Annotated in this window: 47 protein-coding genes and 1 tRNA gene (2 of these 48 running past the window's edge); 32 read left to right on the top strand and 16 right to left on the bottom strand. The window is 66.5% G+C overall.

Features of this window, described 5'->3' with window-relative positions:
• From xapA to ACWCIA_RS08420, 6 genes are all read left to right on the top strand, one after another.
• Positions 1 to 327 carry the final stretch of a xanthosine phosphorylase gene (gene xapA, locus ACWCIA_RS08445; protein ID WP_454162310.1) on the top strand. 516 nt of this gene lie to the left of the window's left edge, so only the last 327 of its 843 coding nucleotides appear in the window; its start codon lies off the left edge, out of view; it ends in the stop codon at positions 325 to 327.
• Positions 328 to 345: 18 nt separating this feature from the next.
• Positions 346 to 1,539: a phosphopentomutase gene (locus ACWCIA_RS08440; RefSeq protein ID WP_454162308.1), complete on the top strand. Its 1,194-nt coding sequence runs from the start codon at positions 346 to 348 to the stop codon at positions 1,537 to 1,539.
• Entirely contained in the window at positions 1,536 to 2,492 is a 957-nt protein-coding gene (gene deoC, locus ACWCIA_RS08435; protein WP_454162306.1) for a deoxyribose-phosphate aldolase, read from the top strand. Before ACWCIA_RS08440 ends, deoC begins: the two co-directional genes overlap by 4 nt.
• 18 nt (positions 2,493 to 2,510) lie before the next feature.
• Positions 2,511 to 4,889: an aldehyde dehydrogenase family protein gene (locus tag ACWCIA_RS08430; protein ID WP_454162304.1), complete on the top strand. Its 2,379-nt coding sequence runs from the start codon at positions 2,511 to 2,513 to the stop codon at positions 4,887 to 4,889.
• A gap of 220 nt (positions 4,890 to 5,109) precedes the next feature.
• The gene (deoA, locus tag ACWCIA_RS08425; RefSeq protein ID WP_454162302.1) at positions 5,110 to 6,435 is read left to right on the top strand and encodes a thymidine phosphorylase; all 1,326 of its coding nucleotides are present in this window, start codon (positions 5,110 to 5,112) and stop codon (positions 6,433 to 6,435) included.
• 9 nt (positions 6,436 to 6,444) lie between these two features.
• The gene (locus ACWCIA_RS08420; RefSeq protein ID WP_454162300.1) at positions 6,445 to 6,849 is read left to right on the top strand and encodes a cytidine deaminase; all 405 of its coding nucleotides are present in this window, start codon (positions 6,445 to 6,447) and stop codon (positions 6,847 to 6,849) included.
• Positions 6,850 to 6,951: 102 nt separating this feature from the next.
• Here ACWCIA_RS08420 and ACWCIA_RS08415 read toward each other — a convergent pair whose 3' ends face one another.
• From ACWCIA_RS08415 to ACWCIA_RS08395, 5 genes are all read right to left on the bottom strand, one after another.
• Positions 6,952 to 8,856 (bottom strand): cytochrome-c peroxidase, encoded by a 1,905-nt coding sequence (locus tag ACWCIA_RS08415; RefSeq protein WP_454162298.1) that lies wholly within the window; start codon positions 8,854 to 8,856, stop codon positions 6,952 to 6,954.
• Positions 8,857 to 9,899: 1,043 nt separating this feature from the next.
• Positions 9,900 to 10,658, bottom strand: a complete 759-nt coding sequence (locus ACWCIA_RS08410; RefSeq protein ID WP_454162296.1) for a LytR/AlgR family response regulator transcription factor — start codon at positions 10,656 to 10,658, stop codon at positions 9,900 to 9,902.
• Positions 10,658 to 11,548, bottom strand: coding sequence for a sensor histidine kinase (locus ACWCIA_RS08405; RefSeq protein ID WP_454162294.1), 891 nt, complete (start codon positions 11,546 to 11,548; stop codon positions 10,658 to 10,660). Before ACWCIA_RS08405 ends, ACWCIA_RS08410 begins: the two co-directional genes overlap by 1 nt.
• Before the next feature lies 1 nt (position 11,549).
• On the bottom strand, positions 11,550 to 11,801 hold the full coding sequence (locus tag ACWCIA_RS08400; protein ID WP_454162292.1) for a hypothetical protein: 252 nt from the start codon (positions 11,799 to 11,801) through the stop codon (positions 11,550 to 11,552).
• 95 nt (positions 11,802 to 11,896) lie between these two features.
• Positions 11,897 to 12,484 (bottom strand): GNAT family N-acetyltransferase, encoded by a 588-nt coding sequence (locus tag ACWCIA_RS08395; protein WP_454162290.1) that lies wholly within the window; start codon positions 12,482 to 12,484, stop codon positions 11,897 to 11,899.
• Positions 12,485 to 12,952: 468 nt separating this feature from the next.
• Between ACWCIA_RS08395 and ACWCIA_RS08390 the strand changes: the two genes are divergently transcribed.
• The 9 genes from ACWCIA_RS08390 to ACWCIA_RS08350 all read left to right on the top strand — a co-directional run bounded on the left by ACWCIA_RS08390 (position 12,953) and on the right by ACWCIA_RS08350 (position 24,628).
• The gene (locus tag ACWCIA_RS08390) at positions 12,953 to 14,269 is read left to right on the top strand and encodes an aminotransferase class III-fold pyridoxal phosphate-dependent enzyme (RefSeq protein ID WP_454162288.1); all 1,317 of its coding nucleotides are present in this window, start codon (positions 12,953 to 12,955) and stop codon (positions 14,267 to 14,269) included.
• 12 nt (positions 14,270 to 14,281) lie between these two features.
• Entirely contained in the window at positions 14,282 to 15,784 is a 1,503-nt protein-coding gene (locus tag ACWCIA_RS08385) for a CoA-acylating methylmalonate-semialdehyde dehydrogenase (RefSeq protein WP_454162286.1), read from the top strand.
• A gap of 328 nt (positions 15,785 to 16,112) precedes the next feature.
• Positions 16,113 to 17,483 (top strand): NAD(P)-dependent oxidoreductase, encoded by a 1,371-nt coding sequence (locus ACWCIA_RS08380; protein WP_454162284.1) that lies wholly within the window; start codon positions 16,113 to 16,115, stop codon positions 17,481 to 17,483.
• A complete protein-coding gene (gene preA, locus ACWCIA_RS08375; RefSeq protein WP_454162282.1) occupies positions 17,471 to 18,811 on the top strand; it encodes an NAD-dependent dihydropyrimidine dehydrogenase subunit PreA in 1,341 nt (446 codons plus the stop codon). The genes ACWCIA_RS08380 and preA overlap by 13 nt, the downstream gene beginning before the upstream one ends.
• A gap of 108 nt (positions 18,812 to 18,919) precedes the next feature.
• On the top strand, positions 18,920 to 20,422 hold the full coding sequence (locus ACWCIA_RS08370; protein WP_454162280.1) for an NCS1 family nucleobase:cation symporter-1: 1,503 nt from the start codon (positions 18,920 to 18,922) through the stop codon (positions 20,420 to 20,422).
• A gap of 18 nt (positions 20,423 to 20,440) precedes the next feature.
• The gene (gene hydA / locus ACWCIA_RS08365; protein ID WP_454162278.1) at positions 20,441 to 21,820 is read left to right on the top strand and encodes a dihydropyrimidinase; all 1,380 of its coding nucleotides are present in this window, start codon (positions 20,441 to 20,443) and stop codon (positions 21,818 to 21,820) included.
• A gap of 122 nt (positions 21,821 to 21,942) precedes the next feature.
• Entirely contained in the window at positions 21,943 to 23,184 is a 1,242-nt protein-coding gene (locus ACWCIA_RS08360; RefSeq protein ID WP_454162276.1) for a Zn-dependent hydrolase, read from the top strand.
• Positions 23,185 to 23,257: 73 nt separating this feature from the next.
• Positions 23,258 to 23,587: a hypothetical protein gene (locus ACWCIA_RS08355; RefSeq protein WP_454162274.1), complete on the top strand. Its 330-nt coding sequence runs from the start codon at positions 23,258 to 23,260 to the stop codon at positions 23,585 to 23,587.
• Positions 23,588 to 23,740: 153 nt separating this feature from the next.
• Positions 23,741 to 24,628, top strand: coding sequence for a DMT family transporter (locus ACWCIA_RS08350; protein ID WP_454162272.1), 888 nt, complete (start codon positions 23,741 to 23,743; stop codon positions 24,626 to 24,628).
• A 303-nt stretch (positions 24,629 to 24,931) separates the two neighbouring features.
• Here the strand turns inward: ACWCIA_RS08350 and ACWCIA_RS08345 are convergent, their stop codons facing one another.
• From ACWCIA_RS08345 to ACWCIA_RS08335, 3 genes are all read right to left on the bottom strand, one after another.
• Positions 24,932 to 25,402 carry a GNAT family N-acetyltransferase gene (locus ACWCIA_RS08345; RefSeq protein ID WP_454162270.1) on the bottom strand — a complete coding sequence of 157 codons (471 nt, stop codon included), beginning with the start codon at positions 25,400 to 25,402 and terminating at the stop codon, positions 24,932 to 24,934.
• A gap of 29 nt (positions 25,403 to 25,431) precedes the next feature.
• On the bottom strand, positions 25,432 to 27,177 hold the full coding sequence (locus ACWCIA_RS08340; RefSeq protein WP_454162268.1) for an allantoate amidohydrolase: 1,746 nt from the start codon (positions 27,175 to 27,177) through the stop codon (positions 25,432 to 25,434).
• A gap of 96 nt (positions 27,178 to 27,273) precedes the next feature.
• A complete protein-coding gene (locus ACWCIA_RS08335) occupies positions 27,274 to 28,209 on the bottom strand; it encodes a LysR substrate-binding domain-containing protein (RefSeq protein ID WP_454162267.1) in 936 nt (311 codons plus the stop codon).
• Between the two features lie 121 nt (positions 28,210 to 28,330).
• Here ACWCIA_RS08335 and ACWCIA_RS08330 point away from each other — a divergent pair, with 121 nt between their 5' ends.
• The gene (locus tag ACWCIA_RS08330; RefSeq protein WP_454162265.1) at positions 28,331 to 29,563 is read left to right on the top strand and encodes a urate hydroxylase PuuD; all 1,233 of its coding nucleotides are present in this window, start codon (positions 28,331 to 28,333) and stop codon (positions 29,561 to 29,563) included.
• Positions 29,560 to 30,795 carry a M20/M25/M40 family metallo-hydrolase gene (locus ACWCIA_RS08325; RefSeq protein ID WP_454162264.1) on the top strand — a complete coding sequence of 412 codons (1,236 nt, stop codon included), beginning with the start codon at positions 29,560 to 29,562 and terminating at the stop codon, positions 30,793 to 30,795. The genes ACWCIA_RS08330 and ACWCIA_RS08325 overlap by 4 nt, the downstream gene beginning before the upstream one ends.
• Before the next feature lie 248 nt (positions 30,796 to 31,043).
• On the opposite strand, the gene ACWCIA_RS08320 is transcribed toward ACWCIA_RS08325, so the two are convergent.
• From ACWCIA_RS08320 to ACWCIA_RS08310, 3 genes are all read right to left on the bottom strand, one after another.
• Entirely contained in the window at positions 31,044 to 32,579 is a 1,536-nt protein-coding gene (locus ACWCIA_RS08320) for a vWA domain-containing protein (protein WP_454162262.1), read from the bottom strand.
• Positions 32,580 to 32,887: 308 nt separating this feature from the next.
• Positions 32,888 to 35,203: an RIFT barrel domain-containing protein gene (locus ACWCIA_RS08315; RefSeq protein ID WP_454162260.1), complete on the bottom strand. Its 2,316-nt coding sequence runs from the start codon at positions 35,201 to 35,203 to the stop codon at positions 32,888 to 32,890.
• 80 nt (positions 35,204 to 35,283) lie between these two features.
• The gene (locus tag ACWCIA_RS08310) at positions 35,284 to 37,644 is read right to left on the bottom strand and encodes a prolyl oligopeptidase family serine peptidase (protein ID WP_454162259.1); all 2,361 of its coding nucleotides are present in this window, start codon (positions 37,642 to 37,644) and stop codon (positions 35,284 to 35,286) included.
• A 157-nt stretch (positions 37,645 to 37,801) separates the two neighbouring features.
• Here ACWCIA_RS08310 and ACWCIA_RS08305 point away from each other — a divergent pair, with 157 nt between their 5' ends.
• From ACWCIA_RS08305 to ACWCIA_RS08275, 7 genes are all read left to right on the top strand, one after another.
• Positions 37,802 to 38,428: an ANTAR domain-containing response regulator gene (locus ACWCIA_RS08305; RefSeq protein ID WP_454162257.1), complete on the top strand. Its 627-nt coding sequence runs from the start codon at positions 37,802 to 37,804 to the stop codon at positions 38,426 to 38,428.
• A gap of 22 nt (positions 38,429 to 38,450) precedes the next feature.
• Positions 38,451 to 39,626, top strand: coding sequence for a CmpA/NrtA family ABC transporter substrate-binding protein (locus ACWCIA_RS08300; protein ID WP_454162255.1), 1,176 nt, complete (start codon positions 38,451 to 38,453; stop codon positions 39,624 to 39,626).
• 431 nt (positions 39,627 to 40,057) lie between these two features.
• On the top strand, positions 40,058 to 41,362 hold the full coding sequence (locus tag ACWCIA_RS08295) for an MFS transporter (RefSeq protein WP_454162253.1): 1,305 nt from the start codon (positions 40,058 to 40,060) through the stop codon (positions 41,360 to 41,362).
• Between the two features lie 10 nt (positions 41,363 to 41,372).
• Positions 41,373 to 43,898 (top strand): nitrite reductase large subunit NirB, encoded by a 2,526-nt coding sequence (nirB, locus tag ACWCIA_RS08290; RefSeq protein ID WP_454162251.1) that lies wholly within the window; start codon positions 41,373 to 41,375, stop codon positions 43,896 to 43,898.
• Between the two features lie 11 nt (positions 43,899 to 43,909).
• Positions 43,910 to 44,251, top strand: a complete 342-nt coding sequence (nirD, locus tag ACWCIA_RS08285; protein WP_454162249.1) for a nitrite reductase small subunit NirD — start codon at positions 43,910 to 43,912, stop codon at positions 44,249 to 44,251.
• A complete protein-coding gene (locus ACWCIA_RS08280; protein ID WP_454162247.1) occupies positions 44,248 to 45,462 on the top strand; it encodes an NAD(P)/FAD-dependent oxidoreductase in 1,215 nt (404 codons plus the stop codon). The genes nirD and ACWCIA_RS08280 overlap by 4 nt, the downstream gene beginning before the upstream one ends.
• Before the next feature lie 12 nt (positions 45,463 to 45,474).
• Positions 45,475 to 48,177 (top strand): molybdopterin-dependent oxidoreductase, encoded by a 2,703-nt coding sequence (locus ACWCIA_RS08275; protein WP_454162245.1) that lies wholly within the window; start codon positions 45,475 to 45,477, stop codon positions 48,175 to 48,177.
• Here the strand turns inward: ACWCIA_RS08275 and ACWCIA_RS08270 are convergent.
• Positions 48,174 to 48,449, bottom strand: a complete 276-nt coding sequence (locus tag ACWCIA_RS08270; protein ID WP_454162243.1) for a SemiSWEET transporter — start codon at positions 48,447 to 48,449, stop codon at positions 48,174 to 48,176. The genes ACWCIA_RS08275 and ACWCIA_RS08270 overlap by 4 nt on opposite strands.
• A gap of 154 nt (positions 48,450 to 48,603) precedes the next feature.
• Here ACWCIA_RS08270 and ACWCIA_RS08265 point away from each other — a divergent pair, with 154 nt between their 5' ends.
• Together ACWCIA_RS08265 and ACWCIA_RS08260 are read left to right on the top strand one after the other, a co-directional pair.
• Entirely contained in the window at positions 48,604 to 49,857 is a 1,254-nt protein-coding gene (locus tag ACWCIA_RS08265; RefSeq protein WP_454162241.1) for an ROK family transcriptional regulator, read from the top strand.
• Between the two features lie 8 nt (positions 49,858 to 49,865).
• The gene (locus ACWCIA_RS08260; protein WP_454162239.1) at positions 49,866 to 50,399 is read left to right on the top strand and encodes a hypothetical protein; all 534 of its coding nucleotides are present in this window, start codon (positions 49,866 to 49,868) and stop codon (positions 50,397 to 50,399) included.
• A 142-nt stretch (positions 50,400 to 50,541) separates the two neighbouring features.
• Here the strand turns inward: ACWCIA_RS08260 and ACWCIA_RS08255 are convergent, their stop codons facing one another.
• The 3 genes from ACWCIA_RS08255 to ispB all read right to left on the bottom strand — a co-directional run bounded on the left by ACWCIA_RS08255 (position 50,542) and on the right by ispB (position 52,397).
• Entirely contained in the window at positions 50,542 to 51,150 is a 609-nt protein-coding gene (locus tag ACWCIA_RS08255; protein WP_454162237.1) for a hypothetical protein, read from the bottom strand.
• A 124-nt stretch (positions 51,151 to 51,274) separates the two neighbouring features.
• A tRNA-Pro gene (locus ACWCIA_RS08250) sits at positions 51,275 to 51,351 on the bottom strand.
• Positions 51,352 to 51,407: 56 nt separating this feature from the next.
• A complete protein-coding gene (gene ispB / locus ACWCIA_RS08245) occupies positions 51,408 to 52,397 on the bottom strand; it encodes an octaprenyl diphosphate synthase (protein ID WP_454162236.1) in 990 nt (329 codons plus the stop codon).
• A gap of 317 nt (positions 52,398 to 52,714) precedes the next feature.
• Here ispB and rplU point away from each other — a divergent pair, with 317 nt between their 5' ends.
• From rplU to ACWCIA_RS08215, 6 genes are all read left to right on the top strand, one after another.
• Positions 52,715 to 53,026 carry a 50S ribosomal protein L21 gene (rplU, locus tag ACWCIA_RS08240; RefSeq protein WP_454162474.1) on the top strand — a complete coding sequence of 104 codons (312 nt, stop codon included), beginning with the start codon at positions 52,715 to 52,717 and terminating at the stop codon, positions 53,024 to 53,026.
• A 36-nt stretch (positions 53,027 to 53,062) separates the two neighbouring features.
• Positions 53,063 to 53,335, top strand: a complete 273-nt coding sequence (gene rpmA / locus ACWCIA_RS08235) for a 50S ribosomal protein L27 (RefSeq protein WP_454162235.1) — start codon at positions 53,063 to 53,065, stop codon at positions 53,333 to 53,335.
• A gap of 104 nt (positions 53,336 to 53,439) precedes the next feature.
• Entirely contained in the window at positions 53,440 to 54,555 is a 1,116-nt protein-coding gene (gene obgE, locus ACWCIA_RS08230) for a GTPase ObgE (protein WP_454162233.1), read from the top strand.
• Positions 54,545 to 54,973, top strand: a complete 429-nt coding sequence (locus ACWCIA_RS08225) for a hypothetical protein (protein ID WP_454162231.1) — start codon at positions 54,545 to 54,547, stop codon at positions 54,971 to 54,973. The genes obgE and ACWCIA_RS08225 overlap by 11 nt, the downstream gene beginning before the upstream one ends.
• Positions 54,970 to 56,088 (top strand): glutamate 5-kinase, encoded by a 1,119-nt coding sequence (proB, locus tag ACWCIA_RS08220; protein ID WP_454162229.1) that lies wholly within the window; start codon positions 54,970 to 54,972, stop codon positions 56,086 to 56,088. The genes ACWCIA_RS08225 and proB overlap by 4 nt, the downstream gene beginning before the upstream one ends.
• 4 nt (positions 56,089 to 56,092) lie before the next feature.
• Positions 56,093 to 56,467, top strand: a complete 375-nt coding sequence (locus ACWCIA_RS08215; protein ID WP_454162227.1) for a nuclear transport factor 2 family protein — start codon at positions 56,093 to 56,095, stop codon at positions 56,465 to 56,467.
• Positions 56,468 to 56,612: 145 nt separating this feature from the next.
• Here ACWCIA_RS08215 and ACWCIA_RS08210 read toward each other — a convergent pair whose 3' ends face one another.
• Positions 56,613 to 57,671: the 3' portion of an acyltransferase family protein gene (locus ACWCIA_RS08210; protein ID WP_454162225.1), read on the bottom strand. It continues 117 nt past the right edge of the window; 1,059 of the gene's 1,176 nt are visible here — the last part of the coding sequence; the start codon falls outside the window, past its right edge — the gene reads right to left on this strand; it ends in the stop codon at positions 56,613 to 56,615.

The following is a 57,671-nucleotide window of genomic DNA, read 5'->3' as shown; positions in this document are numbered from 1 at the left end:
CTTGAAAAGAACATCACGGTCGCCGAAGGCGTCTACCTGGCCGCGCCAGGCCCGAACTTCGAGACCGCCGCCGAAATCCGCGCCTTCCGCACGCTGGGCGCCGACGTCGTCGGCATGTCGGTGGTGCCGGAAGTGATCTCGGCGCGCCACTGCGGCCTGAAAGTGGTCGGCATCTCGGCCATCACCAACCTGGCCGAAGGCCTGACCCCGTTCCCGCTGTCGCACGAGCAGACCCTGAAGTACGCGGCCATCGCGGCGAAAGACCTGGTCACTCTGATCCATTCGTTCACCGAGCGCCTGGGCACCATCCCGCGCGCAGAGGCTTAATTCACGTCGAGGACATCCATGTCACGCGCATTCATCCTCCTGCTTGACTCCTTCGGCCTGGGCGCGCTGCCCGACGCCGACAAATACGGCGACGCGGGCGCCAACACCTTCGGCCACATCGCCAAGTGGGCGGCAAACGAGGGCAAGCCGATGTCGCTGCCGAATCTCGAGCGCCTGGGCCTCGCTGCCGCCGCCCACAAGGCCAGCGGCGAATGGGCCGCCGGCTTTACGCAACGCGACGGTTTCACCGGCGCCTGGGGCGTCGCGCGCGAGCAGTCGACCGGCAAGGACACGCAGAGCGGCCACTGGGAAATCGCCGGCGTGCCGGTGCTGTTCGACTGGGGCTACTTCCCGAAGACGGTTCCCTCCTTCCCGCAAGAGCTGACGGACAAGCTGCAGGAGCTCACGGGCGTCCCCGGCTGGCTGGGCAACTGCCACGCCTCCGGCACCACCATCATCGACGAACTGGGCGACGAGCACGTCGCCAGCGGCAAGCCGATCCTCTACACCTCGGCCGACTCGGTGCTGCAGATCGCCGCGCACGAAGAACACTTCGGCCTGGATCGCCTGTATGAAGTCTGCGAAGCGGCCTATGAGCTGGTCAAGCCCTACAACATCGGCCGCGTCATCGCGCGTCCTTTCCTGGGCGCGAACGGCAAGTACAAGCGCACGTCGAACCGCCACGACTACGCCGTGCCGCCGACCGCGCCGACGCTGCTGGATCACGTGAAGGACGCGGGCGGGGAAGTCATCGCCCTCGGCAAGATCAGCGACATCTTCGCGGCCCAGGGCGTAACCCAGCTGATCAAGGGCGCCGACAACATGGCGCTGTTCGACCGCCTCGTCGAAGTGGCCGACACTGCCCCGGCGAAGTCGCTCTCTTTTGTGAACTTCGTCGACTTCGACATGCACTTCGGCCACCGCCGCGACGTCGCCGGCTACTCGAACGCGCTGCACGAGCTGGACGCGCGCCTGCCCGAGTTCATGGCCAAGCTGAAGGACGGCGACCTGGTCGTGATCACCGCCGACCACGGCTGCGATCCTACCGCGCCCGGCTCGGACCACACCCGCGAACACATCCCGATGATCTTCTTCGGCCCGAACGTCGCGCCGCAGGAACTGCCGACCGCGTCGACCTTCTCCGACATCGGCGCCACGCTCGCACAACACCTCGGCGTCAAACCTCTCTCCAACGGAACCGCACTGCTATGACCCAGAACCTGGACTTCAAACGTAACACCGCCGTCGGCCTCGACCTCGGCTGGGTGAACCACATCAAGGTCAACCGCAATGCGGCCGACCGCCGCGCCGCCAGCCTGGCGAACCGCCGCACGGTGAAAAAGGAATACCAGGCCGCCTGGCTGATCCGCGCAGTGCAGTGCATGGACCTGACCACCCTCGGTGGCGACGACACCCCGGGCCGCGTCGAGCGCCTGTGCATGAAGGCGATGCGCCCGCTGCGCGCCGACCTGATGCAGGCCCTGGGCCTGGAGTCGCTCACCACCGGCGCCGTCTGCGTGTACCACGAGATGATCCAGCCGGCGGCAAAAATCCTGCAGGGCCGCCTGCCGATCGCCGCCGTGTCGACCGCTTTCCCGGCCGGCCTGTCGAGCCTGGAAACCAAGATCCGCGAGATCGAACTGAGTGTCGCCGCGGGCGCGACCGAGATCGACATCGTCATCACGCGCCAGCACGTCCTGACCGGTAACTGGCAGGCGCTGTACGACGAGATGGTCGCCTACCGCCAGGCCTGCGGCGACGCCCACGTGAAGGCCATCCTCGCCACCGGCGACCTGGTCACGCTGGACAACGTGGCCAAGGCTTCGTGGGTCTGCATGATGGCCGGCGCCGACTTCATCAAGACCTCGACCGGCAAGGAAGGCGTGAACGCGACGATTCCCGTGTCGCTGGTGATGGTGCGTGCAATCCGCGAATACTACGAGCAGACCGGCTTCCAGGTCGGCTACAAGCCGGCCGGCGGCGTGTCGACCGCGAAGTCCGCGCTGCAATACCTGACCGTCATGAAGGAAGAGCTGGGCAACGACTGGCTGCAGCCGCACCTGTTCCGCATCGGCGCGTCCAGCCTGATGACCGACATCGAGCGCCAGCTCGAGCACTACGTGACCGGCGCCTACTCGGCCGCCCATCGCCACGCGCAACCTTAAACACCGAACGGATTCGTCATGCCAACTATTAACGAGATTTTGCAAACTATGGATTACGGCCCCGCACCTGAGAGCACCAAAGAAGCACAGGCGTGGCTGGACCAGCATGGACGCCGTTTCGGCCTCTTCATCGACAACGCCTGGAGCGAGGGCGCCGAAACCTTCGCCTCGAACAACCCTGCCGACGGCTCGGAGCTGGCGCAAGTCACCCAAGCCACGACGGATGACGTCAACCGCGCCGTGGAAGCCGCGCGCCGCGCGCAGCCGGGCTGGGTCGCCATGGGCGGCCACGGGCGCGCCAAGATCATGTACGCGATCGCGCGCCTGCTGCAGCGCCACGCGCGCCTGTTCGCCGTGCTGGAGACCCTGGACAACGGCAAGACCATCCGCGAAACCCGCGATGCCGACCTGCCGCTGGCCGCACGCCACTTCTACCACCACGCCGGCTGGGCGCAATTGCAGTCGGAAGAATTCGCCGACTACCGCGCCGTGGGCGTGGTCGGGCAGATCGTCCCCTGGAACTTCCCGGTCCTGATGCTGGCGTGGAAAATCGCGCCTGCCCTGGCCGCTGGCAACACCATCGTCTTCAAGCCGGCCGAGTTCACCTCGCTGACCGCCTTGCTGTTTGCCGAGATCTGCCAGCAGGCCGGCGTGCCCGCGGGCGTCGTCAACATCGTCACCGGCGACGGCCGCGTGGGCGAAGCCATCGTCAACCATCCGGGCATCGACAAGCTGGCCTTTACCGGTTCGACCGAAGTCGGCCGCATCATCCGCAAGGCCACCGCCGGCAGCGGCAAGAAGCTGTCGCTGGAGCTGGGCGGCAAGTCGCCGTTCATCGTGTTCGACGACGCCGACCTGGATGCGGCAGTGGAAGGCCTGGTCGATTCGATCTGGTTCAATCAGGGACAAGTCTGCTGCGCGGGCTCGCGCCTGCTGGTGCAGGAATCGGTCTACGACCGCTTCATCGCCAAGGTCAAGGCGCGCATGCAGAACCTGCGCGTCGGTTCGCCGCTCGATAAATCGAACGACATCGGCGCCCTGGTCGATCCGGTGCAGCAGCAGCGCATCCACGGCCTGGTCGAAGCCGCCCGTGCCGAGGGTTGCGAGATCTGGCAGCCGGCCTGCGAAGCTCCCCTCGCCGGTTCCTGGTACCTGCCGACCCTGATCACCGGCGCCTCGACCTCGGCCGCCGTCGCCCAGACCGAAATCTTCGGACCGGTGCTCGTCGCCATGAGCTTCCGCACCCCGGGCGAAGCGGTCCAGCTGGCCAACAACACCGTCTACGGCCTGGCCGCCTGCGTGTGGTCGGAATCGATCTCGCTGGCGCTGGACGTCGCGCCTCAAATTAAAGCCGGCGTCGTGTGGATCAACACCGCCAACCAGTTCGACGCAGCCTGCGGCTTCGGCGGCTACAAGGAATCGGGTTTTGGACGCGAAGGCGGCAAGGAGGGCATGTACGAGTACCTGACGCCGCTGTCGGAAGACATGCGTCCAGCCGCGCCCCTCAAGGCCGAGCAGGGCAAGGTCCGTGCTGCCGAAGGCGGCAACCCATTCGCCGTCGACCGCACCGCCAAGCTCTACATCGGCGGCAAGCAGGCCCGCCCTGACGGCGCCTACAGCCGCGCGATCAATGGCGCCAACGGCGCCTTCCTGGCCGACGTCGGCGAGGGTAACCGCAAGGACATCCGCAACGCCGTCGAAGCAGCCCATAAAGCCGCCGGCTGGTCGAAAGCCACCGCGCACAACCGCGCGCAAGTCCTGTACTACATCGCCGAGAACCTGGCGATCCGTGCCGAGGAATTCGCCGCCCGCCTGGCCGCCATGACCGGCGTGCGCGATCCGCAGCGCGAAGTCGCCGCATCGATCGAGCGCCTGTTCTACTGGGCCGCATGGTGCGACAAGTACGACGGCGCCGCCCACCAGCCGCCGATGCACGGCATCACCGTCGCGCTGAACGAACCGGTCGGCGTGATCGGCGTGATCTGCCCGAACGAGAACCCGCTGCTGGGCTTCATCTCGCTGGTCGCTCCCGCACTGGCGCTGGGCAACCGCGTGGTCGCCGTGCCGTCGGAAGCCTACCCGCTGTCGGCGACCGACCTGTACCAGGTGCTCGATACATCCGACCTGCCGGGCGGCGCGCTGAACATCGTCACCGGCTCGGCCGACGAACTGGCACGCACGCTGGCGACCCATGGCGACGTGGATGCCGTGTGGCGTCACGATGGCTCGGCGGAAGGCTGCGCCGAAGTCGAGCGCCTGTCGGCGGAAACGCTGAAGCGCACCTGGGTCGGCGGCGGCAAGGGCCGCGACTGGTTCGATGCGAAGCAGGCCTGCGGCCGCACCGTGCTGCAGCACGCGAGCCAGGTCAAGAACGTCTGGATTCCGTACGGCGTTTAATTTTTTGTACGAAAAACCGTTGCGCGTGAAGCGCGGCGGGTAGGGTGGACGGGTTCCCCGTCCACGCGGTGATAGTTAGCGTATGCCGGTTCGAGCACGACATCGGAGCCAATAACGATCACCGCGTGGACGGCAGAGCCGTCCACCCTACGTCGTTTTCGACGCAGCCGATACGGTTGCGTCCTTTTGAATATTCGAATTGTAGAGAGGCGAACATCCCATGTTCCTCCCCCAAGAAATCATCCGCAAGAAGCGCGACGGCGGCATCCTGAGCGCCGAAGAGATCCAGTTCTTCGTGCGCGGCATCCCTGACAACACGGTCACCGAAGGCCAGATCGCGGCCCTCGCGATGGCCGTCTACTTCAACGACATGACCATGGACGAGCGCGTCGCCTTCACGCTGGCGATGCGCGATTCCGGCCAGGTCATGGAATGGAAGTCCCTGAACCTGCCCGGCCCGGTGGTCGACAAGCACTCGACCGGCGGCGTCGGCGACGTCGTCTCGCTGATGCTCGGCCCGATGATCGCCGCCTGCGGCGGTTTCGTGCCGATGATCTCGGGCCGCGGCCTGGGCCACACCGGCGGCACGCTCGACAAATTCGACTCGATCCCGGGCTACAGCACCGTGCCGGACCCCGAGAAATTCCGCCAGGTCGTGAAAGACGTGGGCGTAGCCATCATCGGCCAGACCGCCCAGCTGGCGCCGGCCGACAAGCGCTTCTACAGCATCCGCGACACCACGGCGACCGTCGAATCGGTGGCGATGATCACCGGCTCCATCCTCTCGAAGAAGCTGTCGGCCGGGCTGGACGCGCTGGTGATGGACGTGAAAGTGGGCAGCGGCGCCTTCATGCCGACCTACGACAAATCGGTCGAGCTGGCCGAGAGCATCGTCAGCGTCGGCAACGGCGCCGGCACCCGCACCTCGGCCATCCTGACCGGCATGGACGAGTCGCTGTGCCATGCGGCCGGCAACGCCGTCGAAGTGCGCGTCGCGATCGATTACCTGACCGGCAAATCGCGCCCGGCACGCTTGCACGAAGTGACGATGGCGCTGTGCGCCGAGATGCTGGTGATCTCGGGCCTGGCCGCCAACGACATCGAAGCGCGCGCCAAACTGCAGGCGGCCCTGGATTCGGGCGAAGCGGCCGAGCGTTTCGCACGCATGGTCGCGGCCCTGGGCGGCCCGGCAGGCCTGATGGACAAGCCGGATGCCTACCTCGAGACCGCACCGGTCATCGTGCCGGTGCCAGCCCTGCAAGCGGGCTACGCCGCCTCGGTCGACACCCGTGGTCTGGGCCTGGCCGTGGTCGCCCTGGGCGGCGGCCGCGTGCGTCCTCAGGATGCGATCGACTTCGCCGTCGGTCTCACGGGCTTGGTCGAACTGGGCGACAAGATCGAGGTCGGCCAGCCGCTGGCGATGGTCCACGCACGCACGCCGGAGGCCGCCGAGCAGGCGGTGCGCCAGGTGCAGGCCGCCTACCAGATCCGTCTCGAGCAGTCGGCTGCGCAGCCGATGATCCACCGCACCATCCGTCCGGAATAAGGGGCAAGCATGCGCTACGAAAAACTGATCGACGAAGCCCGCGCCGCGCGCGAACTGGCCTACACGCCGTACTCGAAATTCCAGGTCGGCGCCGCCCTCGAATGCAAGGACGGCCGCATCTTCCGCGGCTGTAACGTCGAGAACGCGTCCTACGGCCTGTGCAACTGCGCCGAGCGCACCGCCTTCTTCTCGGCCATCGCCCACGGCTACAAGCCCGGCGACTTCGCGGCGCTGGCCGTGATCGGCCAGACCGACGGCCCGATCGCCCCCTGCGGCGCCTGCCGCCAGGTCATCCTCGAACTCGGCGGCAACGAGCTGCCGGTCGTGCTGACCAACCTGAAGGGCGACATCCACGAGACGACGGCGGCGGGCCAGCTGCCGAACGCGTTTGGCGGCTGGGAGCTGAACAAGTAAAGGCGAAGCAGCCACGTGTTCCCGCACGCTGCGCACTTATTCGACTTGGAAGCGCTGCACACTTCTGACGTGGCAGCGCTTTTTTTCTGCCTGACCCGTACATCATCGTTGCTTGGGAAGCACACCATAGCCCAGGAATGGAGCGATTTTCCTGGTACTGCCGGCAGCTCCGACTTCCTTCAGGCAGCGTAGAGGACTCACATCGGTCGCATTTCCGTTGCCGCTATTCGTGACTGCCTTGGTATCGCCGGGGTGCCCATTCGGCATGCACAAGGACGGGTGATCGAACGGGGCCTTTTCGTATCGGACCCGCTCATCCGTCAAGGACACAAGGAACGCGACGAGGCTTTCCTTCTCATCCTCGCTCAGGTTGAGCGGCCGTATGTCCGGCGCCAGGTCCTCCTTGTTCTCTTCAGCGAAATCGCCACCCCGGTTGTAGAAGTCGACAACCTGCATCAGTGTGGCTTTACCACCATTGTGGAAATATGGCCCGGTCAGCTCCACATTGCGTAAGCCTGGGGTCTTGAATGCGCCATTGACGCTGACCTTGTCTGTGTCAGGCCGCTCATACTTGCGCGGGTCAAACCCATTTCCCAGCAAAGAAGCGTTGGCAGCCGACTTGGCGAACAGCATGCTCTCCGACAGTGGGTTACCGAAGGGATCGACTCCGCCAATACCAATATCGTCGCTTGTCGGTCTGACGCCGATATTATAGAAGCCGTTGTCATAGGTTTTTATCGAGCCGTTTTTCATGGTCATTTTTTCCAGGCGCTGGTTCACGACATGGCGAAACGACGCATTGGTCATTTCTGCTCCGCCGTGACAGTTGATGCACTGGCCTTTTCCCCGGAATATCAGCAGACCTTTGCTTTCCTGTTCCGACAACTGTCCCTTGCCTTCGGCATAGCGATCGAATGGGCTGTCATCTGCAATCAGCGTCGCTTGGTATAACTGTACGGCCAGGCTGAAGAACAGCGAGAAGTTGGCCTCCATCTGGCTGGCGTCTGTGTCCGGGAAATTATCGAAGGGGCGTGGATTCTTGAGGTCCATCGATCCAATGCGCTTCGCATGGCTATTCGAGAAGCGTACAATCGACGGGGACTGCCAATAATCCGGATTGAATGCCTGCGCGATCATGGCACGATAAACCGGCTTGTCGTTCGCGTATTTGCCCAATACACTGTCGGTCGGCGAAATCTTTTGGTCGCTTAATATCTTTTGGTTTAACAGTTTTTGACCGAGCGCTACAAAAGCCCGTCCTGTGCAGCTCATTTCGGTCCCTGACAGGGGTGGCCCGGAGCCTTGGGAAGCCAGCGAAGACGATGGAAGTGCAACGTGAACCTGACGCAGCAAACCGGCTTCGCGCTTCCAGATCAAAGGAGCGGTATTCCTCAGTCCAAATGGATCTCCTCCATTGAACACATTGTTTGCCCGGCCGTCCCAGAAATTTCTGAAGTTAAAGACTGCATTGATGACCGACGGGGTATTGCGGGGCTCGACACGCCGCGTGTTTACATTGTTTATGCTAAATCCATCCTGATGGTCGATGACGACGTCACAGTCATCGACACCGTTCTGTTTTTTCCCAGATATACCTTTGAACTTTGCGGTAAAGACACCCTGCGAGGAAGCGACCTCATTGACATCGGCTATTTTTGAACCGGCACCGTTCGCATCCGCCTCATTGATATATCGGGTGAAGGGGAAGTCCTTGGCGGTAAGCTGGTGGTTCGGTCCACCGCCGAGCTGGAACGTGGCATCAGGGTAGGGTGCATTCGGCGCCAACCGCGGGAAGCGTCGCAAGGTTCCCGGATCTAATTGGTTCTTGCTGCGATCATCCACTCCGGCGCTGAAGTGACAAGTCGCGCACGAGGTTTTGTTATCGCTACCCACCCGGGTATCCCAGAATAGTGCTTTTCCGAGCTGGATCGCGGCTTGTTTATCCTTCACAAACTCCGACAACATCGCTGCTGATGGGCCCGGCACTGGGACGGTTTTCAGGGACATTGACTCGATCGAGTCCTGTGCCTGCGAGAACCGATCGCCCAGAGCCAAGGTGCCTATCGCTAATACCGAAAAGATTTTCAGCCGTCTATTCAGGTTCGCCGGGCGCGTCAGGAACGCGCGCGGAGCAATCCGTGTTCTTGAAATGTTTCGATGAAATGCGCGGAACCTTGTCGCAAATCTGATACGAAGACTCTTAAGTGAACACATGGTCGACTCCCCTGAACTAACTTGTAATGTGGGCTGTGTGGCTAAAGCGATGAATTCGGATTGGACAGGATTTTTCCATGCGCTCGCCATGGAAAACCGATTTCGCGATGATAAGTGCGCACGAGTCGGTCTTCTAAGGCAGCAGGAATGGAGTGAAAAGATTTTTGCAGCGATATTTAAATAGGAACAGCATTGGCCTCGATGCGTCGGTGACCCGGCGCATCGGCTTGCTGTGTTTTCTCGGTGATTGTCTTTATTTGCGCTGCGGAGGCAGGCACATCCCTAGTTGTTTTTGCTATCGCCTTGGAAACTATGTCGTTCAAGAATATTTGAGCGAGGAAATTTCCTAAAACTATTTTTACTGAAAGTTAGTGCGTCTATAAGTTCAGGATGTTTGCCCTGTTTTTGAGTGCGGTCAAGAGGCAGAAGAAATTTATTTCAAGCCCTGTCATACAGGAAAGTTTCAATTGCGGACGTATGTTGTTTTCGATAAATCAGGTAAATAAATATCGATTGTTAACCCGGCCTTTGTGGTGTTCAGTCGTGCCAAGCTGAGATGTATTCACAAAGCAAGTTGGTTTTGAAAATCCGAGTCGATATGCTCGTCCGGCAGGAGCGTTCCTCGGGATGTGTGTGCCGAGTGCTGCCGGGATTGGAGGACGCGAGACCGGTACAAGCGATAGCCGGCGCGGGTTCACTGCCGGGTCGGTTTATTACAACAGCTGCATGCCTGTGTGGAGAAAAAAAGAGAGTTGCACTGGCTGATGGCCGAGCAAGCACAGTTGAGTCGGGCCAGTGCGGAGCCGGCTGACCGCTGTCCAGCGCGATGCAAAGAATCACATCTGCTGGAACAAATGCGAATGGTTCCGGCTTACCTCCAGCTCCTGCGGATAATTCCTGACCCTGAGCATCTGCCGCCCACGGATGTCGCGCGAGACCTCGGCGATGGCGTCCACCCGAACCAGGGTCGAGCGGTGGATGCGCCAGAACTCGTCGGGATCGAGTTCGTCGGCCAGTTCTTTGAGCGTCTTGCGGATCAGGAGTTCGGCGGTCGCGGTCTGCACGCGCGTGTATTTTTCGTCGGACTGGAAAAACAGGACCTCGCGCGTGCTGATCATGCGCAGGCTGCCGCCGACCTGCGCCTGGATCCAGCGCAGGTAGTTGCGCTTCGGCGGCGTGCCTTGCTGGAGCAGGGAGCCGAGTTGCGCCAGCTGGGCGCCGATGTCCTGGGGCGCCTGGGGCAGGCGGGCGCGCAGGCGCTCGCAGGTGGTGGCGAGGCGTTCGGCGGTGACGGGTTTCAGGAGATAGTCGATGGCGCCGTGTTCGAAGGCGTCGACCGCGTACTGGTCGTAGGCGGTAGCGAACACGATGTGGCAGCGGTTGTAGAGCTGGCGCGCGGCTTCGATGCCGCCCATGCCGGGCATGCGGATGTCGAGGAAGGCGATCTGCGGCTGGTGGCGCGCGGCCAGTTCGACGGCCTCGATGCCGTTCGAGGCCACCGCCACGACGTCCAGCGTTGGCCAGACCTCGGCCAGGCGCGCACGCAGCTGCTCGCGCATCGGGGCTTCGTCGTCGGCGATCAGGGCAGTGGCCATTACGCGTCCTCCATCATCTTGTAGGGAATGCGCACCGAGGCGCAGGCGCCACCGCCGGGCGGCGCTTCGATGACCAGCTCGGCCTGGGTGCCGTACAGCAGCTGCAGACGCTCGCGAATGTTCGCCAGGCCCACGCCGTCGTCGGCATGCAGGTCGATGCCGACGCCGTCGTCGCAGACGTCGACGACCAGGGTGGCGCCGTCGACCCGTGCACGGACAAGGATGGTGCCGCCTTCGATCTTCGGTTCCAGCCCGTGCTTGATGGCGTTCTCGATCAGGGTCTGCAGCATCATCGGCGGGAAGGGCGAGCTGCCGAGGAAATCGGGCACCTCGAAGCGCACCTGGAGCCTTTCCTTCATCCTTGCCTGCATGATGGCGAGGTAGGCGCGCGACAGTTCGAGCTGCTTGCCGAGCGTGGCGCCGCCGGAGGAGCGCATCTGCGGCAGTGCCGAGCGCAGGTAGGCGATCAGGTGGGCATGCACTTTCGCCGCCTCGGGCGGGTCGGTCTCGATCAGGCGGCCGATCAGGGCCAGGGTGTTGAACAGGAAGTGCGGCTCGACCTGGGCCTGCAGGGCCGCCATCTGCGCTTCGGTCAGGCGCCGTTCGAGGTTGGCCACGTCGGCTTTCAGCGTGGCGTCGCGCGCCACCAGCTCGGCGCGGCGTTTGCCGCCGGCGAGCACCTTGACGCCGAACGAAATGAAGAGGTACCAGACCGCAGGCTCGGGCGTATTGAGCATGCCGAAAAACATAAAGGCGAGCAGCCACGTGACGGCGAGCTTCTTCCAGTCGACCACGGCGACCCAGTCGAAAAACGCCCACCACAGCTTGCTCAGCTCCTTCAACACGTCACGCAGGACGTCGAGCGTCTGGTTGATCTGGCTTGCCTGCACGTTAGTCTCCGAGTGGGGTTTTCTTGTCGCTATTGATCGCCAGCACTGCGTACTTGATGGCGAGGAAGATAGCGAACAGCATCAGCGCGAGGGGGATAACGGTGATGGCGCAGGCGACCAGCACCGCGGCCAGCAGCAGGGCAGGCCAGGGCAGTGCCGAGAATGTGCGCAGGCCGCGGCGCAGGTAGCGCAGGCCGGTGTCGGCGGCTTCCTCGAGTTCGGCGGCAAAGCTGCGGAAAGTAGTCGTTTTCATGCGTGTGCTCCTGTGTTGGGAAGGTCGATGGAGACACTGTATCGCCATGCAGACGTGGAGGCGAGCCCCCTCCGACGAAGCGCCGATTTCACGGGCTAACCGGTCGTGGCGACCGACGAACGGGACAGTGCGCGCTCGTCCCAATAGCGCCTGAGCAAGCCATAAAAGGCGGTATCGGCGAATTCGCCGTGGACGAACCAGCGTTGCGGCATATACCCTTCCTGGCGAAAGCCGAGCCGTTCCAGCAGGCGTGCCGAGGCGTCGTTGCGCGGATCGATGTCGGCTTCGATGCGGTTCATGTCAAGGTCAGTGAATGCATGCCCGAGCAGGGCTTCGAGCGCCTCGCAGGCATAGCCGCGGCCCCAGTGGGCGCTGCCCAGCGCGTACCCCAGCTCGCAGCGGCGGTTCTGCTCGAAGAAACCGCGCAGGTTGCAGATGCCGATCAGTTCGTCCGTGTCGGCCAGCGCGATCGCATAGCGGGACAGGCTGCCCTCGCGGTAGGCCAGCAGCGCTTCCTCGATCATCTGGTCGGCCTGGGCGATGTCGGTCCAGGGCCCGCTCGACCAGAAACGCACCACCTGCTCGTCGGAAAAGACGCGGAACAGCGCAGCGGCGTCGCCGCTGGTGAAGGGCCGCAGCACCAGGCGCGCGGTGCGGAGGACGGGTGGCAGAGTGTCAGGCATGGTATTCCTCATTCAGCATCACGATCCCTTGAAGCGCCTAACAAAACCTCCATGGCGGCGTTGCAGCGTCTCGCCGTACTGGCGTACTGTCTTCGACGCTGCGCCTTGCCATGAAGGTTTTGTTACACGCTCTTTCCGCGATGGCTGAGTTTGCGTTAGATCAAATGGGTTGGCATTCTCATACTGCTCGCCAGCCGGGTGATTTACGATGCTTGTTTGCCGCTGCTGGCTTCGTCGCCGTTGACTTTGGATATACGAAAATGAATATGACGGCATCAAGGCGCGCGTTTATATTACCGGATCGGCAGGTTCTTTTGCATTTTTGCAACGCACGCCGTTCAGGCCGGCCGGCTCGGGCGTCCCGTGGCTTTACATTCGCGGCGCAGGCGCGCACATTGTGGTGATTGCCTCATCGTTTCCATTCAGACCAGTTTTTAAATCACATTGGCTGTAACCAGGGAGAGCTGCATGAACGAGTCCAGACCCGAATCGATGTCCGCCTTCTGGATGCCTTTCACCAACAACCGCGACTTCAAGGCCGATCCGCGCCTGCTGGTGTCGGCCGAAGGCATGTATTACAAGGACGTGGACGGCAACCAGATCCTCGACGGCACCGCCGGCCTCTGGTGCGTGCCCTGCGGCCATGCGCAGCCGAAGATCGTCGGCGCCGTGCGCGAAATGATCGGCCAGCTCGACTTCGCGCCGACCTTCCAGATGGGCCACCCGGCCGCGTTCGACCTGGCCGAGCAACTCATGGACTACACCGGCCACAAGTTCGGCCACGTGTTCTACACCAACTCCGGTTCGGAAGCGGTAGACACCGCCCTCAAGATCGCGCTGGCCTACCACAAGGCGCGCGGCGAGGGCGGGCGTACCCGCCTGATCGGGCGCGAGCGCGGCTACCACGGCGTCGGCTTCGGCGGCCTGTCGGTGGGCGGCATCGGTCCCAACCGCAAGCACTTCGGTCCGCTGCTGCCGGGCGTCGACCACCTGCCGCACACGCACAACCTGCTGAAAAACGCCTTCTCGCGCGGCGAGCCGGACTTCGGCGTCGAGCTGGCCGACGAACTCGAACGCCTGGTCACCCTGCACGACGCCTCGACCATCGCCGCCGTCATCATCGAGCCGGTGTCCGGCTCGACCGGCGTGCTGGTGCCTCCTAAGGGCTACCTCAAGCGCCTGCGCGAGATCTGCACGAAGCACGGCATTCTGCTCATCTTCGACGAAGTGATCACCGGCTTCGGACGCCTGACGACGCCTTTCGCGGCCGATTATTTCGACGTCGAACCGGACATGATGACGACCGCCAAGGGACTCACCAACGGCGTGATCCCGATGGGCGCCGTGTTCAGCAAGCGCTTCATCCACGACGCCTTCATGGAAGCGCCGGCCGGGATCGAACTGTTCCACGGCTATACCTATTCCGGCCACCCGGTCGCCTGCGCCGCTGCGCTGGCGACGCTCGAGGTGTTCAAGGAGCAGCAGATCCTCGATCACGCCAGGGCAATCCAGCCCTACTGGGAAGACGCGGTGCACGCGCTCAAGGGGCTGCCGCACGTGATCGACCTGCGCACGATCGGCCTGGTCGCCGGCATCGAACTCGAACCCATCGCCGGCAAGCCGGGCGCGCGCGCCTACCAGGCCCTGAAGAAAGCCTTCGCGGACGGCATCCTGATCCGCACCACGGGCGATATCATCGCGCTCTCGCCGCCGCTCGTCCTCGAAAAACAGCACATCGACGAACTGTTCGGCAAGCTGGCGACCGTACTGAAAAACCTGGACTGAAGAGACACAAGCATGAACCAAACGAACATCATCGGCCACTTCATCGGCGGCCACGTCGTCGACACCGCCGGCGAGCGCTACGCCGACGTCTTCAACCCGGCGCTGGGCGAACCCTGTGCCCGCGTCACCCTGGCCGGCGTCGACGAAGTCAACGCCGCCGTGTTCGCGGCGAGCGCCGCCTTCCCGGCCTGGTCGGCCACGCCGCCGCTGGCGCGTGCGCGCATCCTGTTTAAATATCTGCAGCTGTGCCAGCAGCACACCGACGACTTCGCCGCGCTCATCACGCGCGAGCACGGCAAGACCTTCAGCGACGCGCAAGGGGAAGTGGCGCGCGGCATCGAGGTGGTCGAGTTCGCGTGCGGCATCCCGCAGATGCTCAAGGGCGAGTTCACCGACCAGATCGCGCGCGGCATCGACGCCTGGTCGATGCGCCAGCCGCTCGGCGTGGTGGCCGGCATCACGCCGTTCAACTTCCCGGTCATGGTGCCGATGTGGATGTTCCCGGTCGCCATCGCCTGCGGCAATACCTTCGTCCTGAAACCTTCCGAGCGCGATCCGTCGCCCTCGCTGCTGCATGCGCGCCTGCTTAAGGAAGCCGGGCTGCCGGACGGCGTCTTCAACGTCGTTCAGGGCGACAAGACGGCCGTCGACGCGTTGCTCGACAACCGCGAGGTGCAGGCGATCAGCTTCGTCGGCTCGACCCCGATCGCGGAATACATCTACGCCCGCGGCAGCGCCGCCGGCAAGCGCGTGCAGGCCCTGGGCGGCGCCAAGAACCACATGGTCGTGATGCCGGACGCCGACATGGATATGGCGGTCGACGCATTGATCGGCGCGGCCTACGGTTCCGCCGGCGAGCGCTGCATGGCGATTTCGGTGGCGGTGGCGATCGGCGACGCCGGCGACAAGCTGGTGAGCGCGCTGGCCGAACGCACGGCCAAACTGAAGATCGCGGACGGCATGAGCGAGGGCGCGGAGATGGGACCGGTGGTGACGCAGGCCGCGCGCCAGCGCATCGAGCGCCTGATCGGAGAAGGCGTGGAGCAGGGCGCCACCCTGGTCGTGGACGGCCGCAACTACAAGGTCGAGGGCTTTGAAAACGGCTTCTTCGTGGGGGGCACGCTGTTCGACCATGTCACGCCCGAGATGAGCATTTACAAGGAAGAGATTTTCGGGCCGGTGCTGTGCGTGGTGCGCCTGCCGGATGTCGGCAGCGCGGTCGAGCTGATCAACGCCAACGAATACGGCAACGGCGTCGCCGTGTTCACCCGCGACGGCGGCGTCGCCCGCGAATTCGTGCGCCAGATCCAGGTCGGCATGGTGGGCGTGAACGTGCCGCTGCCGGTGCCGATGGCCTTCAACAGCTTCGGCGGCTGGAAGCGCAGCATGTTCGGCGACCACCACGCCTACGGGCCGGAAGGCGTGCGTTTCTACACGCGGCACAAGGCGGTGATGCAGCGCTGGCCGAATACGGCCAGTGCCGGCGTGGAGTTCGCGTTCCCGCAGATGAAGTAGGGTGGGATAATCGAGGCCAGTGGCCTCGATTACGCACGGGCCCACGCGGAAACATGCGCGGTGTAGGGTGGACTCCCGAGTCCACGCGGAAGCATGCATCGTGTTAGCGGCGGCTCCGCATATCGTTAGCGCCGAACGCAGGAACGTAGGGTGGACGGCTCCGCCGTCCACGCGTCGATAGTAAGCGCAAGATCAGTCGTGCGGTAATTCAGGGGTACGACCGCGTGGGCACAAGTGCCCACCCTACGAAAAGCAGCACCAGCAGCACCAGCAGCACCAGCATGAAGCAGTTCGAACACCAGCACTCCAACAAAAACCAGGGATGCACATGATCGAGACTCTCCAGCACCTGCCGCCGGCCGCCGATTCGCACGGCACGCTCGCGGCGCAGTTCACGGACCTTGCCCCGCCCTTGACCAGCAGGCAGGCGGCCATCGAAGCGGCGCGCTGCCTCTACTGTTACGACGCCCCCTGCATGCGCGCCTGCCCGACCGGCATCGACGTCGCCAGCTTCATCCGCAACATCCACGACCAGAACATCAACGGCGCCGCCGTCAAGATCCTCGGGCAGAACATCTTCGGGGGCAGCTGCGCGCGCGTCTGCCCGACCGAGATCCTGTGCGAGGACGCCTGCGTGCGCAACAACGAGGCCGAGCGCGAGCCCGTGAAGATCGGCCTGCTGCAGCGCCACGCGGTCGACAACGCGCGCTTCGCCGGCCACCCGTTTCAACGTGCGCCGTCGACCGGGAAAACCATCGCCGTGGTCGGCGCCGGTCCCGCCGGCCTGTCCTGCGCCCACCGCCTCGCCATGCTCGGGCACGACGTCGTCGTCTTCGAAGCACGGCCGAAAGCGGGCGGGCTGAACGAATACGGCATCGCCAAATACAAGCTGCCCGGCGAGTTCGCCCAGCAGGAGGTCGACTTCCTGCTGTCCATTGGCGGCATCGACATCCAGTACGGCCAGGCGCTCGGGGAGAACCTCCAGCTGCGCGACCTGCACGCGCGCTTCGATGCGGTCTTCCTCGGCCTCGGCCTGGGCGCCAGCCGCCGCCTGGGCCTGACCGGCGAAGACGCGCCGGGCCTGATGGCAGCCACCGATTACATCGCCGCGCTGCGCCAGGCCAGCGACCTGTCGACCCTGCCGGTGCCGCGGCGCGCCGTCGTCATCGGCGCGGGCAATACCGCGATCGACATGGCGGTGCAGATCAAGCGCCTCGGCGCCGACGAAGTCACGCTGGCCTATCGCCGCGGCTATGACGCCATGAGCGCGACCGGCCACGAAATCGAGATCGCCAAGCTCAACGGCGTGCGCATCCGCACCTGGGCTTCGCCGCTGGACGTGCTGCGGGACGAGCTGGGACGCGTGGCCGGCATGCGCTTCGAGGAGACCCGCATGGACGATGGCCGCCTGGCCCGCACCGGCGCCTTCATCGACATCGCGGCCGACGCCGTGTTCAAGGCCATCGGCCAGGCGATGGCGGAGCCGCCGGCCGCCGACGACCTCGCCCAAAGCCTGTGGCAGGGCGGCGAACGGATCGCGGTCGACGCGGCGCTGCGCACCCGGGTGCCGGGCATCTATGCGGGCGGCGACTGCGTCGCGCCCGGCCAGGACCTGACGGTGCAGGCGGTCCAGCACGGCAAACTGGCCGCCATGGCCATCCATAATGACTTTGCAGCGGAGGCAGCATGGCCGACCTGAGCATCGAATTTTGCGGCATCCGATCGCCGAATCCGTTCTGGCTGGCCTCGGCCCCCCCGACCGACAAGGCGTATAACGTCGTGCGGGCTTTCGAAGCCGGCTGGGGCGGCGTGGTGTGGAAGACGCTGGGCGAAGATCCGCCGGCGGTCAACGTCTCGTCACGCTACTCGGCCCACTACGGCAAGAATCGCGAAGTCATCGGCTTCAACAACATCGAGCTGATCACCGACCGCAGCCTCGAGATCAACCTGCGCGAAATCACGGCCGTCAAACAGGCCTGGCCCGACCGCGCGATGATCGTCTCGCTGATGCTGCCCTGCGAAGAGGCACCGTGGGCGGCGATCCTGCCGCTGGTGGAGGCGACCGGCGCCGACGGCATCGAACTCAATTTCGGCTGCCCGCACGGCATGCCCGAGCGCGGCATGGGCGCGGCGGTCGGGCAGGTGCCGGAGTACGTGCAAATGGTCACCGCCTGGTGCAAGAAGCACACGCGCCTGCCCGTCATCGTCAAGCTGACGCCGAACATCACCGACGTGCGCGCACCGGCCCGCGCCGCGCTGGCCGGCGGGGCGGACGCCGTCTCGCTGATCAACACGGTCAATTCCATCACCCACCTCGACCTCGACCGCATGGTCGCCTTCCCGGTCGTCGGCGGCGCCAGCACCCATGGCGGCTACTGCGGCTCGGCCGTGAAACCGATCGCGCTGAACATGGTGGCCGAGATCGCGCGCGATCCCGTCACCGCCGGCCTGCCGATTTCCGGCATCGGCGGCATCGGCAACTGGCGCGATGCGGCCGAGTTCATCGCGCTTGGCGCCGGCTCGGTGCAGGTGTGCACGGCGGCGATGCTGCACGGTTTTCGCATCGTCGACGAAATGAAGGACGGCCTGTCGCGCTGGATGGACGAGAAGGGCTACGCGAACATCGCCGCGTTCTCGCGCAAGGCCGTGCCGAACACGACCGACTGGAAGTACCTCGACATGAACTTCCAGGCGATCGCCCACATCGACCAGGACAAGTGCATCGCCTGCGGCAAGTGCTTCATCGCCTGCGAGGACACCTCGCACCAGGCCATCGCCCAGCTGATCGGCGACAAGGGCGGCCGCCGCTACGAGGTGATCGAGGGCGAATGCGTCGGCTGCAACCTGTGCGAAATCACCTGTCCGGTCGAGGGCTGCATCACGATGGTGGCGCAGGAGACGGGCAAGCCCTATATGAACTGGACCCAGGACCCGCGCAATCCGCGCGCGGAGCCGGTGCAGGCAAGGGCGGTGGCCGAGCCGGTGGCGGGCGCCGGGCAGGCCGTGCCGGCCGAGCTGCCGGTATAAGGCTCGATGTCGGTTCGTACCCCGGGCGCGGGAACGCTTCCGCCCGCGCCCGTCAGTACGTTTGCGCTACACTCGGTTGCACTGCAACCCGATTGAAAAGGCCCTACCGTGACGGAACACCACACTGCCAGCCCCGAACTCTGGAACGACGACCTGGCGCCCACCAGCGCCGCGCAGCGCACCTGGCGCTGGTACCACTTCGGCGCCCTCTGGGTGGGGATGGTCATCAGCATCCCGGCCTACATGCTCGCCGCCAGCCTGATCGAAAGCGGCATGTCGGCCTGGCAGGCGGTGCTCACCGTGTTCCTCGCGAACGTGATCGTGCTGCTGCCGATGCTCCTGATCGGGCACGCCGGCACCAAATACGGCATTCCCTACGCCGTGCTGGCGCGCGCCTCCTTCGGCACCCGCGGCGCGCGCCTGCCGGCCCTGATGCGCGCCGTCGTGGCCTGCGGCTGGTACGGCATCCAGACCTGGTTTGGCGGCAGCATGATCTACACGCTGCTCGGCGTGCTGCTGGGCGCCCCGATCGGCGGCGACAACCTGCCGGGCCTGGGCATCAACGGCGGCCAGCTGGCCTGCTTCGTGGGCTTCTGGGCGATCCAGATGTACTTCATCGTGCACGGCATGGAATCGATCCGCAAGCTCGAGACCTATACCGCGCCCCTGAAGATCGCGATCTGCTTCCTGCTGCTCTGGTGGGTCTACGACAAGGTCGGCGGCTTCGGCCCGCTGCTCGACCAGCCTTCGCAATTCGTCGCCGGCGGCCCCAAGGCCGGCCTGTTCTGGAGCGTGTTCTGGCCTTCGCTGACCGCCATGATCGGCTACTGGGCCACGCTGGCGCTGAACATCCCCGACTTCACCCGTTTCGCCAAATCCCAGCGCGACCAGGTCATCGGCCAGACGCTCGGCCTGCCCCTGCCCATGGCCCTGCTCGCGGCGCTGGCGGTCACCGTCACCTCGGCCACCATCGTCCTGTACGGCAAGGCGCTGTGGGACCCGGTCGACCTGGCCAGCCGCATGACGGGCGTGGCCGTGCTGGTGGCGCTGCTGATCCTGCTGATCGACACCGCCAGCGTCAACCTGGCCGCCAACCTGGTCGGGCCGGCCTACGATTTCTCCGCGCTGTCGCCCAAGCGCATCTCCTACCGCACCGGCGGCTACATCACGGCGGGCATCGCACTGGCGATGATGCCGTGGAAGATCCTCGAGACGACGCAGAACTACATCTTCATCTGGCTGACCGGGTATTCGGCGCTGCTCGGGCCGATCGCCGGCATCATGATCATCGACTACTACTTCATCCGCAAGACCCGGCTCGACGTCGGCCAGCTGTACCGCGACGAAGGCATGTACACCTACCGCGGCGGCTGGAACGTCGCCGCGCTGGTCGCCTTCGCGGCCGGCGTGCTGCCCAACATCCCCGGCTTCCTGAACGCCGCGTTGCCCGCGTCCTTCCCGGACGTCGGCCCGGCCTTCAAGACGATCTATACCTATGCCTGGTTCGTCGGCGTCGTCATCGCGGCCATCGTGTATGGCGTGATGATGCGGGGCCGCACGGTGCCGGCGCGGGGGGCGGTGAACGGCACCGCGAATAACTATCCAATGTAAAACTCAAAAGGGGAGTCCATGACGACGATCATCCGTGGCGGCACCATCGTGAACGCCGACCGCGCCTTCCGCGGCGACGTGCTCTGTTACGGCGACAAGATCGTCGCCGTCGGCGAGAACCTGGAGGCGCCGGCGAACGCCGTCGTCATCGACGCCGGCGGGCAGTACGTGATGCCGGGCGGGATCGACACCCATACGCACATGCAGCTGCCCTTCATGGGCACCGTCACCGCGGACGATTTCTATACCGGCACGGCGGCGGGCCTGGCGGGCGGCACGACGACCATCATGGATTTCGTGATTCCCGATCCGCAGCAGTCGCTGCTCGAGGCCTACCAGACCTGGCGCGGCTGGGTGCGGAAATCGGCGGGCGACTACACCTTCCACGTGGCCGTCACCTGGTGGGCCGATTCGGTGCATGCCGAGATGGGCACCCTGGTGCGCGAGCATGGCGTGAACAGTTTCAAGCACTTCATGGCGTACAAGAACGCGATCATGGCCGACGACGAGACGCTGGTCAAAAGCTTCAGCCGCGCGCTGGAGCTGGGCGCGATCCCGACCGTGCACGCCGAGAACGGCGAACTGGTCTACCAGCTGCAGCAGGACCTGCTCCGGCGCGGCGTGCGCGGCGCAAAGGCCCATCCGCTGTCGCGCCCGCCCGAAGTAGAGGCGGAAGCGGCCAACCGCGCGATCGCGATCGCCAACGTGCTCGGTACCCCGGTCTACATCGTCCACGTGTCCTGCGCCGAGTCGCTCGATGCGATTGCGCGCGCCCGCGCCCGCGGCCAGCGCGTGTATGGCGAAGCGCTCGCCGGGCACCTGGTCATCGACGACAGCGTGTATGCGAGCGAGGACGAGGATTTCGCGCGCGGCCACGTCATGAGCCCGCCGTTTCGCAGCAGCCACCACCAGCAGGCGCTGTGGCAGGGCCTGCGCGGCGGGAACCTGCACACCACCGCGACCGACCACTGCACCTTCTGCGCCGAGCAGAAGGCGGCCGGCAAGGACGACTTCACGCGCATCCCGAACGGCTGCGGCGGCGTCGAGGAACGGATGGCGGTGGTCTGGGACGCCGGCGTCAACTCCGGCACCCTGACGCCGTCCGAATTCGTGCGCGTCACCTCGACCAACGCCGCCCAGATCTTCAACATGTACCCGAGGAAGGGCGTGATCGCCGTCGGCGCCGACGCCGACATCGTCGTCTGGGACCCGAACGGCTCGCGCACGATTTCAAGCAAAACCCAGTTCGCGAAAGGCGGCTTCAACGTCTTCGAGGGCCGCACCGTGCGCGGCATCCCGACGCACACGGTCGCCGCCGGCAAGCTCGTCTTCGAACGCGGCGACCTGCGTGCCGAAGAGGGCGCTGGCCGCCACATCGACCGGCCTGCGTTCGTGTAACCCGTAGGGTGGGCGGGTCTCCCGCCCACGCGTTCAACCAGCTTCAGAACAGCCGTGCAGCAACGCTTGCCTGCCGCCTGTACAAGAACGGTCAAAAACAAGCGCTCACCGGAGAATAGAACATGCCCGACACCCTGCGCATCAACGGCCAACGCCTGTGGAACTCCCTGATGGAACTCGCCCAGATCGGCGCCACCGACAAAGGCGGCGTCAAGCGCCTCACCCTGACCGACCTCGACCGCCAGGGCCGCGACCTGGTGGTGTGCTGGGCAAAGGAGGCCGGCATGTCGGTCACGGTCGACAAGATCGGCAACGTCTTCATGCGCCGCCCCGGCCGCGACAACGCCTTGCCGCCGATCGTCACCGGCAGCCACATCGACACCCAGCCCACCGGCGGCAAGTTCGACGGCAACTACGGCGTACTGGCCGGCCTGGAAGTGGTGCGCACCCTGAACGACCACGGCATCGAGACCGAGGCCCCAGTCGAAGTCGCGTTCTGGACCAACGAGGAGGGCTCGCGCTTCGTGCCGGTGATGATGGGTTCGGGCGTGTTCTGCGGCGCCTTCAGCCTCGAGACCGCGTATGCGGCCAAGGACGTCGACGGCAAGACCGTGCGCGAAGAGCTGGAACGCATCGGCTACCTCGGCGAGGAAGAGCCCGGCCGCCATCCGATCGGCGCCTATTTCGAGGCCCACATCGAGCAGGGACCGGTGCTGGAAGACGCCGGCAAGGTGATCGGCGTGGTGCCGGCGGTGATGGGCCTGTCCTGGTACGACTGCATCGTGACCGGCATGGAAGCCCACGCCGGCCCGACGCCGATGGGCCTGCGCCGCGACGCGCTGCAGGTGGCCACCACCATCATGCAGGAGACGGTGGCGATCGCGAACCGCTATCCGCCGTACGGGCGCGGCACGGTCGGCATGGTGCAGGTCTTCCCCAACAGCCGCAACGTCATCCCCGGCCAGGTCAAGTTCAGCATCGACCTGCGTAACGTCAGCGATGACCTGCTGAACACGATGCACGAGGAGATGCTGGCCTTTGTCGCGAAGACGCGGAGCGAGACGGGCTTGGGGATAGCGATCGAACGTGTCTCCTATTATCCGCCATGCCCCTTCCATCCGGACTGCGTGAACGCCGTGCGCGCGGCCACCGACAAGCTGGGCTACTCGACGATGGACGTCGTCTCCGGCGCCGGCCACGACGCCATCTACACGGCGCGGGTGGCGCCCTCGGGCATGATCTTCGTGCCCTGCAAGGACGGCATCAGCCACAACGAGATCGAGGATGCGCAACCGGCCCACCTGGAGGCCGGCTGCAATGTGCTGCTGCATGCGATGCTGGAGCGGGCAGGCGTGGCGGACTAAGCTTCCCGGCCGGGGGATCGCTTGTGTTCGCGCCTGAACAATGAGTGGGGGCAAACGCGGCTAGAATGGCGCCATGCCGAGCAAATCTCCCACCTATCCCGGCCCGCTGACCGCGCGCGGCGCCGTGCTGGCCGTGCTGCTGTCGAACGAAGACCAGACCGGCGCCGAGCCGCTGCGCGGCCGCGTCACCCTGGCCGCCATCGTGCGCACGCTGAAACGCAAATACAACTGGCCGATCGAAACGAGCAGCTTCCCGTCGAACGCCGTGGACGGACGCGCCACCTGGGCGACCGTGTACAGCCTGCCGCCGGCGGTGATCGAGCGCGCCCTCGAGCGCGGAGGGCGCGACTGGCTCAGGAGCCGGGCTGCGGCGCGCCGCCAGCCGTCGCCCGAGCTCGATTGATCGCGGGCTGTCCCGGGCAGCGTTGTTGGCGACGGAGCGGCCACTGCTGACGGCGGACGCGTAGTGCGGCGCGAAGGACATGCGGCCTGGCCGAATGCGTGTCGGCCGATAAAGCGGTCGCCGCGGCCGCAGTGATCCGAAAAGAGAGATCGCATGAACCGCAGTCCTGCCTCCAGTCCTGCCCCCAGTCCGGCCATCACGCTGGCCCTTACTGCTGCCGCCATGCTGGCGTTTGCAGCGAATTCCCTCCTGTGCCGGCTGGCCCTGCAGCGCGGCGGAATCGACCCGGCCAGCTTCGGCGCCGTGCGCGTGCTGGCCGGCGCGCTGGCGCTGGCGCTGATCGTCCGCCTGCGCCGAGGAGAACGGCCTGCCGTGCGAAGCGACTGGTGGGCGGCGGCGATGCTGTTCGCCTATGTCGCCTTCTTCTCCTTCGCCTACGTCAGCCTGCCGGCCGGCACCGGCGCGCTGGTGCTGTTCGGCGCCGTCCAGCTGACCATGTTCGGCGTGGCGCTGCGCGCCGGCGAGCGCTTTCCGCTGCCGGGATGGATCGGGCTGGCCCTGGCCTTCGCCGGCCTCGTCTACCTCGTGCTGCCGGGTGTCGCCGCGCCGCCCCTGGCCGGCACGCTGTTGATGGCGCTGGCCGGCGTCGCCTGGGGCGTGTATTCGCTGCGCGGACGCGGATCGAGCGATCCGCTGGGAGCCACCGCCATCAATTTTCTGTGCGCCGCGCCGCTGGCCGTGGCGCTCTGGCTGCCGTTCGCCGGCGTGGCCCATGCCGACGCGACGGGCATCCTGCTTGCCGTCGTTTCCGGTGCGCTGACCTCGGGCGTCGGCTACGCGCTCTGGTATGCGGCGCTGCGTGGCCTGGGCGCGATGCGGGCGGCGACCGTGCAGCTGTCGGTCCCGCCGCTGGCCGCGCTCGGCGCGGTGTTGTGGCTGGGGGAGGCGCTGACACTGCGGCTGGTGGTGGCCTCCGTCGCGATTTTAGGCGGCATCGCCATGGTGCTGCGCTACCGCGCTACGCCGGCGCCGAAGCGCTGATCGAGGTTGATGGCCCAATGCCAGTCAATCAAGCGCGTTTGGGTGAGCCAGCCGGGTGCAGGTGTGCAGGGGTTCCAAAACGCGTGGAGTCAGGACTCCACCCTACGAATCGCGGTACACGTAGGGTGGAGTCCTGACTCCACGCGTTCAACCGGCGGTGACCTGTCGCGATGTTTTAAGGTTCCTTGAACGCGTGCGCGGCGCCAACGCAGCGGGTCAATATACGCCCGGGTACAGGCGCCCGGTGACCCCGTGATTGAGACCACGGGCCTCAATCACCCCTACATCCCTTCGGCAGCCATCTCAGCCCAGGACTTTCTCCATGAAGACCGAAGGAATCTCCAGCCCCGAACGATGCGGATACAGCTCCTCGCGCAAGGCAACGAAGCCGGCGCGCTCGTAAAAGGGAACGGCATTCAGGGACGCCGACAGGAACAACCGTTCAATGCCTCCCGCCCTGGCGTTCCCTTCCAGCGCGTCCAGCAGAACCCGGCCGATGCCCCGTCCCTGCTGACGCGGATCGACAAAGGCCGCGTCGACTTCGCCGGTCAATGGATCGAGCACGGCATAGCCGAGGATGACTTCCTCTTCGACGGCCACCAGCCCGCCGCCATGGCTGATGTGCCGTTCCAGTGCCGGCGGTGCACTCGACGCCAGCCAGGCGGCGAGGACCTGCGGCGTGTAGTGGCCGGCGCAGCTGTGCGCGACCGCGCGCGTCCTCAACTCCCACAAGAGCGCGATGTCGTCCGGCACAGCCTGGCGTAATGCAATCATGGCGCTCCCACGGTGCGCGGCGCCGGCATTCAGCCCAGGCTGCGCAGGAAATCGAGCAGCACCTGCGCCGCCAGTTCGGCGTCGTCGGCGGTCATGGTCTCCAGTGGATTGTGGCTGATGCCGCCGTTGCCGCAGCGGGTGAACAGCATCGCCACCTCGGTGAGCTGCGCCATCTGCATCGCGTCGTGGCCGGCGCCGGAGAGCAGGTCGAAGCGCGGTACGCCCTGGCGCTCGACCGCCGCCCCGAGCAGGTCCATCAGGCGCGGCGAGCAGGGCGCCGCTTCGGCTTCCACGATCTTCCACAGCTTTTCCTCGATGCCGCGCCGCGCGCAAATCTGCTTGACTCCGGCCAGGATGTCGTCCACGGCCGCCAGGCGCACGGCATCGCTGGCCGCGCGGATGTCGAGCGAGAGCGTGCAGGCGCCGGGGATCACGTTCACCGATCCGCCCGGCACCTGGAGCTGGCCCACGGTGCCGACCAGCGACGGGACGCCGCTGCAGCGCTCCTCGACCAGCAGCACGATCTCGGCGGCGGCGGCGGCGGCATCGCGCCGCATGCCCATCGGCGTGGTGCCGGCATGGCTGGCGACGCCCGCCAGCTCGACCAGGTAGCGCGAGCTGCCTGCGATCGCCGTCACGACCCCGACCGGCAAGCCGCGTTCGAGCAGCACCGGTCCCTGCTCGATGTGGACCTCGACGAAGCCGAGCAGGTCCTCGGGCCGGCGCGCCAGCGCAGCGATCGCCGCCGGGTCATGGCCGGCTTCCTCGAGGGCCGCGCGCATCGATATGCCGTCGCCGTCCACTGCGTCCAGCAGCGCCGGGTCGAAGCCGCCGGTGATCGCGCTGCTGCCGAGGAAAGTGCTGCGGAATCGCACGCCTTCCTCTTCCGCGAAGCCGACTACCTCCAGATGGAAGGGCAGGCGCTCGCCGCGCGCATGCAGCTGGGCGACGACCGCGACCGGCAGCAGGATGCCGAGCCGGCCGTCGTACTTGCCGCCGTTGCGCACGGTGTCGTAATGCGAGCCCGTCATCAGCGTTTTCGCGTCCGGATCGGCCGCCGCATAGCGCCCGACCACGTTGCCGACCGCGTCGATGTGGGCCTCCATGCCGGCGTCAGTCATCCAGCTGGCGATCTGCTGCGCCGTGCGGCGGTGCGCCGGCGTCAGGTAGGCGCAGGTAAGGCCGGAGTCCGCATCGCTCCAGGCGCCGATGGCCTCGCACCAGTCCATCACCTGCGCGCCGAGCGCCGGCGTGATGCCGAGCAGGGCGTTGAGGCGGATCTCGGCGATGCGATGCACCTGGCGCAGGGCCTCGGCCAGCTCGTCGGTTCTCGCGTTCTTGAGCCGCCGCGCAAAGGTCTCGATGATGGCGCCGCGCGTGAGGCCGCGCCCGGTCGGCCCTTTGACGGCCAGGATGAAGGGGAAGCCGAACTTCGCGTTGTAGTCGGCATTGAGTTGGTGCAGGCAAGCGTATTCCTCGGGGCTGCACAGGTTCAGGCCCGAGGCGGCCTGCTCTCCGGTCGATTCCGCAGTCAGTTCGCCGGCGATCGCCGCCTTGCCGGCCAGCTCGGGGTGGGCGCGCAGGAGCGCCAGGCGTTCGTCCTCGCCGGCCTCGTCGACCGCTGCCTGCAGCGCGAGCTTGAGCGCGGCGACGCTGGCGAAAGGACGCATGCCGGCGGCCCGTTCGGGAATCCAGGGCGAATGCTCGTAAATGCCGTTCAGCGCCGCGACGAAGGCGGCGGGTTCAAGCGTGTTCAGGCTGGCAAGCGTGGTCATGATCAAACGTCCCTGGTTTAGCGTTCGATGATAGCTCCTGCAGGGCGCCGCCGGTATATGCCCGGCCCCATGCATCCCTTCAGCAGATGGATATAGTTACTTCACCAGCGCCCGCGCAGCCTGGCTGACCTGGTCGCGCAGCCACTTGTGTTCCGGCGACCCGTGCACGCGCTGGTGCCAGAGCTGGTAGAAGCGCATCGGCGGAAACTTCAGCGGCATCGTGAAGGTTTTCAGAGGCAGCGTCTTTTCATAGAAGCGCATGAACTGGCGGCCGGTGGTGAGCACCAGGTCGGTCTGGGTCAGCATGTAGGGGATCAGCCCGAAATAGGGCGACTCGACCGCGATCTTGCGCTGCATCCCCTGGCGCGCGAGGAAGGAATCGACCACGCCGTGGTAGCCCGGCAGGGTCTGCGAGGGCGCCACGTGGGGCAGGGCGAGATAGTCTTCGATGGTCATGGCCTCGCTGTCGGTCCTGCGCGCATACGGGCTGTCGGCGCGCATGGTGCACACGATCGGGTCCTCGAACAGTTTCGAGATGTGCAGGTGGGCGGGCGGCTCGTCCCAGTTGGCGATCACCAGGTCCATGTCGCCGTCGGAGAGCATGCGCAGGTAGTCGGCGCCGGCGCCCATGCCGTGGATCGCGACCCGGCTGTTGGGCGAGCCGCGGCGCACGGCGGCCACCACGTTGGGGAGGAACTGGGTGTCGAGGTAGTCCGGGGCGGCGATGTGGAAGGTGCGCGCCGCTTCCTCGGGCACGAAGGGCGACTTCTTGACGAACAGGCTCTCGGTCTCGTCGAGGATGCGCTTGGCGGGTTTCAGCAGGCTCTCGCCGTGCTGGGTCGGCACCATGCCGCGCGCGCCGCGCACCAGCAGCGGGTCGCCGGTCAGCTCGCGCAGTTTGCGCAGCGAGGCCGAGATCGAGGGCTGCGGCTGGTTCAGCTTGAGCGCCACGCGCGAGACGTTTTTCTCCACCAGCAGCAGGTAGAGGATGCGGATCAGGTGCAGGTCCAGGTGCTGGGGCAGGGCGGCCATGTCGGTGCGTGCGCGTATGTTTTCATATATCGGAACGGGTATGTCGAATATACGGTATCTTTCATGTTGTACAAAATGAAATCGGTTTATCTTCGATGGAATAATGTGACAAGGACTGTGCATGGACGTGTTCGGATACCTGGCTCCCTACGGCCTCGAATGGCTTAACCTGCTCGTGCGCTGGCTGCACATCATCACCGGCATTGCCTGGATCGGCGCCTCCTTCTATTTCGTCTGGCTCGACAACACGATCAAGCCGCCGCCGCCGGGCTCCGAGCTGGCGAAAAAGGGCGTCGCCGGCGAGCTGTGGGCGGTGCACGGCGGCGGCTTCTACAATCCGCAAAAATACCTGGTGGCCCCGGCCGAACTGCCGAAGGAACTGCACTGGTTCAAATGGGAAGCCTACTCGACCTGGCTGTCGGGCTTCGCGCTGCTCGTCATCGTCTACTACCTGAACGCGCAGGCGATGATGGTCGACCGCAGCGTGCTTGAGCTCTCGAGCTGGCAGGCGGTCGGCATCGGCCTGGGCAGCCTGGTGGCCGGCTGGCTGGTGTACGACCTGCTGTGCAAGTCGCCGCTCGGCAAACACGATCTCGCCTTCGGCCTCGTCGTCTTCGGCCTGCTGGTGGGGGCGGGCTATGTGCTCACCCACCTGCTCAGCGGCCGCGCGGCCTACCTGCACATCGGCGCGATGATCGGCACCATCATGGTCGCCAACGTCGCCCACGTCATCATTCCCGGCCAGCGCAAGATGGTGAACGCGATGATGGCCGGGCAGAAGCCGGACCCCAGCTACGGCATCAAGGCCAAGCAGCGCTCGGTCCACAACAATTACTTCACGCTGCCGGTGCTCTTCCTCATGATCAGCAACCACTATGCGATGACCTACAACCACCGGCATGCCTGGGCGGTGCTGGCCGCGATGATGGCGGCGGGCGTGCTGATCCGCCACTTCTTCAACCTGCGCCACAAGGGCCGTATCGAATGGAAGTACCCGGCCGCGGGCGTGGCCGTGCTGGCCGTGCTGGCGGTGCTGATCGCCCCCAAAGCACCGGTCGCGCCGGCGCCGGGAGTCGATCACATGGCCCAGTTCACCCAAGTACAAGCCATCGTCGACCAGCGCTGCGTGAGCTGCCATGCGGCCCAGCCGACCCAGCCCGGCTTCGCCACCGCGCCGGCCGGCGTGATGCTCGATTCGCCCGAGCAGATCGCCCAGCACGCGGCGCGCATCTACCAGCAGACGGTGCAACTGAAAGCCATGCCGCTGGCGAACCTCACCCACATGACCGACGCCGAACGCGCGCAGGTGGGCGCCTGGTTCGAAGGCGGCGCCAAAACCGGGAAGAACCCATGACGACCCACGCACAACAACAGCTCCTGGACTGGATCGACGCCCACTTCGACGAGGAGGTCGCCTTCCTCCAGCAGGTGGTGCGCATCCCGACCGACACCCCGCCCGGCAACAACGCCCCGCATGCGGAGGCCGTCGCAGGCATGGTCGAGGCCTTCGGCTGGGAAGCCGAGCGTCACGCCGTGCCGCAGCAGGCGGTGCGCGACTACGGCATGGAAAGCATCACCAACCTGATCGTGCGCAGGCCCTATGGCGCCGGCGGGCCGACGGTGGCGCTCAACGCCCACGGCGACGTGGTGCCGCCGGGGGAGGGCTGGACCAAGCCGCCCTATGGCGCCGAAATCGAGGACGGCTTCCTCTACGGGCGCGCCGCGGCGGTCTCGAAAAGCGATTTCGCGACCTACATCTTCGCGGTGCGCGCGCTCGAGGCCCTGCAGGCGCCGCTCAAGGGCGGCGTCGAGCTGCACTTCACCTACGACGAGGAATTCGGCGGCCTGCTCGGGCCGGGCTGGCTGCTGGAACAGAATCTGACCAGGCCGGACATGGTCATCGCGGCCGGCTTCAGCTACGGCATCGTCACCGCCCACAACGCCTGCCTGCAGCTGGAAGTGACGGTGCACGGCAAGGCCGGCCACGGCGCCATGCCCGAGACCGCACACGACGCCCTGCAGGCGGCCACGCGCATCCTGAACGCGATCTACGGCCAGCTGCCGGAGCTCAAGAAGATCAAGTCGCGGGTGCCTGGCATCGACTCGCCGACGATGCTGGTCGGGCGCATCGACGGCGGCACCAACACCAATGTCGTGCCGGGCAAGGTGGTGCTCAAGATGGACCGGCGCATGATCCCGGAAGAAGACCCGGTGGCGGTCGAAGCGGGGGTGCGTGACCTGATCGAAGAGGCGGCGGCCGGCCTGCCCGGCATCCGCGTCGAGATCCGGCGCCTGCTGCTGTCGCAGGCCCTGCGCCCGCTGCCCGGCTCGGACAGGCTGGCGGCCAGCCTGCAGCGGCATGCGAAAACGGTGCTGGGCGAGGACATCCCGGCGATCGGGACGCCGCTCTACGCGGACGCGCGCCTGTATGGCGAACACGGCATCCCGGCCGTAATGTACGGCGCCGGGCCGCGCACGGTGCCGGAGTCGAATGCGAAGAAGGCGGATGAGCGGCTGGCGCTGGAGGATTTGAGGAGGGCGACCAAGGTGGTGGCGCTGACCTTGCTGGAGCTACTGTCGGCGTAAACCCTGTCGAGAACCGTAGGGTGGGCGGCTATACCCGGCGGAGGGCATCTACGCTGCTCGGATGCCGCCCACGCGTTCAACCGGCCGGGGATCTTCCGCGGATGATCCGCTGTTCGTTGAACGCGTGGGCGGCGTATGCGCAGCGTGAACGCTCACCGTCGGGTATAGCCGCACACCCTACGTCCTGCTGCACGCTTATCGCCTGACCGACAGGACGCGGGCTCCGTTCACCACGTCCTGCCGCATGCTTACGGCTGTCCCGCTTGCCCCGCCTTGCCCAGCGATTCCGCCATCCGCACCAGCTTGACGAATTCGGCGCGGTAACCCTCGGTATCGGCGCCGCGCGCCGCGTTGGCCAGCTCGGCGATGTCGGCCAGCGGATAATCGGCGACGTGCTGTTCGCCGCGCAGGCGCTGGCCGAAGGCGGCGACGGCGACGGCGAAGCGCTGGTCGAATGGCACCGCGTCCAGCGTCGAACGCGCCGCCTTCGCCAGCACGGGACGCTCGACCAGGCGGCTCTTTGCCTCTCCCGGCAGCTTGTAGCGCACCCGGACGAAACACAGCTCACCGTTCCTGGCGCCGGCCGTCGCCTTCTTGCCCTCGCCATAGCGCAGCGGGTCGGTCAGCGTGCCGGCCGCCGCCGCGGGCGTGATCTCGTAGATCGCGGTGACGGTGTGCCCGGCGCCCATGTCGCCGGCGTCGACCTTGTCGTCCTTGAAGTCCTGGCGGTTCAGCATGCGGGTCTCGTAGCCGATCAGGCGGTAGGCGGCCACCTGGCCGGGATTGAACTCGACCTGCATCTTGACGTCGTTCGCGATCGGGAACATGGTCGAGCCCAGTTCCTGCTGCAGGGCCTTGCGCGCCTCCAGCAGCGAGTCGATGTAGGCCGTGTTGCCGTTGCCCGACTGGGTCAGGCGCTGGATCAGGGCATCGTTCAGGTTGCCGCTGCCGACGCCGAAGACCGATAGGTAGACGCCGCTCTTGCGTTTACCGGCGACGAACTGCTCGAGCTGGCGCGGGTCCGTGATGCCGACGTTGAAGTCACCGTCGGTCGCCAGGATGACGCGGTTCACCGCCTTGGCATCGAAGTGGCGCTCGGCCAGCGCATAGGCGCGCTCCAGGCCCGCGCCGCCGGCCGTCCCGCCGCCCGCGCCCAGGGCGTCGATGGCGGCGACGATCTTGTCCTTGTCCTTGCCCGTGGTGGGTTCGAGCGCCACCGCGGTGCCGCTGGCATAGGTGATGATGGCGACCCGGTCCTGTGGGCGCAGCTGCTCGGCGAACAGGCGGAAGCCCTGCTTGAGCAGGGGCAGGCGGTCCTGCGGTCCCATCGAACCCGACACGTCCACCAGCAGCACCACGTTCATCGGCGGGCGTGTGTCGGCATCCAGGTCGAACCCGCGCACGGCGATGTGCAGCAATTGGTTCCCGGCTTTCCACGGGCTCGGCATCACCTCGGTCGTCACCGCGAACGGTTGCGCGCGGCTCGCCGGGCGGGCGTACTGGTAGGGGAAGTAATTCACCATCTCCTCGACCCGTACCGCCGCCGGCGGCGGCATGCGGCCGGCGCCCAGCTGGCGCCGCACATAGGCGTAGGACGCCGTGTCGACGTCGGAACTGAAGGTGGAAACGGGCTGGTCCTCGACCAGCACCACCCCGTTGGCCGCCTTGTCGGGGAACTTGTTCATGTCCAGCGTGAAGCCCGGGAGGGGCATCACCGAATAATTCGGGACGCCCGCGATCGGCGCGTAGCTGTGGAAGGACTGGATCGTGGAACCGGTCACCATGACCCGCTGCTGCGCCCGATGTGCCAGCGGCGGCGCCGGCGGCGCAGGCGGAGGCGGGGCAACCGCAATCGCCGCGACAGCCGCGACCGGCTGCGCGGGCGTTAGCGCAGCGACGGGTGCAGGGTCCGGCGCCGTACTGCACGCAGCCAGCAGGAGGGAAACAGCCGCCAGGGCAGGTAGCGTGCCGGGGAACCGATTCATGACATCACCTTGTAGGAGTTATTCTTCGTACAAGGTGCTACAGTAACATTGGTAATGCAACGGCAGTTACATGTTGTAAACGTTTATTCCATGCACATCGAGCAGCCTCAGCGCGGCAGGATCGAGAACTGCGGCCCTTTGCCGTAATCGGGCTTGATGCTGCGCGCCATGAACAGCGCCCAGGCCTTGCGCCCGGCCTCGCCGCCCGCGCCCGCCGCATAGGCCAGGGCAGGCTGCATGTTCGACGGGAAGCCGGTGGCCACCGCCGAATAGCCGCCCATGTCGCCCGGCTTGCGTTTGGTGGCGGCGGCAAGCTGGTCGCTGCCGCAGGGCAGGGCGGCGGCCTCGGGACCGACGGTGGCGCTGTAGGCCTGTGCGAAGTTGTCGAAGATTGGCGCCGTCGGTCCGCTGCGCACCGTATAGGTATAGTTGGCCGCCGTCATCCAGCAGGCGCCGGCGTCGACCATGCGCCCGATCGGGAAGCGCGCCTTGTACTTCAGCAGGGCTTCGGCCTCCTTGAAGCCGAGTTCGGCCACATGGCCCACGCTGGCGGTGAAGAAGTCGTCCTGCCAGGGCGCCACGCTGGTCTTGCCCCTGTAGACGACGGCCGGGCCGTTGACGATGATGCCGAGCTTGTTGGCGGCCGGGTTGGCGCTGTACTCGGCGTTGTACCAGTCGAGGTTACTGTCGAGGATGGTCGTCAGGTGGCGCTTGAGCGGATGGCCGTCCGGCGTAATGTAGGCAGCCTGCCCCAGGGTGCGCAGGCCCCAGGCCTGGCCGCGCACCTGGTGTGGCGCCAGCAGGCCGCGGATGTTCTTGCGGTAGCCCGGGTTCGAGGAAAACACGTTGTACATTGCCCAGAACTGCAGCTCTTCCAGGTAGTAATGGTCGCCCGTGACGAGGTAGGGCAGGTAGACGAAGCCCGGCTGGTGCGCGACGTCCGGGATGTTGGGCGTCTTGCACAGCTCTTTCGGGCAGGGCGGGAAGGCTTCCTGCTTGCCGGTCTTCGGGTTGCGGGTGTCGGTGCGCTGGCCGAGCAGGGTCATGTACGGATAGTCGATCAGGCTGATGGGCAGGCCGGTGCGCTTGTCGCGGTAGTGGATCGGCCAGCTGCCGGCCAAGTTGGCCGTGCCCAGCGTGATCTCCTTGGCGCGCGCGTCCATGCTGAGCAGGTACATGGTGGCCCAGCCCGGCAGCAGGCCGATGTCGGGACGTCCGCCCGTCGTCGGCATCGCGCGCGCCGCGACGCCCACCCCCATCGGCTCGGATGCGGGGCCGTTCCATTTCGCGCTCAGCTCCGACAAGGCCGCGCCCGATACCGGGACCGAGCGGTCGTAGTTCGGCACGGCGCGCGTTGCGATCAGGTAGCCCGGATCGTGACGCAGGTGCAGCGCCGGCGCCTCGCCAGTCCAGGCCAGCGTGCGCCAGCGCGCATGGTGCCAGTGGGTGAAGCCCTGCTTCGCATAGACCTGCCTGCCGCCCACCGAGAGTTCGACGTCATACGTGATGTTACGCGGGTCGGGTTCATACGCCCAGTTGTTCTCGACCACGACGTCGACCCGCGCCTTCTTCGCTGCGCCATACCAGCGCACCGCGAAGCGCGCCGCCAGGTGCGGGTGTTCGGCGCCCTTCGCATTGCGCAGCGGGCTTGCCACCTGCAGCTCGGTCACGACCGGGCCATGCAGCCACACCTGCGCCTTCTGGGCCCGGTTCTGCGCCATGAACAGCGCATCGCTCGAAGCGGTATAGCGCTCGCCGTCGACCGTGATGCTGACCTGTGCGTCGACGTCCTGGCCCGGTTTGGCCGGCCCCGCGTCCTCCGCTTTTTTCGGCGCCTTCACCAGCGCGATGCCGACGTCCTTGCCCGCCAGCCGCGGCAGCAGGGTCGACAGCACCGCATGGCGCACCGAGCCGTCGGGATGCGAGGCCTTGACGTCCATCTGCAGCGGCAGCAGCGTGCCGTCGGCCAGCTTGGCCGCCAGCGCCGTGCCGCGCGCGACGTCGCCCGGAGCGAACACCTGGCCGAAGGTCACGGGCACCTTCGATTGCTCGCCGCGCCCCGTGCTCTCGACTACGACGCCGGTGATGCCGCCGGACGGAATCGCGAAGGCGTTCCTGGCCGGCGGCCGGTCGTCGTCCGGCGCAGGCCGGGACGCGCGCTTGCGCGGCGCGTCGTCATCGTCGTCGTCGTTCGTCTTGCGCGGCTTCGACCTTGCCTCGGCCGGCTCCCTGGCGGCAGGCTCCTGCGGCTGCGGGCCGTGGCGCTCGGTCAGCACGCGGCTCGAATCGATCTTGCCCGTGGTGGGCAGGCCGACGAAGCCGGGATCGTCGCCGGCGGTTTTCCGGTCCTGCGCCTGCACGTTGGCGGCGGCGAGGGCGATCAGCGAGAGAAGGAGGGGAGTGCGGATGAAAGCTGGGTGCATGCGGTCGATCGGTAATGAATACGGTTGAGTGCACAGTAAAACAAAAAGCGCCCCGAAGGGCGCTCGCTTGACTGTCCGTCTTACTGTTTCAGGGTACGCTCGAACAGCTTGTAGATCCGGCGGTACTGGTCGAACCAGCTTTCCGGCTGGGTGTAGGCGTGGCGTTCGAGCGGGTAGCTGGCCAGTTCCCAGTTATCCTTTTTCAGCTCGATCAGGCGCTGCGCCATGCGTACCGAGTCCTGGTAGAACACGTTGTCGTCGACCATGCCGTGCGCGATCAGGAGGTGCCCCTGCAGCTTGTCAGCGTATTCGATCGGCGACGAGATTTTATAGGCCTGCGGGTCGATGTCCGGCGTGTTCAGGATGTTGGCGGTGTACTCGTGGTTGTAGCTGGTCCAGTCGGTCACCGGACGCAGGGCCGCGCCCGACTTGAACATCTCCGGCGCGCGCATCAGCGCCATGAAGGTCATGAAGCCGCCGTAGCTGCCGCCGTAGATACCGACGTTGGCGGCGTCGCCCTGGTGGTTCGCCACCATGTACTTCACGCCGTCCTGGTAGTCGACCAGTTCCGGGTGGCCCATCTGGCGGTAGATGGCGGTGCGCCAGTTGCGGCCATAGCCCTTCGAGGCGCGGTAGTCCATGTCGAGCACGACGTAGCCCTTCTCGACCAGCAGGTTGTGGAACATCTGCTCGCGGAAGTAGACCGGGAAGCGCTTGGTCGTGTTCTGCAGGTAGCCGGCGCCGTGGACGAACATCACGACCGGGTATTTTTTACCCGGCTCCATCTTCGCCGGACGGTACAGCTTGGACCACACCGGGTCGCCGCCGTCGCTCGAGGGCACGGCCACGTACTCGGGCTGGATCCAGGTGCGCGCCTTGTACTCAAGCGTGCGGGTGTCCGTCAGCTTCGCAACGGCGCCGCCGCCGACGGCGACGGTGGCCAGCTGGGCCGGCATGTAGCTGCTCGAGTAGTGCACCAGCAGCTTGCGCTCGTCCGGCGACAACACGAAGCGTTCGACGCCTTCCAGGCCGGTCACCTCGCGGGTGGCGCCGTCCTTCGCGTTCACCGCGCACACTTCATAGGTGCCTGGGTTCTTGCGGTTGCAGAGCAGGTAGGCGGTGGAGCCGTCGAAGCTCCACTGCACGTCGCCGGCTTCCCACTTGCCGCTGGTGAGGGCGCGCGCCTGGCCGTTGGCGTCCTGCGCGTACAGGTGGGCGTAGCCGCTTTCTTCCGACAGGTACCACAGTGTGCGGTTGTCCGGCAGCCAGCCGAACTCGCTGTTGTCGTAGTTGACCCAGGCTTCGTCGCTGACGCGGTGCGCCGGCTTCAGCTTGGCCGCGGCCAGGTCGATGGTGGCGATCCAGCGGTCCTTGTTGTCGACGGCGCGCAGCATCACGGCGGCCTGCTTGCCGTCCGTGGTCCAGCGCACGGCATCGAGGCGGTCGGCGATGCGCAGCGGGCGGTTGCCCTTCAACGGCGCCTGCTTGGCCGCGGCGCGCAGCTGCGCCAGCGGGTCGACGGCGATGCCGGGCAGGTTGTCGAACGGGACGTCCTGCACCTTGCCGGTCGCCAGGTCGATCAGCTTGAGCGCATGCGGGGCCGGGTTGTTGCGGCCGACGCGGGTGCGCTCCTCGTCCGTCTCTTCGTAGCCCGATTCGGTCACGTAGCGCGGCATCTTGCTGGCGCGGCCCTTCTCGCCGCCCTTGGCGGCGGTGACCACGGCCAGCCAGCGTCCGTCGGGAGACAGGGCGCTGCCTTCGATGGTGAGCTTGTCGCCCAGGTAGACCGGGGCCGGTGCGCGGGTCGGGTCGGCACGGCGTTCTTCTTCGGTACGGGCACGCGCCGCGTCGCGGTCGTCTTTGGCGCGCTTGAGCGTGGAGAACAGGCGCAGCTGCATGTCGCGCAGCGCGTCCGCTTCGGGCGCGGCCGGGTCTTTCGCGGCGCGCGGCAGCGCGAGGGGCGACTGCAGCCGGCTGTTGCGGTCCCAGCTGAACCAGTCGTGGCCGACGCGGAACTGCACGGCGCGCTCGTCGCTCGAGAATTGCGCGGACTCCGCCTTTACGCCGCGCGTGACCTGGACCAGGGCGCCGCTTTTCAGGTCGCGCTCGAACAGGTCGCCATTGCGCACCAGGATGGCGCGCGTGTGCTTGCGGTCATAGACCACGAAGGGGCTGTCGAGCTTTGTCAGTTCGGCGTCCGCTACTTTGCGTGGTCCGCCTTTGGTGGCGACGAACGTGTCGCGCAGCTGCGAGCCGGTGCGCTTCTGCTTGAAGTAGACGTCTTTACCGTTCCAGCCCCACCATGCCTGTTCGACGGGATTGCCGATCCAGTCCGGGTGGGCCATGGCCTGGTCGAGGGTAATCGGGGTAGGGGCCGCCGCCGCGGGCAGCGAGGCCAGCGCAGTCAGGACGCCGAGGAAAGTCAGGGCAGGAAGTCGCATCGTGGTATCTGTTGGTGAAAGGGATAGCTTTCTGGCTAGAAAAAATGCGAATGCATTCTAGCTCAGCCATCATGCCGCGGGGGTATTTACACGGCAATAAACTTGGGCTGGGCAAGGGCCGGTTCACGCGTGGCCCGCTTCTTGCATTGCCAGCTGTATGCATCCAACCGACCCACCACGCACCCTGCGCATCGTCGTCATCGACAACGGCGGTCCGCATGCGGACGACGCCGACCAGGCCCGGCGCGGCGCGGCGCTGCGGGCCGGGCTGCTCGAGTCGGGCCACGACATCGTCGCCTCGCTGCCGCCGGACATCCACCTGCCCGAGCGCATCGCCCAGCTGCAGCCGGACCTGATCATCATCGACAGCGAATCGGACGCCCGGGACGTGCTGGAGCACATCGTGATCGCTACCCGCGATGCGCGCCGGCCCATCGTGCTCTTCACCGAGGACGACCGCGCGGCGAGCATGGAGGCGGCGGTCGAGGCGGGGGTGTCGGCCTATATCGTGGCCGGGCTGCGCGCCGAACGCGTGCGGCCGGTGCTTGAGGTCGCGCTGGCGCGCTTCCGGCGCGAACAGAAGCTGCTCGGCGAGCTGGCCGACACGCGCCAGAAGCTCCTCGAGCGCAAGGTGCTCGACCGCGCCAAGGGCCTGCTGATGGCGCGCTACCGGCTCAGCGAGGAGGAAGCCTACGGACGCCTGCGCAGCATGGCGATGAACAAGAACCTGAGACTGGCCGAGATCGCGCAGCGCATCCTCGACGTCGAGGATTTGCTGGGCTAGGCCCGGCGGGGGGGAGGAAGACATGGCAGGGATCGAAGGCGTGCAGGGGCCCTACGCGGCGGGATCGGATCGTCCGGAAAAGACGGCGCTGCGGATCGGCTTCATGCCGCTTGCCGATTGCGCGCCGCTGGTGATGGCCTCCGTGCTCGGCTTCGACGAACACTACGGCCTGCGCCTGGTGCTGGAAAAGCAGCATTCCTGGTCGGCCATGCGCGACGGCCTGACCAGCGGCAAGCTCGATGCCGCGCAGGCGCTCTACGGACTGCTCTACGGCCTGCAGATGGGCGTCGGTAGCGCGCCGCGCGACATGGCGGTGCTGATGAACCTGAATCAGAACGGCCAGGCGATCGTGCTGTCGCGGGCGCTGGCGGCCGCCGGCGTCAAGGATGGCGCGACCCTGGCCGCGCTGATGCGCAACGAGCCGCGCCGCTACACCTTCGCCCACACCTTCCCGACCGGGAACCATGCGATGTGGCTGTGCTACTGGCTGGCCGCCGCCGGCATCGACCCGGTGCGCAACGCCGCCCTGGTCACGGTGCCGCCGGCGCAGATGGCAGCCAACCTGGAGGCCGGCCACATGGACGGCTTCTGCGCCGGCGAGCCCTGGAGCCGGCGCGCCGTGGTCGAGGCCAGCGGCGTGCTGGCGGCGCACAGCGGCGAAGTCTGGCCCGATCACCCGGGCAAGGCCCTCGGCGCCCGCGCCGACTTCGTGGCGCGCCACCCGCACACCTGCCGCGCGCTGGTAGCCTGCCTGCTCGAGGCGGCGCGCTGGCTCGACGCCTCGCCCACCAACCGCGAGGTCGCCGCCGAAGTGCTCGCCAGCCCCGCCTGGACCAACACGCGCACCGACCTGCTGCGCGGCTGCCTGCTGCCGCAGCGCACCGGGGTACCAGACCTGCGCTTCTTCGGCGACGGCGAGGCGACCTTCCCCTGGCTGTCGGACGGCATGTGGTTCCTGACCCAGCAGCGGCGCTGGGGGCTGCTGCGCGAGGATCCGGATTACCTCGCCGTGGCGCGTGGCGTGAACCAGGTCGGCCTGTACCGCGAAGCGGCCGCGCTGGTGGGCGTGGAGGCGCCTTCGAGGCTCATGCGCAGCAGCAGGCTGATGGACGGGAAGGTGTGGGATGGGAGCGATCCGGCGGGGTATGCGGCGGCGTTTGCGATTCACAAGCGCGACACGCACACCCAGGAAGCGTAGGGTGGGCGGGTTCCCCGCTCACGCGTTCAACTGATGCGCGCGTCTTCCATATTTTTTACATGACGTGGTCGCGCACGTACTGGTTGAACGCGTGAGCGGCAGAGCCGCGCGGTGAACCCGTGGTTGAGGCCCCCGGCCTCAATCACCCCTACGGGTCACGCTCGAACGCCGCCGGACCATCGCAGTGCGCAAATCCGCATCATTTCCGCGCATGGTGCACCGCAATAGAGCGTACTGCCAGCACTTCCACAGCATGCGCCCCGCATCCTCGCTGGCACACCTCTTGCACTTATCCCCATCAGGATCAACGGCGATCCCTTCACATTTTGCCGGCCCAATGACGGGCCGGCGCCCGGACAACGGCGTCCGCTTCCCTGGCAGGCAAGCCCTGGGACGCGGACGCCTTTTTGTTTTCGATACCGAGGGATGACATGGCCAGCAAAGCAAGCAGCATCGAGCTCCTGAATTTCCACACCCCGCAGATGCGGGCCTTCCACCTGACCTGGGTCGCCTTTTTCGTCTGCTTCTTCGCCTGGTTCGCCTGCGCGCCGCTGATGCCGGTGATCAAAGGCGAATTCGGGCTGTCGGTGGCGCAGATCGCCAACATCAACATCGCGGCGGTCGCCATCACGATCCTGGTGCGCCTGGTCGTCGGCCCGCTGTGCGACCGCTACGGCCCACGCAAGACCTATACCGGCCTGCTGGCCCTGGGCGCGATTCCCGTGCTGGGCGTCGCCTTTGCGCAGAGCTACGAAAGCTTCCTGCTGTTCCGCCTCGGGATCGGCGCGGTCGGCGCCAGCTTCGTCATCACCCAGTACCACACCTCGGTGATGTTCGCGCCGAAAGTCGTCGGCACGGCCAACGCCACCGTGGCCGGCTGGGGCAACAGCGGCGGCGGGGCGGCGCAGGCGGTCATGCCGCTGCTGCTCGGCGCGCTGGTGATGGCGGGCGTCAGCGAAACCCTTGGCTGGCGCGTCGCGCTGGTGGTGCCGGGCGTGGCGATGCTGGTCATGGCCGTCGTCTACTGGCGCTACACCCAGGACTGCCCGGCCGGTAACTTCAGCGAGCTGCGCGCGGCCGGCATCGCCTTCGAGGGCGGCGGCAAGGGGGGCTGGGCCAGCTTCAAGGCTGCCTGCCGCAACCACCGCGCCTGGCTGCTGTTCGTCACCTACGGCGCCTGCTTCGGCATCGAAATCTTCATCCACAACATCGCCGCCGTCTACTACGTTGAGCACTACGGCCTGTCGCTCGGCGCGGCCGGCATGGCGGCGGCCAGCTTCGGCCTGCTGGCCCTGTTCGCCCGTGCCCTCGGCGGCTGGCTGTCGGACCGCTGCGCCGCGCGAGGTGACCTCAACAGCCGCGTCACCGTGCTGTTCGTGCTGATGATCGGAGAAGGCCTGGGCCTGCTGTGGTTCGCGAATGCCGACGGCGTCGCCTTTGCGCTGGTTGCCATGCTGTGCTTCGGCCTCTTCACCCACATGGCCTGCGGCGCCACCTATGCGCTGGTGCCATTTGTTGCGCCGACCGCGCTCGGCGGCGTGGCGGGCATCGTCGGCGCCGGCGGCAACGTCGGCGCGGTGGCGGCCGGGTTCCTCATGAAAGGCACCGGCGACGTGCGCCAGACCCTCGTCATCCTCGGCGGCCTGGTCGTCGTCGCCAGCTTGTGCGCCCTGGGCGCGCGTTTCGGCAGTACCGCCGCCGTCGCTTCTGCAGGTCCAGCTGTAACCCGGGCATAAGGAGAACAACATGCACATCATCGTCATCGGCCACGGCATGGTCGGCCACAAATTCGTCGAGACCCTGGCAGCAGCAGCGCCCCACATCCGCATCACCGTGCTGGGCGAAGAGCCGCGCCCGGCCTACGACCGCGTGCACCTGTCCGAGTTCTTCGCCGGGAAGACGGCGGACGACCTGTCGCTGGTCGCGCCGGGCTTTTTCGAGCGCGCCAACCTGGAGCTGAAGCTCAATGCGAAGGTGGTCGCCATCGACCGCGCCGCCCGCACGGTCGCGCTCGCCGGCGGCGAGGTGCTCGGCTACGACAAGCTGGTGCTGGCCACCGGCTCCGCTCCCTTCGTGCCGCCGGTCCCCGGCCGCGAGCGCGCCGGCTGCTTCGTCTACCGCACCATCAAGGACCTGGAAGCGATGCGGGAATGCGGCGCTGGATCCCGCATCGGCGTCGTGGTCGGCGGCGGCCTGCTGGGCCTGGAATGCGCGAAGGCCTTGCGCGACCTCGGCCTGCAGGCGCATGTCGTCGAATTCGCCCCGCGCCTGATGGCGGTGCAGGTCGACGAGCCCGGTGCGCGCGTGCTGCGCGGCCGCATCGAAGAACTCGGCGTCGCGGTCCACACCGGCAAGAACACGCTGGAGATCGTCGACGGCGAGGCGGGCACTCACCGCATGCGCTTCGCCGACGGCAGCCACCTCGACACCGACATGATTGTCTTCTCGGCCGGCATCCGCCCGCGCGACGAGCTGGCGCGCGCCGGCGGCCTCGCGCTCGGCCCGCGCGGCGGCGTCGCGATCGACGACGACTGCCTTAGCTCCGACCCCCACATCTATGCGGTGGGCGAGTGCGCGGCCTGGCGCGGCCAGTTGTTCGGCCTGGTGGCGCCGGGCTACGACATGGCCCGCACCGCCGCCCGCCACGTGCTCGGCGCACCGGGCGGTTTCGCGGGCGCGGACCTGAGCACCAAGCTGAAACTGATGGGCGTCGACGTGGCCAGCATCGGCGACGCCCACGGCGCCACCGAGGGCAGCCGCAGCGTGCAGTACCTCGACGAGCGGCGCCAGACGTATAAAAAGCTGGTAGTGAGCGACTGCGGCAAGCGCCTGCTGGGCGCGGTGCTGGTGGGCGACGCGGCCGAATACGGCACGCTGCTGCAGATGGCGCTGAACGGCATCGAATTGCCGGAAGCGCCGGAAAGTTTGATCCTGCCGCAGTCCTCAGGCACACCGAAGCAGGGCCTGGGCGTGGCCGCGCTGCCGGATGCGGCCCAGATCTGTTCCTGCAACGACGTCTCGAAAGGCAGCCTGTGCGCGGCGGTGCGGGATGGCGCGACCAGCATCGGCGCGCTGAAGAAATGCACCGGCGCCGGCACCGCTTGCGGCGGCTGCGTGCCGCTGGTGACGCAGGTGCTGAACGCCGAGCTGGCGCAGCAGGGCGTGACGGTCAGCCGCGCGCTGTGCGAGCACTTCCCGCACTCGCGCCAGGAGCTGCACCACCTGGTGCGGGTCGGCCGCATCCGCAGTTTCGGAGAGCTGCTGGCGCGCCACGGCACGGGCCTCGGCTGCGACGTCTGCAAGCCGGTCGCCGCCAACATCCTGGCCTCGACCTGGAACGATTTCGTCCTGAAGCCGGAACACGCCAGCCTGCAGGATTCGAACGACTACTTCCTCGGGAACATCCAGAAGGACGGCACCTATTCGGTGGTGCCGCGCATGCCCGGCGGCGAGGTGACGGCCGACGGCCTGATCGCGGTCGGCATGATCGCGAAAAAATATGGCCTGTACACCAAGATCACCGGCGGCCAGCGCGTCGACCTGTTCGGCGCCCGGGTCGACCAGCTGCCGCCGATCTGGGAAGAGCTGATCGCGGCCGGCTTCGAATCCGGCCATGCCTACGGCAAGTCGCTGCGCACGGTGAAGTCCTGCGTCGGCTCGACCTGGTGCCGTTACGGCGTGGGCGACAGCGCCGGCTTTGCGATCGCGCTGGAGAACCGCTACAAGGGCCTGCGCACACCCCATAAAGTGAAGTTCGGCGTGTCGGGCTGCACCCGCGAATGCGCCGAGGCGCAGGGCAAGGACGTGGGCCTGATCGCCACCGACAAGGGCTGGAACCTCTATGTGTGCGGCAACGGCGGCATGAAGCCGCGCCACGCGGAACTGATCGCCTCGAACCTGGACCAGGCGAGCGTAGTGAAGCTGGTCGACCGCTTCCTGATGTTCTACGTGCGCACCGCCGACCGCCTGCAGCGCACCAGCACCTGGCGCGAGCACCTCGAGGGCGGGCTGGACTACCTGAAGCAGGTCGTGGTCGACGACAAGCTGGGCATCGGCGCCGAACTCGAAGCCGACATGCAGGCGGTGGTCGACAGCTATGCCTGCGAATGGAAGAACGCGGTCGAGGACCCGGAAGTGCGCAAGCGTTTCCGCCACTTCGTCAACAGCCCGGCGCAGGACGACAACGTCGTCTTCATGCCGGAGCGCGGCCAGGTGCGCCCGGCAACCATCGAAGAACGCCGCCGCACGATCCCGATCGCGGCCATCAACTGAAGGAGCCCGCCATGCACCGAGACATACAGCTGAACAACTGGAACGCCGTCTGCGCGGTCGACGAGATCGTCCCCGATACCGGCGTCTGCGCCTTGTTGAATGGGCGCCAGGTGGCCGTTTTCCGCGTCGGCGACGAGCGCCTGTTCGCCATCGATAACTACGACCCGAACGCCAACGCGGCCGTGCTCTCGCGCGGTCTGGTCGGCAGCCTGGGCGAGCGCATCGTCGTCGCTTCGCCGATCTACAAGCACCATTTCGACCTGCAGACCGGCGAATGCCTGGAAGCGCCCGCGCACTCGGTAGCGAGCTTTCCGGTGCGGGTCGAGGATGGCACCGTATGGGTGGCCGCATGAAACCGCAGTTGGTCGTGGTCGGCAACGGCATGGCCGGCATGCGCACGGTCGAGGAGCTGCTGAAACTCGCGCCCGACCTGTACGAGATCACGGTCTTCGGCGCCGAGCCGCACGGGAACTACAACCGCGTGCTGCTTTCTCCGCTGCTGGCCGGCGACAAGAACGTCGACGAGATCATGCTCCATCCGCGCGCCTGGTACGCGGAGCACGGCATCGCGCTGCATGCGGGCGACCCGGTCGTGCACATCGACCGCCGGCGCCGCGTCGTCGTCGCTGCATCTGGCCTGGAGGCGCCCTACGACCGCCTGCTGCTGGCGACCGGCTCGACGCCCTTCATGCTGCCGGTGCCCGGCAACACGCTGCCCGGCGTGGTCGGCTTTCGCGACCTGCACGACGTCGACACCATGCTGGCCGCCGCACGCCGGGGCGGGCTGGCGGTCGTCATCGGCGGCGGCCTGCTCGGGCTGGAGGCGGCGCACGCGCTCATGCGCCGCGGGATGGACGTCACTGTCGTCCACGTGGCCGACAGCCTGATGAACCAGCAGCTCGACCGCGAGGCGGGGCGCCTGCTGAAGGCATCGCTGGAGCGCGCTGGCCTGCGCATCGTGCTCGGCGCCCAGACCAGCGCGATCAGCGGCCAGGGCAAGGCCGAGGCGGTGCAGTTCGCCGACGGCAGCGCGTTGCCGGCCGACCTGGTCGTGATGGCGGCCGGCGTGCGCCCGAACGTGGCGCTCGCGCGCGACGCGGGCCTCTACTGCGAGCGCGCGATCGTCGTCGACGACACGCTGCAGACCTACGACCCGCGCATCTACGCCGTGGGCGAATGCGTCCAGCACCGGCGCGCCACCTTCGGACTGGTGGCGCCGGCATGGGAGCAGGCGCGTGTCTGCGCCGCCCACCTGGCGGGAGCAGGGCACCGCCGCTACGTGCAGGCTGCCCTCGCCACCAAGCTGAAGGTGACCGGCATCGACCTGTATTCGGCCGGCGACATTGCCGGCGGCGCCGGCAGCGAGGAGCTGGTGCTGCGCGACCGCCATGCGGGCGTCTATAAACGCCTCGTGCTCGAGGGCGCGCGCGTCACGGGCGCCGTGCTGGTGGGGGACGTGGGCGATGGCCCCTGGTATTTCGACCTGATCCAGCGCCGCGCCGACGTATCAAACTTCCGCGACCGCCTGCTGTTCGGCCAGGCACTGTGCGCGCCGGTCAATTAAAAAGGAAACACGATGGACATGTCCCTTCCCGTGCACACCGTGCGCACCACCTGTCCATACTGCGGCGTCGGCTGCGGCGTCACCGCCACCGTCAAACCGGGGACGATCCCGATCATCGCCGGCGATGCCCAGCACGCCGCCAACAAAGGCCGCCTGTGCGTAAAAGGCGCGGCGCTCGGCGAAACCCTGGACCTCGACGGCCGCCTGCTGCATCCCATGCTGCGCGAGGACGGCGCCATGCGCCGCGCCGGCTGGGACGAGGCCCTGGAACGCGTCGCCGGCGGCTTCGCTGCCATCATCGCCGAGCACGGGCCGGACGCGGTCGCGCTGTATGTCTCGGGCCAGCTGCTGACCGAGGACTACTACGTCGCCAACAAGTTCATGAAGGGGTATGTCGGCAGCGCCAACATCGACACCAATTCGCGCCTGTGTATGTCGTCGAGCGTGGCCGGCCACAAGCGTGCCTTCGGCGAGGACCTGGTGCCGGGCTGCTACGAGGATTTCGAGGAGGCCGACATGATCGTGCTGGTCGGCTCGAACACGGCCTGGTGCCACCCGACCCTGTTCCAGCGCATCCTGCGCGCCAGGGAAGCGCGTCCGTCGCTCCAGGTCGTGGCGATCGACCCGCGCCGCACCGCGACCTGCGAGCTGGCGGACCTGCACCTGCCGGTGAAGCCGGGCACCGATGTCTGGCTCTTCAACGGGTTGCTCAGTTATTTGGCCCAGCATGGCCACGGCGACGCGGCCTTCGTTGCGGCGCATACCGAAGGGCTGGAGGCGGCGCTCGCGGCCGCCGACGTCGATTGCAGCGACCCGGCCGAGGTGGCGCGTGCCTGCCGTGTCGACCCGGCGGCGCTGCTCGCCTTTTATGAGGCCTTCGCGGCGACCGGGAAGGTGGTCACGGCCTATTCGCAGGGCGTGAACCAGTCCTCCAGCGGCACCGACAAGGTCAATGCGATCATCAACTGCCACCTGTACACGGGGCGCATCGGCCGGCCGGGCATGGGGCCGTTCTCGCTGACCGGCCAGCCGAACGCAATGGGCGGGCGCGAGGTCGGCGGCCTGGCCAACATGCTGGCGGCGCACATGGACCTCGACAATGCCGCTCACCGCGAGGCCGTACGCAGCTTCTGGGACGCGCGGCGCGTCGCTTCGCGCCCCGGCCTGAAGGCGGTCGACCTGTTCCGCGCCGTGGAGGAGGGCACGGTGAAAGCGGTGTGGATCATCGCCACCAATCCGCTGGTCAGCCTGCCCGACGCCGACCAGGTGCGCCGCGCGCTCGACCGGTGCGAACTGGTGGTGGTCAGCGATATCGTGGCGTCCACCGACACGACCCGCCATGCCGACGTGCTGCTGCCAGCCCTGGGCTGGGGAGAGAAGGACGGCACGGTGACGAACTCCGAGCGCTGCATCTCGCGCCAGCGCGCCTTCCTGCCGGCGCCGGGCGAGGCGCGCGCCGACTGGTGGGCGCTGTGCGAGGTCGCGCGGCGCATGGGTTTCGATGGCTTCGATTACGACGGCCCGCACGCGATCTTCGACGAGCACGCGCGCCTGTCCGGCTGGCGCAACGGGGAGGAGGGCGCCGGCCGCCGCGTGTTCGACATGTCGGGAATGGCGGGCATGGACCGGCAGGCCTACGATGCGCTCGAACCGGTCCAGTGGCCGGTCGCGCGCCAAGGCGGGGGAACCGCACGCCTGTTCGCTGACGGACGCTACGCCCATGCGAACGGGCGCGCGCGCTTCGTCGCCACGCCGCCGCGCCTGCCGGTGCACGCGGTCGACGCCGACTACCCGCTGGCCCTGAACACCGGGCGCATGCGCGACCAGTGGCACACCATGACGCGCACCGGCAAGTCGCCGCGCCTGGCGAACCACGCGCCGGAACCGGCGATCGACCTGCACCCGCACGACGCCTTGCTGTGCGGCGTGCGCGAAGGCGAACTGGCGCGCGTTTCCAGCCGCTGGGGCGCGATGGTGGGCCGCGTGACGCATGGCGGCGGCATCGCGCGCGGCAGCGTCTTCGTGCCGATTCACTGGAGCGGCCAGACGGCGTCGGACGCGCGCGTGGGCGCGCTGGTCAACCCGGTGGTCGACCCGGTCTCGGGCGAGCCGGAATTCAAGCACACGCCGGTGCGCATCGAACCCTTCGTCGTCGAGTGGCATGCCTTCGTGCTGAGCCGCGAGGCGCTGGCGCTCGACCGTGTCGCCAACTGGACCCGGATCCAGGGCACGGGCTTCGTGCGCTACGAGATGGGCGGGCGCGGGCCGGCCGACGCAGGCTGGGCGCGCGCCCTGCTCGGGGTAGAGGGCGAGGCCGACTGGATCGACTACGAGGACGGCGGCGCCGGGGTCTATCGCGCTGCGCACCTGGTCGATGGCCGCCTGCAGGCCTGCCTGTTTGTTGCGCGCCGGCCCGAGCTGCCGCCGCGCGACTGGCTGGCCGGCCTGTTCGCCCGCGAATCCCTGGCCGCGCCCGAGCGCGCCACGCTGCTGGCCGGACGGGCGCCGCAGCAGGGACCCGACCCGGGGCCGACGGTGTGCTCCTGCTTCGGCGTCGGGCGCAACACGATCTGCGCGGCGATCCGCAAGGATAGCCTGGAGACGACGGCGCAGGTGACGGCTTGCCTCAAGGCGGGCGGCAATTGCGGCTCCTGCGTGCCGGAGATCGGCAAGCTGCTGGCGCTGGTCCGGGCGGAGGAGGCGGCCGCGCGCTAGCCGCGGCGAGCGGCGCGCTCGAAGCGCCACTTCATGACCAGCACGCTGGACGCCAGCACCAGCGTGATCGCGTTGTTGATCGCGATCGGCCAGGCGCGGATGGCGACGCCGTAGCAGAGCCAGAGGAAGACGCCGAAGCAAAAGGCCGAGTACATGCCCATCGAGATGCCGCTGGCGCTGCGGGTGCGCCAGACGAGCAGGACTTGGGGGATGAAGGCGGCGGTGGTGCAGAAGGCGGCCAGGTAGCCGACCAGGTTGATATCGAATTGCATGGAACCTCTGGAACGAACGCCGTCGGCTACGTGAGCCGGGAGCGCGTAAACATGGTGCGGAAATAATAAATCACATTGATTTATTTAACTCAAAAAATTATACTCGACACTTCGTCCTCGCGTTTTCCCGCTTTCGTTCACCTTCCCCCGTCGCATGCAGTCATTTCTCCGCCCCTCGATCCCGGCAAGCGCCGCCAGCGATTCGACTCCCTCCCACATGCGCGGCTCGAACCAGATCGGCATGCGCGAGTTCAACGAGCGCGTCGTGCTGCATGCGATCCGCCTGCATGGCAGCCTGCCGAAGGCCGAACTGGCGCGGCTCACGAACCTGAGCACGCAAACGGTTTCCGTCATCATCAACCGCCTGCTGGAGGAAGGGTTCGTCGTCAAGCGCGACTCGCTGCGCGGCAGAGTGGGGCAGCCTTCGCAGCCGATCGCCCTCAATCCCGAGGGCGCGTTTTCGATCGGCGTGCAGATCGGTCGGCGCAACCTGGACGTGGCCCTGATCGACTTCACCGGCGCGCCGCGCTACCGCAAATCCATCGTGTACGGCATGCCTTCGGTGGAGGCCGTGTTCGGCGAGATCGGCGAGCACCTGGAACGCATCGGGGAATTGCTGGGCAGTGAACGGGCGCGCCGCGTGAGCGGCATCGGCCTGGCCGCGCCGCTGGCCTTTGGCGGCTGGCGCGAACTGGTCGGCCTGTCGCCGCAGGACGCCGACGCCTGGACCCGCACCAACATGCGCGAGCGCCTGCAGCAGATGACGTCCCTGCCGGTGGAGTTCGCGAAGGATACGGCAGCGGCCTGCGTGGCCGAACTGGTGGCCGGACGCGGGCGCAACCTCAAAAGCTACCTGTACGTCTTCGTCGACACCCTGCTCGGCGGCGGCCTGGTCATCAACGGCCAGCCGCATGCCGGCGTCTACGGCAATGCCGGCGCGATCGGCTCGATGCCGCTGGGCGTGGCCGACAGCACCCGCCCCGGCGCGACGCCCCAGCTGCTGGCGACCGCTTCGCTGGCCCGGCTGGAAGAGATGCTGGCGGCCGTCGGGCTGGAGCGCCTGCCCGCCGGCGACGCCCGCCTGCTGCAGGCGCCCTGGGCGCCGGTGACCCGGCACTGGATCGAGGAGGCGGCCGGCGCGATCGCCTTTTCGATCAACACCTCGGCCTGCCTGCTCGACCTGGAAGCCGTGATCGTCGACGGCGCCATGGGCAGCCCCCTGCTAGCCGCCCTGATCGACGCGGTGCGCACGGCCCTGGGCTGCTACAGCTGGCAAGGCATCATGCGCCCGGAAATCCTCGCCGGCGCGATCGGGCGCGACGCCAGGGTGATGGGCGCGGCCTACCTGCCGCTGCACGTCAACTTCGCGCCGGGACACGAGTCGTTTTTGAAATCGAGCAGGGGCTGAGCCGCCACATGGGCACGAGCGAAACATCGCAGACGACGGTCGACAGCCCTGTGGCGCTTGCTCAGCGAGAAACGCAGCAGAAGCTGGGGCGCTGCCTGCTCCGGCTGCAGCAATACGAGCGCCTGCTGAAAGGGCTGGTTGCCACGATGTCGATCGAGGGACACCCGGAGAAATTGGAGGAGGTGCTTGCTGGGCAGGTGGCGGCAGAACAGAAAAAGACCCTGGGGCAGTTGATCCGTAGTTTTACCGATGAGTACATCATCGCTGGTCAACCCATCGATGAAAGCACCACCACGAGCAAGCAGCCCGATATCGCTTCCGATGTGCCGTTCTTTCATATGCGGGTTACACAGCTGATGCCACCCGAGCGTTATCGCCGGACTGCCGCTGCGCTGGTCGAGCTCAGGGATATGCGCAATGACCTGGTGCATCACCTGATCGAGCAATTCGATATATCGACAGAATCCGGCTGCCTGGCCGCAACAACGTATCTCCAGGAGTGCTATCAGAAAATCGACAGCGCCTTCCTGGAACTGAAGTAGATGGCCGAGGCGCGCGACAAAGCCGTCAAAACTTTATTGGAGTCGAAGGAGTTGGAGAACGCGTTCGCTCATGTCCCGGAGCCCGATCCAGGGCGGTAGCGGGCATCGAGACCGGGCAGGTGATGGCCCCGGCGAGCCTCTCTCAGGCGGAGGCGGAAGGATGGACCTCAAGCGCATACCCTGCAGCGAGCATGCGCACGATGGACGGCGGCGTCAGCACGCGCACGGTGGTGGAAGAGGGAAGTGCCGCCGCGGGTGCATAACCGCCGAAACTCCACTCGAGGATTTTTCCCTGCCAGACGAGGTAACCCTTGCCGGCGTGCTCGAACATGGCGCCATCGGGCAGCTCCGCCAGGGGCGCCTCGTAGCTGCGCTTGCCGCCGCCGGGGATGGCCCGCTCGGCGTGCAGCGCGGCGTCGATCTCGGCCATCCGTGTGAAGGTGGCGCCGGCGTCCGGCCTGTTGGCCTGCAGCCATGCCGACTTGAAAGCGACGTGCCGCGCGCGCCGACAGGTGTTGCAGGGACGGTGGCCGGCGGCGAAGGCGGTGGCCTCATCCAGGAAGAAGAGTTCCGAGTAATTCCCTTGTGAGAATACCGGGCGCTTGATGTCGCCATAGGAGAGGCTGCAGGCGACCCAGGCCTTGTGCGCCCAGGGACGGCGGACGGCCTGTAGCTCGTCGTGGAGGATGCCGCGGTTGCCCATCAGGGTACCGCGATCGGGCACCGCATGCAGTTGTCCAAATGGATCCACCCGGTTCTGGAGGGAGCGCCGCGTCATGTTTGACCACCTGTTCGAATGAAACCGTCTGTCTGCTGGGCGCCAGAAACGACAAAGCCCCAAAACTGGGGCTTCGACATATCACGAGCAAGAATTCTGGTCGGGGTGAGAGGATTCGAACCTCCGGCCTCTACGTCCCGAACGTAGCGCTCTACCGGGCTAAGCTACACCCCGACTGGGTTTGAGACGCCGAACCGGCAACGTCTCGGGGAGTCATAATATTAATTTTCTCAGTGGTTCCTGTCAACAGCGAAGCTGCAGAGTTGCAGCAGGCTCTGCTTGTAGACGCTGTCCGGCAATCCGGCGATCGACTCGGCGGCGCGGCGGGCCGCGGCTTCCGCTTCGCGGCGAGTGTAGTCGAGAGCGCCGCTGGAGGTGACGGCGGCCAGCACGGCGTCGAAATGCTGCTCGTCGCCTTGCTCGATGCAGGCGCGCACCAGTTCGCGCTGCTCGGGCGTGCCGTGTTCCATCAGGTAGATCAGGGGCAGGGTCGGCTTGCCTTCGCGCAGGTCGTCGCCGACGTTCTTGCCGATCTCGGTGGCGTCGCCGGCGTAGTCGAGCACGTCGTCGATCAGCTGGAACGCGGTGCCCAGCGAGCGGCCGTATTCGCCGGCCGCGGCCACCTGCTCGTTGCTGGCGCCGGCCACCAGTGCGCCCAGTTCGGCGGCCGCTTCGAACAGCTTGGCGGTCTTCGAGCGGATCACGGTGAGATAGCTCTCGTGCGAGACGTCCGGGTCGTGCATGTTCAGCAGCTGCAGCACTTCGCCTTCGGCGATCACGTTGGTGGCGTCCGACAGGATCTGCATGACGCGCATGTTTTCCAGGCTGACCATCATCTGGAAGGAGCGCGAATACAGGAAGTCGCCGACCAGCACCGAGGCCGCATTGCCGAACAGGGCATTGGCCGTCTGGCGCCCGCGCCGCATCGAGGATTCGTCGACGACGTCGTCGTGCAGGAGGGTCGCGGTGTGGATGAATTCGACGACGGCGGCCAGCTCGTGGTGGGCCGTGCCTTTGTAGCCGTAGGCATTGGCCAGCAGCAGCACGAGGACGGGGCGGATGCGCTTGCCGCCGGCGCTGATGATGTATTCCGCGATCTGGTTGACCAGGCTCACTTCCGAATGCAGGCGCTGGCGGATCACCGTGTTGACCGCGTCCATGTCGGCGGCAATCGAGAGGGTGATGTTGTTCTGTTGTGCTTGAGGGGTAGCGGCGGACAAGGCGAACCTGCGTTAGACGTTGAGATGCGGTTGAAAATGCGGTTGATGTGCGGTGCGGCGATTATACGGTATGCAAGCACAAGCCGTGCCATTTCACCAAGCGTAGCGTGCTGTCGGGCACCGGAAGCGGCCTTGTGGCCGCTACCGGACTCCGTTGCCGCGATGCCACGCCATTGTCGAGGCTGAGCCGGCTTTTGACGCAACTGGGCTATCCGTGTATAATTCCCTGTTCCCCGGCACCAGAGAAGCGCAGCGCGGTCATTGATCGAGTCGCCGCCGCAGGGATTTTTATTAAACAATTGATGAGGTTTTCAATCATGTACGCGGTCATAAAAACCGGTGGCAAGCAGTATAAAGTTGTCGCTGGCGAAAAACTTAAAGTAGAACAGATACCGGCAGACATTGGTTCCGAACTCACGATCGATCAGGTCCTCGCCGTTGGCGCGGGCGAAAGCATCAAGTTTGGTGCTCCCCTGGTCGAAGGTGCGACGGTTCTGGTGAAGGTCGTTTCCCATGGTCGCCACGACAAGGTCCGCATTTTCAAGATGCGCCGTCGTAAGCACTACCAGAAGCGTATGGGCCACCGCCAGAACTTCACCGAAATCCAAGTGGTTTCGATCAACGGCTAATTGCCCCTCTCTTCAAAGTCATCAAGGAGTACTTAAATGGCACACAAAAAAGGCGGCGGCACTACCCGTAACGGCCGCGACTCAGAAAGCAAGCGCCTCGGCGTGAAGGTGTACGGCGGCCAGGCGATCAACGCCGGCGGCATCATCATCCGTCAACGCGGCACCCCAGTGCGTCCAGGCGCCAACGTTGGCCTGGGCAAGGATCACACCCTGTTCGCGCTGGTCGATGGCACTGTGAAGTTCGTCAAGCAAGGCGTCGGCTCGAAGCAGTTCGTGACCGTCGTTGCTAACGAAGCAGTCGCTGCTTAAATAGCATGCGAGCGCCGCCTCGAGCGGCGCACTTTGTAAGGCGCAAGCCTTCCATCAAAAGGCTCTGCCCCAGGTAGGGCCTTTTAGTTTTTTGGCGGTCAAAAATGAAGTTTATCGACGAAGCAAGAATTGAAGTCATCGCGGGCGACGGCGGCAACGGCTGCGCATCGTTCCTGCGCGAGAAGTTCCGTCCATTCGGCGGTCCCGACGGCGGCGACGGCGGCAAGGGCGGCTCGATCTGGGCGGTGGCGGACCGTAACATCAACACGCTGGTCGATTTTCGGTACTCGAAAACCCACCACGCGCGCAACGGCGAACCCGGCCGCGGCTCCGACTGCTACGGCAAGGGCGCGGACGACGTCTACCTGCGCATGCCGGTCGGCACCCTGATCATCGATAACGTCAACGGCGAAATCATCGCCGACCTGACCGAGCACGGCCAGACCGAACTGCTCGCCAAGGGCGGCGAGGGCGGCTGGGGCAACATCCACTTCAAGACCTCGACCAACCGCGCGCCGCGCCAGAAGACCGAGGGTAAGCCAGGCGAACGCCGCGAGCTGCGCCTGGAACTGAAGATCCTGGCCGACGTGGGCCTGCTGGGCATGCCGAACGCCGGCAAGTCGACCTTCATCACGGCCGTCTCGAACGCGCGCCCGAAAGTGGCCGACTATCCGTTCACGACCCTGCATCCGAACCTCGGCGTGGTGCGCGTGTCGCACGCGAAGAGCTTCGTGATCGCGGACATCCCGGGCCTGATCGAAGGCGCCGCCGAAGGCGCGGGCCTCGGCCACCAGTTCCTGCGCCACCTGGCGCGTACGGGCCTGCTGCTGCACATCGTCGACCTGGCGCCCTTCGAGGCGACCGTCGACCCGGTCAAGGAAGCGAAGGCGCTGATCCGCGAGCTGGAAAAGTACGACGAAGAGCTGCTGAACAAGCCGCGCTGGCTGGTGCTCAACAAGCTCGACGTGGTGCCGGAAGAAGAACGCAAGAAGCGCGTCAAGGATTTCGTCAAGAAGATGGCCTGGAAGGGTCCTGTCTTCGAGATCTCGGCCCTGAACCGCGAAGGCTGCCAGGAACTGATCAACGCGATCTACCTGCACCTGGAAGAAAAGCGCGAAGCGGCCAACCGTACCGAAGACACGCCGCAAATGACCGAGGAAGCGCGCGGCATTTCCTCGATCGATCCGGACGATCCGCGTTTCAAGACCATTGAAGAGTAAGCACTTTACCTTCACACGCGCCTGGGCGCGCGGCCAGTTGCTGTCGCTGGTCGGCACCGTCAGTTCGCTGGCGGCGCTCATTGCCATGCTCGACCCGGACCGGGTCGCAACGGCAATGGGCCTGTTTCTCGTTGGCGTGAACGGCTACAGCCAGTTCTACGCCATCTATGTAGGCCTGCGCCTCGCTATCGCGGGGTTGGCATGGCTGGCGGCGAGCCGGGGCGACCAGCCCCTTCTCGGCGATCTCGTTGCACTATTCCTGCTGGCCCAGCCGGCCGGGCGCCTGGTCGCGGCATTCGCGATCGGCCTGCCGCGCGGGACCTTGCTCATCGTATGCGGGATCGAGTTGCTGGCGGGCGTGGCCCTGCTGGCCTTGCGCCCGCGGGATAACAAAAGAGACCCGAGAGTCGCGCCATGAATTCCGTCATCCAGACATCTTCCCGCATCATCGTCAAGGTCGGCTCCTCGCTCGTCACCGACGAGGGCCGCGGCCTCGACCACACCGCGATCGCCCGCTGGGCATCCCAGATCGCCGCACTGCGCGCCCTCGGCAAGGAGGTCGTGCTGGTCAGCTCCGGCGCCATCGCCGAAGGCATGCTGCGCCTCGGCTTCGCCAGCCGCCCGCACGACATCCACGAACTGCAGGCCTGCGCCGCCTGCGGCCAGATGGGCCTGGCCCAGATCTACGAGTCGAGCTTCAGCACCCACGGCGTCAAGACGGCCCAGGTGCTGCTCACGCACGCCGACCTGGCCGACCGCGAGCGCTACCTGAACGCGCGCGCCACCCTGATGACCCTGCTGCGCCTGGGCGTGGTCCCGATCATCAACGAGAACGACACCGTCGTCACCGACGAAATCAAGTTCGGCGACAACGACACCCTCGGCGCCCTGGTCGCCAACCTGATCGAGGCCGACGCCCTTGTCATCCTGACCGACCAGCGCGGCCTGTATTCGGCCGACCCGCGCAAGGACCCGGACGCGAAGCTGATCGAACAGGCGCAGGCGGGCGACGAGGCCCTGGAAGCGATGGCCGGCGGCGCCGGCAGCAGCATCGGGCGCGGCGGCATGCTGACGAAAGTGCTGGCTGCGCGCCGCGCCGCCCGTTCCGGCGCCCACACCGTGATCGCCTGGGGCCGCGAGCCGGACGTGCTCACGCGCCTGGCGAACGGGGAAGCGATCGGCACCCAGTTGAATGCCCCGACCACGCGCCTGAACGCGCGCCGCCAGTGGATGGTCGACCACCTGCACACCGCGGGCGAGGTCGTGCTCGACGCCGGCGCCGTGCAAAAGCTGACGCAAGAGGGCAAGTCGCTGCTGCCGATCGGCGTGCTGGCGGTGAAGGGCGAATTCGGCCGCGGCCAATTGATCACCTGCGTGAGCGAGGCCGGCCTGCCGGTGGCGCGCGGGCTGACCAGCTACACCAGCAGCGAAGTGCGCCGCATCATGCGCCACTCCTCGAACGAGATCGAAGCCATCCTCGGCTACATCGAAGGACCGGAACTGGTCCATCGCGACAACCTTGTCCTGCTCTGAACCCATGACCTCGATTCATCCCGCCGCCGTCGTCCAGGCCCAGCTCGACGCCTACAATGCCAAGGATATCGACGCCCTGATGGCGACCTATGCCTTGGGGGCGCAGCAGTTCACGCTGCACGGGCCGCTGCTGGCCGAGGGCCATGAGGCGATTCGTCCGCGCTACGTCGCCCGCTTCCTGGAGCCGGACCTGCACGCGCGGCTCGTCACGCGCAGCGTCGTCGGCAACATCGTGACGGACGTTGAAGTCGTTACCCGCAATTTCCCCGAAGGCCTGGGCACGGTCGAGATGCTCTGCGTTTATGAAGTGGCCGACGGCCGCATCGTGCGGGCGTCGTTCGCTACCGGCGTCACGACCTTGATCGCCGCCACCCGCTGATCAAAGGCTGGCGGGGCTGTTGCCTGTTCTGTCAGTGGTCGCTTGGGTCCGCGTGGGCTCAAGAGCCCACCCTACCGATGGCGCTAGTGGCGAGTTCATACGAAACACGCATGCCACCCGCGCCCCACGCAACAGCGCCACGCACTCACTTCGGTTCGGCCGCCACCGGCATCGCTGCCGGCGGCGCTTTCGGCTGCCGCTTCCCGTTCAGCAGCACACCAATCAGGGTATGCCGTACCAGCAGCTGGTAAGTCAGCAAACAGGCCAGCGTCGTCATCAGGATGTTCAGCGCCATCTTGGTGATTGGTCCGAACGGCTGGCTGTAGAGCAGGGCGCCGAATCCGATCGTTCCCAGCATATGGACCAGGAATACCCAGTACGAGCTGTCCGACACGTACTGCAGGACCCGGTTCTGCGCCGGCAGGTAGCGCAGCGCCAGCCCGATCAGGCCGAAGCTCCACAGCCAGCTGGTGAGGTTGTAGAGGAAGGCCGACAGGATGGTGATGTGGGGAATGCCATGTTGGTCCGCGAGGAAGGCCCGGAGGACGGCCAGTACCAGCACGAAGCCGGCGCAGCCCGCAGCCGTGTTGCGCCAGGCGCGGGCCGTCAACAGCGGGAACAGCGCGTCCTGGTGGCGGTGCAGGTACAGGCCGAAGACGAAGAACAGCCCGTTATGCACCAGCTCGTTCAGGTTCGGGATGAAGGACCCGTTCGCCGCCAGGATGCCGGCACGGTAAGACGAGCCGACGATGGCCAGCGGGACGGCCAGCGCCAGCGGCCCCCACCACTTCGTCGCCAGGGCCCGGAACGCCGCGTCGGCGCCGCCCCGTACTCCGGCCGGCACCCTGGATGCCAGCGGCGCCAGGCACGCCGTCAGCACGCAGAACCAGATCAGGTAATAGACGAACCACATGTGCATCGTGTTGAACGGCGAGGTCACTTTCGATTTCGCCAGCACCGATTGGTCGAGGCCGGCGCTGCCATAGGCCATCAGGTTCAGGTACAGCAGCATCAATACCGTCGTGCAGACGAGGATCAGCGGCCAGAAGATGGCGAAGGGGAGGGCCAGCCTGCGCAGCCGGTGACGCAACATGCCCGCGGTGCCGCGCCTGCCGACGAGCAGCGCCACGAAGAAACCGGCCAGGATGAAGAACACCGGCATGCGGAAGGCGTGGATAAAGGTGAGCAGCAGGTCGGCGAGCGG

Source organism: Massilia sp. SYSU DXS3249 (assembly GCF_053668055.1).
This window is presented reverse-complemented; position numbering and strand designations above follow the sequence as displayed.

Bases quoted from the DNA above. Each gene is read 5' to 3' on its own strand.
- nirD (WP_454162249.1), top strand. From the start codon at position 43,910: ATGCACCGAGACATACAGCTGAACAACTGGAACGCCGTCTGCGCGGTC.
- ACWCIA_RS08315 (WP_454162260.1), bottom strand. From the start codon at position 35,203: ATGCACCCAGCTTTCATCCGCACTCCCCTCCTTCTCTCGCTGATCGCC.
- ACWCIA_RS08310 (WP_454162259.1), bottom strand. From the start codon at position 37,644: ATGCGACTTCCTGCCCTGACTTTCCTCGGCGTCCTGACTGCGCTGGCC.
- ACWCIA_RS08335 (WP_454162267.1), bottom strand. From the start codon at position 28,209: ATGGCCGCCCTGCCCCAGCACCTGGACCTGCACCTGATCCGCATCCTC.
- ACWCIA_RS08415 (WP_454162298.1), bottom strand. From the start codon at position 8,856: ATGTCCCTGAAAACCGTCCCAGTGCCGGGCCCATCAGCAGCGATGTTG.
- rplU (WP_454162474.1), top strand. From the start codon at position 52,715: ATGTACGCGGTCATAAAAACCGGTGGCAAGCAGTATAAAGTTGTCGCT.
- hydA (WP_454162278.1), top strand. From the start codon at position 20,441: ATGACGACGATCATCCGTGGCGGCACCATCGTGAACGCCGACCGCGCC.
- ACWCIA_RS08345 (WP_454162270.1), bottom strand. From the start codon at position 25,402: ATGATTGCATTACGCCAGGCTGTGCCGGACGACATCGCGCTCTTGTGG.
- ACWCIA_RS08260 (WP_454162239.1), top strand. From the start codon at position 49,866: ATGGGCACGAGCGAAACATCGCAGACGACGGTCGACAGCCCTGTGGCG.
- ACWCIA_RS08440 (WP_454162308.1), top strand. From the start codon at position 346: ATGTCACGCGCATTCATCCTCCTGCTTGACTCCTTCGGCCTGGGCGCG.
- deoA (WP_454162302.1), top strand. From the start codon at position 5,110: ATGTTCCTCCCCCAAGAAATCATCCGCAAGAAGCGCGACGGCGGCATC.
- obgE (WP_454162233.1), top strand. From the start codon at position 53,440: ATGAAGTTTATCGACGAAGCAAGAATTGAAGTCATCGCGGGCGACGGC.
- proB (WP_454162229.1), top strand. From the start codon at position 54,970: ATGAATTCCGTCATCCAGACATCTTCCCGCATCATCGTCAAGGTCGGC.
- ACWCIA_RS08305 (WP_454162257.1), top strand. From the start codon at position 37,802: ATGCATCCAACCGACCCACCACGCACCCTGCGCATCGTCGTCATCGAC.
- ACWCIA_RS08355 (WP_454162274.1), top strand. From the start codon at position 23,258: ATGCCGAGCAAATCTCCCACCTATCCCGGCCCGCTGACCGCGCGCGGC.
- ACWCIA_RS08275 (WP_454162245.1), top strand. From the start codon at position 45,475: ATGGACATGTCCCTTCCCGTGCACACCGTGCGCACCACCTGTCCATAC.
- ACWCIA_RS08400 (WP_454162292.1), bottom strand. From the start codon at position 11,801: ATGAAAACGACTACTTTCCGCAGCTTTGCCGCCGAACTCGAGGAAGCC.
- ACWCIA_RS08265 (WP_454162241.1), top strand. From the start codon at position 48,604: ATGCAGTCATTTCTCCGCCCCTCGATCCCGGCAAGCGCCGCCAGCGAT.
- ACWCIA_RS08280 (WP_454162247.1), top strand. From the start codon at position 44,248: ATGAAACCGCAGTTGGTCGTGGTCGGCAACGGCATGGCCGGCATGCGC.
- ACWCIA_RS08325 (WP_454162264.1), top strand. From the start codon at position 29,560: ATGACGACCCACGCACAACAACAGCTCCTGGACTGGATCGACGCCCAC.
- ACWCIA_RS08410 (WP_454162296.1), bottom strand. From the start codon at position 10,658: ATGGCCACTGCCCTGATCGCCGACGACGAAGCCCCGATGCGCGAGCAG.
- ACWCIA_RS08340 (WP_454162268.1), bottom strand. From the start codon at position 27,177: ATGACCACGCTTGCCAGCCTGAACACGCTTGAACCCGCCGCCTTCGTC.
- nirB (WP_454162251.1), top strand. From the start codon at position 41,373: ATGCACATCATCGTCATCGGCCACGGCATGGTCGGCCACAAATTCGTC.
- ACWCIA_RS08320 (WP_454162262.1), bottom strand. From the start codon at position 32,579: ATGGTGACCGGTTCCACGATCCAGTCCTTCCACAGCTACGCGCCGATC.
- ACWCIA_RS08350 (WP_454162272.1), top strand. From the start codon at position 23,741: ATGAACCGCAGTCCTGCCTCCAGTCCTGCCCCCAGTCCGGCCATCACG.
- ACWCIA_RS08385 (WP_454162286.1), top strand. From the start codon at position 14,282: ATGAACCAAACGAACATCATCGGCCACTTCATCGGCGGCCACGTCGTC.
- ACWCIA_RS08390 (WP_454162288.1), top strand. From the start codon at position 12,953: ATGAACGAGTCCAGACCCGAATCGATGTCCGCCTTCTGGATGCCTTTC.
- ACWCIA_RS08330 (WP_454162265.1), top strand. From the start codon at position 28,331: ATGGACGTGTTCGGATACCTGGCTCCCTACGGCCTCGAATGGCTTAAC.
- ACWCIA_RS08430 (WP_454162304.1), top strand. From the start codon at position 2,511: ATGCCAACTATTAACGAGATTTTGCAAACTATGGATTACGGCCCCGCA.
- ACWCIA_RS08380 (WP_454162284.1), top strand. From the start codon at position 16,113: ATGATCGAGACTCTCCAGCACCTGCCGCCGGCCGCCGATTCGCACGGC.
- deoC (WP_454162306.1), top strand. From the start codon at position 1,536: ATGACCCAGAACCTGGACTTCAAACGTAACACCGCCGTCGGCCTCGAC.
- ACWCIA_RS08300 (WP_454162255.1), top strand. From the start codon at position 38,451: ATGGCAGGGATCGAAGGCGTGCAGGGGCCCTACGCGGCGGGATCGGAT.
- ACWCIA_RS08215 (WP_454162227.1), top strand. From the start codon at position 56,093: ATGACCTCGATTCATCCCGCCGCCGTCGTCCAGGCCCAGCTCGACGCC.
- preA (WP_454162282.1), top strand. From the start codon at position 17,471: ATGGCCGACCTGAGCATCGAATTTTGCGGCATCCGATCGCCGAATCCG.
- ACWCIA_RS08360 (WP_454162276.1), top strand. From the start codon at position 21,943: ATGCCCGACACCCTGCGCATCAACGGCCAACGCCTGTGGAACTCCCTG.
- ACWCIA_RS08295 (WP_454162253.1), top strand. From the start codon at position 40,058: ATGGCCAGCAAAGCAAGCAGCATCGAGCTCCTGAATTTCCACACCCCG.
- ACWCIA_RS08395 (WP_454162290.1), bottom strand. From the start codon at position 12,484: ATGCCTGACACTCTGCCACCCGTCCTCCGCACCGCGCGCCTGGTGCTG.
- rpmA (WP_454162235.1), top strand. From the start codon at position 53,063: ATGGCACACAAAAAAGGCGGCGGCACTACCCGTAACGGCCGCGACTCA.
- ACWCIA_RS08270 (WP_454162243.1), bottom strand. From the start codon at position 48,449: ATGCAATTCGATATCAACCTGGTCGGCTACCTGGCCGCCTTCTGCACC.
- ACWCIA_RS08420 (WP_454162300.1), top strand. From the start codon at position 6,445: ATGCGCTACGAAAAACTGATCGACGAAGCCCGCGCCGCGCGCGAACTG.